General features: G+C 58.5%; 52 protein-coding genes, 2 pseudogenes and 1 riboswitch (2 of these 55 cut by a window edge). Of the genes and pseudogenes, 18 read left to right on the top strand and 36 right to left on the bottom strand.

Annotated features, from left to right (window positions below; translation table 11 throughout):
* Positions 1-1,277, top strand: the end of a protein-coding gene (locus tag EAV92_RS00465) for an ATP-binding protein (RefSeq protein ID WP_164472573.1). Its footprint begins 1,942 nt before the window's first position; the window shows 1,277 of its 3,219 coding nt (coding positions 1,943-3,219); its start codon lies beyond the left edge, outside the window; its stop codon occupies positions 1,275-1,277.
* 76 nt (positions 1,278-1,353) lie between these two features.
* Here EAV92_RS00465 and EAV92_RS00460 read toward each other — a convergent pair whose 3' ends face one another.
* Entirely contained in the window at positions 1,354-2,448 is a 1,095-nt protein-coding gene (locus tag EAV92_RS00460) for a ParM/StbA family protein (protein ID WP_123039276.1), read from the bottom strand.
* A 189-nt stretch (positions 2,449-2,637) separates the two neighbouring features.
* Here EAV92_RS00460 and EAV92_RS00455 point away from each other — a divergent pair, with 189 nt between their 5' ends.
* The 3 genes from EAV92_RS00455 to EAV92_RS00445 all read left to right on the top strand — a co-directional run bounded on the left by EAV92_RS00455 (position 2,638) and on the right by EAV92_RS00445 (position 5,047).
* Positions 2,638-3,639, top strand: coding sequence for a M23 family metallopeptidase (locus EAV92_RS00455; protein WP_123039275.1), 1,002 nt, complete (start codon positions 2,638-2,640; stop codon positions 3,637-3,639).
* 2 nt (positions 3,640-3,641) lie between these two features.
* Complete coding sequence (locus EAV92_RS00450; RefSeq protein WP_123039274.1) at positions 3,642-4,085, top strand: bactofilin family protein; 444 nt, start codon at positions 3,642-3,644, stop codon at positions 4,083-4,085.
* A gap of 137 nt (positions 4,086-4,222) precedes the next feature.
* Positions 4,223-5,047, top strand: a complete 825-nt coding sequence (locus tag EAV92_RS00445) for a hypothetical protein (RefSeq protein WP_123039273.1) — start codon at positions 4,223-4,225, stop codon at positions 5,045-5,047.
* A gap of 62 nt (positions 5,048-5,109) precedes the next feature.
* Here the strand turns inward: EAV92_RS00445 and EAV92_RS00440 are convergent, their stop codons facing one another.
* From EAV92_RS00440 to EAV92_RS24325, 5 genes are all read right to left on the bottom strand, one after another.
* The gene (locus EAV92_RS00440; protein WP_206424269.1) at positions 5,110-5,373 is read right to left on the bottom strand and encodes a DUF1294 domain-containing protein; all 264 of its coding nucleotides are present in this window, start codon (positions 5,371-5,373) and stop codon (positions 5,110-5,112) included.
* Positions 5,374-5,409: 36 nt separating this feature from the next.
* On the bottom strand, positions 5,410-7,467 hold the full coding sequence (locus EAV92_RS00435) for an Ig-like domain-containing protein (protein WP_164472572.1): 2,058 nt from the start codon (positions 7,465-7,467) through the stop codon (positions 5,410-5,412).
* Positions 7,468-7,863: 396 nt separating this feature from the next.
* Positions 7,864-8,355 carry a DUF1904 family protein gene (locus EAV92_RS00430; RefSeq protein ID WP_123039271.1) on the bottom strand — a complete coding sequence of 164 codons (492 nt, stop codon included), beginning with the start codon at positions 8,353-8,355 and terminating at the stop codon, positions 7,864-7,866.
* Between the two features lie 252 nt (positions 8,356-8,607).
* Entirely contained in the window at positions 8,608-8,778 is a 171-nt protein-coding gene (locus tag EAV92_RS24330; protein WP_164472571.1) for a hypothetical protein, read from the bottom strand.
* A gap of 20 nt (positions 8,779-8,798) precedes the next feature.
* A complete protein-coding gene (locus EAV92_RS24325; RefSeq protein WP_164472570.1) occupies positions 8,799-8,945 on the bottom strand; it encodes a hypothetical protein in 147 nt (48 codons plus the stop codon).
* Positions 8,946-9,071: 126 nt separating this feature from the next.
* On the opposite strand from EAV92_RS24325, the gene EAV92_RS00425 reads away from it, so the two are divergent.
* Positions 9,072-10,520, top strand: a complete 1,449-nt coding sequence (locus tag EAV92_RS00425) for a carboxypeptidase regulatory-like domain-containing protein (protein WP_164472569.1) — start codon at positions 9,072-9,074, stop codon at positions 10,518-10,520.
* Positions 10,521-10,787: 267 nt separating this feature from the next.
* Here the strand turns inward: EAV92_RS00425 and EAV92_RS00420 are convergent, their stop codons facing one another.
* From EAV92_RS00420 to EAV92_RS00395, 6 genes are all read right to left on the bottom strand, one after another.
* Positions 10,788-11,750: a metallophosphoesterase family protein gene (locus tag EAV92_RS00420; RefSeq protein ID WP_123039269.1), complete on the bottom strand. Its 963-nt coding sequence runs from the start codon at positions 11,748-11,750 to the stop codon at positions 10,788-10,790.
* A 13-nt stretch (positions 11,751-11,763) separates the two neighbouring features.
* A complete protein-coding gene (gene trhA, locus EAV92_RS00415) occupies positions 11,764-12,405 on the bottom strand; it encodes a PAQR family membrane homeostasis protein TrhA (protein WP_123039268.1) in 642 nt (213 codons plus the stop codon).
* Positions 12,406-12,438: 33 nt separating this feature from the next.
* On the bottom strand, positions 12,439-14,424 hold the full coding sequence (locus tag EAV92_RS00410) for an ATP-binding protein (protein WP_123039267.1): 1,986 nt from the start codon (positions 14,422-14,424) through the stop codon (positions 12,439-12,441).
* A gap of 84 nt (positions 14,425-14,508) precedes the next feature.
* Positions 14,509-15,651, bottom strand: a complete 1,143-nt coding sequence (locus EAV92_RS00405) for an MFS transporter (RefSeq protein WP_123039266.1) — start codon at positions 15,649-15,651, stop codon at positions 14,509-14,511.
* A gap of 43 nt (positions 15,652-15,694) precedes the next feature.
* A complete protein-coding gene (locus EAV92_RS00400) occupies positions 15,695-17,257 on the bottom strand; it encodes an NAD(P)H-hydrate dehydratase (protein WP_123039265.1) in 1,563 nt (520 codons plus the stop codon).
* A gap of 31 nt (positions 17,258-17,288) precedes the next feature.
* Positions 17,289-18,158 (bottom strand): DUF72 domain-containing protein, encoded by an 870-nt coding sequence (locus tag EAV92_RS00395; RefSeq protein WP_123039264.1) that lies wholly within the window; start codon positions 18,156-18,158, stop codon positions 17,289-17,291.
* Positions 18,159-18,287: 129 nt separating this feature from the next.
* Here EAV92_RS00395 and EAV92_RS00390 point away from each other — a divergent pair, with 129 nt between their 5' ends.
* A complete protein-coding gene (locus tag EAV92_RS00390) occupies positions 18,288-19,190 on the top strand; it encodes an aldo/keto reductase (protein ID WP_123039263.1) in 903 nt (300 codons plus the stop codon).
* 75 nt (positions 19,191-19,265) lie between these two features.
* Here the strand turns inward: EAV92_RS00390 and EAV92_RS00385 are convergent, their stop codons facing one another.
* Entirely contained in the window at positions 19,266-19,553 is a 288-nt protein-coding gene (locus EAV92_RS00385) for a late competence development ComFB family protein (protein ID WP_123039262.1), read from the bottom strand.
* A 214-nt stretch (positions 19,554-19,767) separates the two neighbouring features.
* Between EAV92_RS00385 and EAV92_RS00380 the strand changes: the two genes are divergently transcribed.
* From EAV92_RS00380 to EAV92_RS00370, 3 genes are read left to right on the top strand one after another with little or no spacing between them, the layout of a single operon-like run.
* Positions 19,768-20,145 carry a hypothetical protein gene (locus EAV92_RS00380; protein WP_123039261.1) on the top strand — a complete coding sequence of 126 codons (378 nt, stop codon included), beginning with the start codon at positions 19,768-19,770 and terminating at the stop codon, positions 20,143-20,145.
* A 24-nt stretch (positions 20,146-20,169) separates the two neighbouring features.
* The gene (locus tag EAV92_RS00375) at positions 20,170-21,684 is read left to right on the top strand and encodes a sensor histidine kinase (RefSeq protein WP_123039260.1); all 1,515 of its coding nucleotides are present in this window, start codon (positions 20,170-20,172) and stop codon (positions 21,682-21,684) included.
* 4 nt (positions 21,685-21,688) lie between these two features.
* Positions 21,689-23,257 (top strand): DUF3369 domain-containing protein, encoded by a 1,569-nt coding sequence (locus EAV92_RS00370; RefSeq protein WP_123039259.1) that lies wholly within the window; start codon positions 21,689-21,691, stop codon positions 23,255-23,257.
* A gap of 232 nt (positions 23,258-23,489) precedes the next feature.
* Here EAV92_RS00370 and EAV92_RS00365 read toward each other — a convergent pair whose 3' ends face one another.
* From EAV92_RS00365 to EAV92_RS00340, 6 genes are all read right to left on the bottom strand, one after another.
* Positions 23,490-24,161 (bottom strand): DUF559 domain-containing protein, encoded by a 672-nt coding sequence (locus tag EAV92_RS00365; RefSeq protein WP_123039258.1) that lies wholly within the window; start codon positions 24,159-24,161, stop codon positions 23,490-23,492.
* Between the two features lie 113 nt (positions 24,162-24,274).
* Positions 24,275-25,486: a lysophospholipid transporter LplT gene (gene lplT / locus EAV92_RS00360; RefSeq protein ID WP_123039257.1), complete on the bottom strand. Its 1,212-nt coding sequence runs from the start codon at positions 25,484-25,486 to the stop codon at positions 24,275-24,277.
* A 159-nt stretch (positions 25,487-25,645) separates the two neighbouring features.
* A complete protein-coding gene (locus EAV92_RS00355; RefSeq protein ID WP_123039256.1) occupies positions 25,646-26,470 on the bottom strand; it encodes an ABC transporter permease in 825 nt (274 codons plus the stop codon).
* Positions 26,451-27,230, bottom strand: a complete 780-nt coding sequence (locus tag EAV92_RS00350; protein ID WP_123039255.1) for an ABC transporter ATP-binding protein — start codon at positions 27,228-27,230, stop codon at positions 26,451-26,453. Before EAV92_RS00350 ends, EAV92_RS00355 begins: the two co-directional genes overlap by 20 nt.
* Before the next feature lie 4 nt (positions 27,231-27,234).
* On the bottom strand, positions 27,235-28,332 hold the full coding sequence (locus tag EAV92_RS00345) for an ABC transporter substrate-binding protein (protein WP_123039254.1): 1,098 nt from the start codon (positions 28,330-28,332) through the stop codon (positions 27,235-27,237).
* 162 nt (positions 28,333-28,494) lie between these two features.
* Complete coding sequence (locus EAV92_RS00340; RefSeq protein ID WP_241158391.1) at positions 28,495-28,719, bottom strand: hypothetical protein; 225 nt, start codon at positions 28,717-28,719, stop codon at positions 28,495-28,497.
* Between the two features lie 160 nt (positions 28,720-28,879).
* Here EAV92_RS00340 and EAV92_RS00335 point away from each other — a divergent pair, with 160 nt between their 5' ends.
* Both EAV92_RS00335 and odhB read left to right on the top strand, forming a co-directional pair.
* Positions 28,880-31,780 (top strand): 2-oxoglutarate dehydrogenase E1 component, encoded by a 2,901-nt coding sequence (locus EAV92_RS00335; RefSeq protein WP_123039253.1) that lies wholly within the window; start codon positions 28,880-28,882, stop codon positions 31,778-31,780.
* Entirely contained in the window at positions 31,773-33,056 is a 1,284-nt protein-coding gene (gene odhB, locus EAV92_RS00330; protein ID WP_123039252.1) for a 2-oxoglutarate dehydrogenase complex dihydrolipoyllysine-residue succinyltransferase, read from the top strand. The genes EAV92_RS00335 and odhB overlap by 8 nt, the downstream gene beginning before the upstream one ends.
* Before the next feature lie 80 nt (positions 33,057-33,136).
* Here odhB and EAV92_RS00325 read toward each other — a convergent pair whose 3' ends face one another.
* The 4 genes from EAV92_RS00325 to EAV92_RS00310 form a co-directional block, all read right to left on the bottom strand.
* A complete protein-coding gene (locus tag EAV92_RS00325) occupies positions 33,137-35,515 on the bottom strand; it encodes an Ig-like domain-containing protein (RefSeq protein ID WP_123039251.1) in 2,379 nt (792 codons plus the stop codon).
* A 163-nt stretch (positions 35,516-35,678) separates the two neighbouring features.
* On the bottom strand, positions 35,679-36,185 hold the full coding sequence (locus EAV92_RS00320; RefSeq protein ID WP_123039250.1) for a hypothetical protein: 507 nt from the start codon (positions 36,183-36,185) through the stop codon (positions 35,679-35,681).
* 124 nt (positions 36,186-36,309) lie between these two features.
* On the bottom strand, positions 36,310-37,872 hold the full coding sequence (locus EAV92_RS00315) for a HAMP domain-containing methyl-accepting chemotaxis protein (protein ID WP_123039249.1): 1,563 nt from the start codon (positions 37,870-37,872) through the stop codon (positions 36,310-36,312).
* A 113-nt stretch (positions 37,873-37,985) separates the two neighbouring features.
* Positions 37,986-38,068, bottom strand: a riboswitch (cyclic di-GMP riboswitch).
* 73 nt (positions 38,069-38,141) lie between these two features.
* Positions 38,142-38,654: a hypothetical protein gene (locus tag EAV92_RS00310; RefSeq protein WP_123043480.1), complete on the bottom strand. Its 513-nt coding sequence runs from the start codon at positions 38,652-38,654 to the stop codon at positions 38,142-38,144.
* 82 nt (positions 38,655-38,736) lie between these two features.
* Here EAV92_RS00310 and EAV92_RS00305 point away from each other — a divergent pair, with 82 nt between their 5' ends.
* Complete coding sequence (locus EAV92_RS00305) at positions 38,737-39,207, top strand: LysR family transcriptional regulator (protein ID WP_123039248.1); 471 nt, start codon at positions 38,737-38,739, stop codon at positions 39,205-39,207.
* A complete protein-coding gene (locus EAV92_RS24680) occupies positions 39,153-39,641 on the top strand; it encodes a LysR family transcriptional regulator substrate-binding protein (protein WP_241158597.1) in 489 nt (162 codons plus the stop codon). The genes EAV92_RS00305 and EAV92_RS24680 overlap by 55 nt, the downstream gene beginning before the upstream one ends.
* Here the strand turns inward: EAV92_RS24680 and EAV92_RS00295 are convergent.
* The 3 genes and pseudogenes from EAV92_RS00295 to infC form a co-directional block, all read right to left on the bottom strand.
* Positions 39,546-40,460: a DMT family transporter gene (locus EAV92_RS00295; RefSeq protein WP_164472568.1), complete on the bottom strand. Its 915-nt coding sequence runs from the start codon at positions 40,458-40,460 to the stop codon at positions 39,546-39,548. The two genes, EAV92_RS24680 and EAV92_RS00295, sit on opposite strands and share 96 nt — an antisense overlap.
* Before the next feature lie 157 nt (positions 40,461-40,617).
* Positions 40,618-41,511 (bottom strand): Crp/Fnr family transcriptional regulator, encoded by an 894-nt coding sequence (locus EAV92_RS00290; protein ID WP_123039246.1) that lies wholly within the window; start codon positions 41,509-41,511, stop codon positions 40,618-40,620.
* Between the two features lie 89 nt (positions 41,512-41,600).
* Positions 41,601-42,065 (bottom strand): annotated as a pseudogene (gene infC / locus EAV92_RS00285) (translation initiation factor IF-3); the annotation flags it as partial.
* Positions 42,066-42,238: 173 nt separating this feature from the next.
* Between infC and EAV92_RS00280 the strand changes: the two are divergent.
* A complete protein-coding gene (locus EAV92_RS00280; protein ID WP_241158390.1) occupies positions 42,239-44,506 on the top strand; it encodes an ATP-binding protein in 2,268 nt (755 codons plus the stop codon).
* Positions 44,507-44,509: 3 nt separating this feature from the next.
* Here the strand turns inward: EAV92_RS00280 and EAV92_RS00275 are convergent, their stop codons facing one another.
* The 4 genes from EAV92_RS00275 to EAV92_RS00260 all read right to left on the bottom strand — a co-directional run bounded on the left by EAV92_RS00275 (position 44,510) and on the right by EAV92_RS00260 (position 47,735).
* A complete protein-coding gene (locus EAV92_RS00275) occupies positions 44,510-45,085 on the bottom strand; it encodes a TetR/AcrR family transcriptional regulator (protein WP_123039244.1) in 576 nt (191 codons plus the stop codon).
* Positions 45,086-45,104: 19 nt separating this feature from the next.
* Positions 45,105-45,818, bottom strand: coding sequence for an MBL fold metallo-hydrolase (locus EAV92_RS00270; protein ID WP_123039243.1), 714 nt, complete (start codon positions 45,816-45,818; stop codon positions 45,105-45,107).
* 26 nt (positions 45,819-45,844) lie between these two features.
* A complete protein-coding gene (locus tag EAV92_RS00265; protein WP_123039242.1) occupies positions 45,845-46,417 on the bottom strand; it encodes a permease in 573 nt (190 codons plus the stop codon).
* Between the two features lie 460 nt (positions 46,418-46,877).
* Entirely contained in the window at positions 46,878-47,735 is an 858-nt protein-coding gene (locus tag EAV92_RS00260; protein ID WP_123039241.1) for a DUF4405 domain-containing protein, read from the bottom strand.
* A gap of 173 nt (positions 47,736-47,908) precedes the next feature.
* On the opposite strand from EAV92_RS00260, the gene EAV92_RS00255 reads away from it, so the two are divergent.
* The 3 genes and pseudogenes from EAV92_RS00255 (at position 47,909) to EAV92_RS00245 (ending at position 50,556) form a co-directional block, all read left to right on the top strand.
* The gene (locus EAV92_RS00255) at positions 47,909-48,763 is read left to right on the top strand and encodes an SDR family oxidoreductase (protein WP_123039240.1); all 855 of its coding nucleotides are present in this window, start codon (positions 47,909-47,911) and stop codon (positions 48,761-48,763) included.
* 131 nt (positions 48,764-48,894) lie between these two features.
* Positions 48,895-49,813 (top strand): annotated as a pseudogene (locus tag EAV92_RS00250) (DMT family transporter).
* Positions 49,814-49,929: 116 nt separating this feature from the next.
* Entirely contained in the window at positions 49,930-50,556 is a 627-nt protein-coding gene (locus tag EAV92_RS00245) for a hypothetical protein (RefSeq protein ID WP_123039239.1), read from the top strand.
* 6 nt (positions 50,557-50,562) lie between these two features.
* Here the strand turns inward: EAV92_RS00245 and EAV92_RS00240 are convergent, their stop codons facing one another.
* The 5 genes from EAV92_RS00240 to EAV92_RS00220 all read right to left on the bottom strand — a co-directional run bounded on the left by EAV92_RS00240 (position 50,563) and on the right by EAV92_RS00220 (position 53,843).
* Positions 50,563-51,030, bottom strand: a complete 468-nt coding sequence (locus EAV92_RS00240; protein WP_123039238.1) for an acyl-CoA thioesterase — start codon at positions 51,028-51,030, stop codon at positions 50,563-50,565.
* Between the two features lie 15 nt (positions 51,031-51,045).
* On the bottom strand, positions 51,046-51,852 hold the full coding sequence (speD, locus tag EAV92_RS00235) for an adenosylmethionine decarboxylase (protein WP_123039237.1): 807 nt from the start codon (positions 51,850-51,852) through the stop codon (positions 51,046-51,048).
* Between the two features lie 364 nt (positions 51,853-52,216).
* The gene (locus EAV92_RS00230; protein WP_123039236.1) at positions 52,217-53,200 is read right to left on the bottom strand and encodes a Gfo/Idh/MocA family protein; all 984 of its coding nucleotides are present in this window, start codon (positions 53,198-53,200) and stop codon (positions 52,217-52,219) included.
* Between the two features lie 27 nt (positions 53,201-53,227).
* A complete protein-coding gene (locus EAV92_RS00225) occupies positions 53,228-53,632 on the bottom strand; it encodes a DUF6855 family protein (protein WP_123039235.1) in 405 nt (134 codons plus the stop codon).
* Positions 53,633-53,654: 22 nt separating this feature from the next.
* Positions 53,655-53,843 (bottom strand): hypothetical protein, encoded by a 189-nt coding sequence (locus tag EAV92_RS00220; RefSeq protein WP_123039234.1) that lies wholly within the window; start codon positions 53,841-53,843, stop codon positions 53,655-53,657.
* A gap of 162 nt (positions 53,844-54,005) precedes the next feature.
* Between EAV92_RS00220 and EAV92_RS00215 the strand changes: the two genes are divergently transcribed.
* A complete protein-coding gene (locus EAV92_RS00215; RefSeq protein ID WP_123039233.1) occupies positions 54,006-57,266 on the top strand; it encodes a DEAD/DEAH box helicase in 3,261 nt (1,086 codons plus the stop codon).
* 49 nt (positions 57,267-57,315) lie between these two features.
* On the opposite strand, the gene EAV92_RS00210 is transcribed toward EAV92_RS00215, so the two are convergent.
* Positions 57,316-57,671, bottom strand: partial view of a sensor domain-containing protein gene (locus tag EAV92_RS00210; RefSeq protein WP_123039232.1) — the 3' portion only. 1,876 nt of this gene lie beyond the right edge of the window; 356 of the gene's 2,232 nt are visible here — the last part of the coding sequence; the start codon falls outside the window, past its right edge — the gene reads right to left on this strand; the stop codon is at positions 57,316-57,318.

Genomic DNA, 57,671 nt, shown 5'->3' with positions numbered 1-57,671 from the left:
TGCCTATCGCGGAGGAAACGATGCAAAGCGCGGCAACTCTAGCCGTGGAAGAAGCCAAAGCCCCCGTTCCGCTCGTGGCCGCGGCCGTCGAGTGGATCGAACCGACATCGCAGGAAGAGAAAGTCTGGTTGAACCGGGAAACGTGCTTGCTCCTCGTCGACGACGATCCCGTCAACCTCCAGGTGCTGACCAATTTCCTGTCGACGCAGCCGTATTCGATTCTCAAAGCGTCCAACGGGGCCGAAGCGCTCCGGTTGTTCGAGCAAGGCGTCCGGCCGGATTTGGTGCTGACGGACCTGATGATGCCCCGCATGACGGGATACGAGCTGTGCCGCAAAATCCGGGAGAAATTCAAACCGAGCGAAATTCCCATCATCGTGCTGACGGCCAAAAACCAGATTAACGACCTGGTGGAAGGCTTCGACGCGGGAGCGAACGACTACTTGATCAAGCCCGTCGCCAAACGAGAGCTGCTGGCCCGCATTGAGCTTCATCTCCAGTTGAGTCAGCTGACCGGCTCTCTCGAGCGGAAGGTGCTCGAACGGACCCGCGAACTTCAGGATAAGAACTTGCAGCTGCAGGCGGCGATGCGGGAAACCGCCCAAGCGATGGCGGAAGCGTCGGTCCTTGAGGAGCGCAACCGCATCTCGTTCGATATCCACAACACGGTCGGCCACACGCTGACGGCCTGCATCGCGCAGATGGAAGCGGCCAAAATGCTCATCTCCCACGGGAAAACCGAGCTGGCCCTGCCGAAGCTGGATACGTCCCGCGAGCTCGTAAGCAAAGGGCTGAACGAGATCCGCGAATCGATCCGCATGCTGAAGCAGGAAAGCACGGACGAAAACTTGTCCGTTCGGCTCATGAGACTCGTCCGGGAGACCGAAGAGTCGGCGGACGTTCGGATCGAGGCCGACATCGCGGCGCTTCCGGCTCTGGGATCCGCTCAGAAAAGAGCCATCTACCATGCGCTGCTGGAAGGACTGACGAACGGGATCCGCCACGGCAAAAGCCGGTTTTTCACCTTCACGCTGACGCACGGCAACGGCCGGATTTTTTTCCGGCTTTCGAACGACGGGGAGCCGCTGAAAGCGGGCGCGACATTCGGCTTCGGACTGTCGGCCATGGAGGAGAACATCCGCAGCCTGGGCGGGGAACTGACAGTGGAGCCTGCGGGCGATCGGGGAACGCTGCTGTCCATCGACATCCCGCAGGATTGGCGGACGCAAAACCGGTATTTGGAGCACGGCGGTGACGGAAACGAGTATCTGATCTGACAATCCCACAAAGAAAACCAAAAGGGCTTCTCCGCGAGGAGAAGCCCTTCTTATTTGCCCGGAGCCGGCGTTACCGTTATACCGCTTCCGATTGGCTCGTTTTGTTGCGTGCCAGCTTGAGGTAGCCGTACACGTTCTGAAGCTCGCTGTCCTCGACGAACCGAAGCCGCATGTTTTCCGCCGCTTCCAGAATATACGGCCGGAGTGCGGATGCCCCTCCGCCCAGCACGTAGAAGCACTGGATGTCGGGATACTTCTTCCAGCGTTTGCGGATGAGGTCCACGATCTTCTGAGCCGCGCGGCCGAAATAGTTGTCGACGATCGGGCGGATGTCCGCTTGCCCTTCCCCGACGCGCTGGATAATGAACTCTCCCCGGCGGATCCTTTGGATCAGTTTCGTGCGGCTGGGGAAACGGTAGCCGAACTGGTCCTCCACGTCGCGGATGATCGAGTCCAAATAAGAGGCCAAACCCAGCTGCTCGCCGGTGCTGAATTGGTTGTCGATGCTCATCCGTTTGACGACCGGGAAATCGGTCGTGAGCGCACCCATCTCGCAAATGCCGATGCAGCCGTAATAGAGCTCTTCGTCGCGCACTTGCAGGTTCTCGTGCGTCGCCATATGGAACAGCGCCGCCGCGCCTTCGATCGACACGACCGCCCGGCGGATATTCACCCGCACGGTGCGGCCCCGCAGCTTCGGCGTGGAAAGGAACGTCACTTCATGCTCCCCGACCAGCCGCTCTTCGAAAATTTGGTGGTAACGCGCATACGTGCGGACCGGAAGGCCGGTTCCGAGCACGTATTCCACCTGGTCGACGGTCTCTCCCGGCTGCAGCGTGTTGGCGACGTTCGTCACGCTGGCGTAGGCGAGCGCGGTAAGCGCCACGATCAGCGCCTGGTCGCTGGTCGCTTTATTGTCCGTCTCCTCGAGCTCCGCGTTGTCTTGATCTTCGGAAGCGAGCAGACCGACGAAATAGCGCTGGCTTTTCTTTTTCAGTTTGGGGCTGTATACCATGACGTCCAGCGCTTTCAGCGGGGAGTCTTCTTCTTGAAGCACGTGCCTTTCATACCCCGGGGATACGATGCTGGGAATGATGATCGGTTCGTTCGACCCGCTGACGACGAGCTTCACGCTGTCGTTGCCGATGTCGATGCCTGCCAATTTGATCATAAGTAGCCTCCTGACTTCCGCGAATTCCTCAATCTGCTAAACATGCTACCTTACAGTTTTCGCCCCGCTCTGACAAAATCCTGCTTTTTTAATAAGAAGATTCACGACTTTTTTACCGAAATAAAGGAAATTGCGAGATAAAGGTCGAATGAAAGTAAACGATGTCGTGGAGAACGCAGGAGGACAGTCATGAGATGGAGACGTCAGAAGTTTACCTTCATGGTCATTCCGGACGCCAATAACCAGGTGGTCCGGTTTCAATTGTCAGGGGTCGTGATCTTGAGCGCGCTCATATTGCTGGTCGCTTTGACGGCCGCTGCCGTTACCGCCGTCATCCTGTACGGCAACCGGGCGAGCGAGGTCGGCCGCCTGAAGCACGAGCTCGCGTCCTCATCGGGGCAGTTCGAGAAAATCATTTCCGACAAGGACCGCCACATCGGGGACCTGCAGACGGAAGTGGCCGGACTCTCGGAGCAGGCGAAATCGATCCAAGGCAAAATGGCGGACCTGGGCAAGCTGGAAACCCAGCTGAAGCAAATCGCCGGACTCGAAACCAAAGACGCTCCGGCGGCTAAAGTTTCCGCAGACGAGACCGCGGACGAATACGCCATGGACGGCGAAGGAACCGGCGGAGAGGAAATCCCGGTTACGGACGAGGAGATCGACGGGCTGCTGCAGGAAACGTTCAGCGATTTCACCGACTTGGGCGGCATGATCGACGCCATGAAGCCCAGATTGGAAGAGACGAAAGACGCCGTTCTGAAGCGGCAGGCGCAGCTGCGGGTTACTCCAACGATTTGGCCGACGGATTCCCGCAAAATCACGTCGCCCTACGGAGTGCGCAAGGATCCCTTCACCCACCGTGCCAGGTTCCATGCCGGCATGGACATCAGCGGCGACATCGGCGACCCGGTGTACGCGACGGCGGACGGGACGGTGTCGCATGCGGGCGTTGACGGTTCGCACGGCAATAACGTCATGGTGTCGCATGGGAACGGCATCACGACGCACTATTCCCACCTGAGCAAAATCTTGGTCCAGCCCGGGGACAAAGTCCACAAGGGCGACGTGATCGGCAAAATGGGCTCGACGGGTCGAAGCACCGGTCCCCATGTCCACTATGAGGTTTACGTCGGCGGCCAAACCGTTGACCCCAAACCGTACCTTCACACCAGCAGAGAGGACAAGTGACCATGTTCAAAAACAAAAAATCGAAAATCGATCCGAATATGACCGACACGCTGATCGGCGAAGGCACCCATTTCGAAGGCAAAATCCGCTCTGAGGCCGGTATCCGCATCGAAGGCCATCTCACCGGCGATATCGAGTGCACCGGCGACGTCACGATCGGCGAGAACGGCTCCGCCCGCTCCAACGTCCGTGCCCGCCATGTCATTCTCGCCGGCCAGGTCACGGGCAACGTGATTGCCTCCGGCAAGCTCACGATCAAGGCGACGGGAAAGCTGCTGGGCAACTTGACCGCGCAAGAACTGTCCATCGAATCGGGCGGAATCTTTCAGGGCTCCAGCAAAATGGAAACCGGTAAAGAGATCGCTGCCACGGATGAAACGGACTCCGCAAACTCCGTCTCTCCTGCGGCCGATGCCGCTTCCACTGCAGTTTTGAAAACCTGGTAATCTACCATTTTCCGAATGTCCAGGTCCCGGTTTTCCTGAATAAGGAGAACCGGGACTATTTGCGCGTTCTTCGCGGCTTCGTGTATGATCATAGAGGGAACTCCCATCCCGGTACAGCCGACAATGGAGTGAAAACGATGGATGAGTTGAAACAAGCCTATGAAACTCTTGGACTTTCAGAAACCGCTTCCCGGGAAGAGGTCGAACAGCGATATTTCCTGCTCCTGAAGAAGGCGCGGTCGAAGCAGACGAATCTTGACGAGATCAACCGGGCTTACAACAAAATCGTGGGCTTCGAATCGGAGAAAGCATCGCCCCTTGAGAAGCAGAGCAAAACGTCCTATTTCTTCTACTACTATAAATTTCATTTGCTGGCGGTCATTATCGTCATCCTAGTCGCTATCTTCTCGATTAAAGGATACGTGGATCGGAAAAACGAGGAAGCGAACAAGCCGCCCCTCGATCTGGAGGTCACCGTGTTCGGAAGCTTCTACAGCACGGACGACAGCGCGAATCTTCTCTCTCAAAACCTGCTTCGGCTGGAGCCCGAGTGGAAACGGATCGACGTCGGCGTTTCGTATATCCCGAAAGAAATGCAATCCCAGCAGGATATGGCGATGCAGCAGAAAGGCATGCTGACGATCATGACGGAGAAAATGGACCTCTTGATCCTCGACGAGAAAAACTTCGAGCAGCTGGCGAAGCAGAAGGCGTTCGTCCCTCTGGACAGCCTGCCGCTGTGGAAAGACTTGAAGTCGAACACGGACAGAATCCGAAGCGCGCTCGCGGAACAAGATACGACCGCGCACCCGTACGGCATCGACATTACCGATTCCGCCGTCTTCAGCGGCTCGCAAATTGACGCCCCGGGGGAAAGAAAGATTTTGGCAATGCGCGCGGAGCTGCCGCATAAGGACAAAGCGTTGGATTTAATGCGTAAGATCATCGAGCCCTTGAAATAACGAAAACCTCGGTTCCGTGCCCGGACAAGGGCAGCGGAACCGAGGTTTTTTCGTTACGGCCGTCAACGGCTCAGCCAGTAGACAAGCAGGCCGGCATGAACGACGAACATCAGCGGAATGCCCGCGTAGAACGCGGCGTTCTTCGTTTTGTGCCTGCGTGTCCTCATGGCGATCCACGCGCCCAGCGAACCGCCGACGGCCGCCGTGAGCAGCAGCGTGCGTTCGCGGATTCTGCGGCTTCCCCGCCGGGCTTTCGATTTGTCGATCGCCATCAGCAGGAAAGCCGCAATGTTGATGATACCCAAGTAGATCCATAGTACGTTCAATGCCGCAGCCTCCGGAAGCTCAACCTTTACTTCGGATTATACACCCCGGAACGAAACCGCGAAATCATCGGAGCCGTTTTTCGTCTGGATGCCGTTCCAGCCTGCCGCGTCTTTCACCGTGCCGGAGCGGAACGTCATGACGTACAGATGGCCGGACTCCAGGTTCCCGTCGAACTTCAGCACGACCTCCGTGACCACCGCGTTCGTGTTGTTCAGCGCGTCGTCGTCGATTTTCACGTAGTCCCCCTCCTTCTCCCGAACGATGAACGCGGCTTCGCTCACGTTGCGGACCGGCTCGCTGAACAGGATTTTAACGGCGTTTTTGCTGATCGGAACGACATCTTTAACGAATGGATCAGGGTTGCGGGCTTGCGTGCCCGCGAAGCTGTCCCGATCCGCGTTGTTCGCGGTCACCAGGTTATCGATGCCCGTCACGCGCGACAAGTAGACGTGGCCCGGGCGGAACAAAGCCGGATTGCTGTCGTTGTTCGTGCGGAACTGGACGTAAACGGTCTTGTTGTCGTTACCGGGCTTGCGGCTTTTATATGACTGCCAGCCGGTCATCGAAACATTATTGCCGTTGTCCGTCAAAATGCCCAAGCCCATCTTCGCGATGTCGTTGTCGCTCGGTGCCCGGTTAAACGTCACTTCGAGCGTGTTCTCGTTGGCGGCATTCACCGACTGAAGCTGAATCGACTGCGCAGGATTGGCCACCCCGCCGAATTGGAAATATTGCGTCTCCATGCTGTTGCCGGCCATGTCCGGAATGCCGGATACCGTCAGCGTATAGAGCGTGGCGTCTTTCTGAGGGGAGGTCGTCAGGCGGACGGTTTTGCCGTCTCCGTCCAGCTCCGCTTTGATGACGGACAGCCCTTTGTCGATGCTGTACCGGTTCAGGTTGACCGAGATGTCGGGGTGAACCCGTTCGTTGAAGGAAACCGTGATGCGCCCGGTCGAATCGTTAAAGCTGAAGGAAGCTTTGGGCACCGAATTGTCGGAGACGAAGTTGCTGCTCCAATCGTTCATCTCGTTGCCGCCCAAGTCCTTGACGTCGCGGACGGTCAACCGGTATGTCGTGCCTTCAGTCTGCCAGGCGGTGGTGATCGTGACTTTGCGATTGTCGTCGGAGAGCTTGATGCCCGTGATTTTCAGGCCGTTATTGATGGAGTAGTTGGAGCCGTTCGTCGCCGAAGCACGGTCGACCGGTTCCGAGAACACGAGCTCCAGCGTGCCGCCCACCTGCCTGTTGAAGGAAGTGATCGTGGGCTTGACGTTATCGTTCGACATTCCCGTAAACGTCCACGGTACGCCGTCAATGTACAGCGAGTAAGCTTTGTTGGCGGTCTGGCTCGCCGTGAACACCGTCACGGAAAGGCCGTCCCAGTTCACCAGCGTTCCCAGAACGTCGAGCTCGACGCCGAGTACGTCGCGGATCTTGAATCGCGATGCTTCCGCCGTCGTGACCGGCTGGATCAGGTTCACGCGCACCTGCTGGTTGCCGACGGCGGTGACCGACGAGACGCGAAGCTGCTGGCCTTGCATTTGCATGTAAACGGCGTAGACCGCCTCGACGAGCAGACCGCGCGTCGCCGGTCCGGTGTAGTCCTTCATTTGGGGAATCCAGCCGTTCTGCAGGGCGATTCCCACGGAATTCCGCGCCCATGCGGACACCTTGCCGACGACGTAGAGATTGCCGGAGGATTGGCCGTAAGACCGGACCAGGACGGCCGCCAGCTGCTCGACCGTGACGGGACTATCCGGACCGAATTTGCGCGCGCCGTTGCCGACCATCAGGCCGGCTTCCGTCACCGCTTCTACGGCCGTATAGGACCATCTCGTGCGGATGACGTCCGAGTAAGTCGGCGATCCGGAAGGCGGCGGAAGCTCCATCAGTTTGTAGAGCACTTGGGCAAACTGCTCGCGGGTCATCGATTGATACAGGCCGGCCGAACCGTCGCTGAACCCGGAGAAAATGCCTTTCTGCCGCAGCACATCGAATTTCTGTTGCGTGGTCAACTCCGCCGCGCCTGCCGCCGGAATCGCGATGCCTCCGAAGAGAAGCAGCGCCAGCAGGGCGAACACAATCCTTCTCATCCCCATCACTCCTTTGTGCGTTGCCGATCTTAACCGATCGGACGGTACACAATCAGACGCAGGGTAGATACATTATGTTTCGTTGTCCCCCTCATTTTTTTAAAATTTTGAGACGAAATGGAGCAGGCTTGTCCTAAAATGGGAGGGCGCCAGCGGCGAGGGTATCGAGAAAATGCACCAAAACGACGTATCCCCTCGGCTCAGGGGATCTGTGCCAAGGGGACTCGGGGTTCGGCCGGACTGAGCAGCGAAGAAATCGCATCTCCATTCACTCACTCTGAGCGAAGGGGATAGGTCGGTCATCTATGATCGGATGATTTGTTCTGAGCGGGGGAGATAAGCAGGTGGGCTATGATCGCAGTTTCACGTCCTGAGTGACGGGGATACGCTGCTCAGTTACTCTCGCAGAGCGTCTCTCAATCTGCTGGACATGGCCGAATCCGACTTGGTGACGGTCTTAGCGGCGGACTTGCGCAGCTGTTCTTTCAAACGCCCGTTGGCTTCTTGAAGATTCCGCAGCTCGTCCCGCAACGCGGACGGGTCGTCTTCTTGCTTTACGGGCCCCAATCTTTCCCCGTTGGCGTAATATTGATCTTCCCTGTACACACGGAAAGCGATCTCCATCTCGGGTATCCCTGACGAACGCAGATGGCGGTCGACGATTTCGGCAAAACGGTCCCGAACCTCGGCCCCCCGCTCGAACCAGGCGACTTCGACGAACGGATAGGAGGCAACCGTCTCCCCGCGGAAAACGGCTGCGGTTTGCAGGCATTCCAACAAAAAATGGTCCTCCGGGCATTGGCACAAAGCGGCCAACTCGGCAACCATCGCTGTACTGACGGCCCGGACTTGGTCGACCTCCACACCCCGAATCAACAAATGCGGCACGAAGAAAACTCCTTTAACGTACGGATTCTCCTAGCATACCGCAAAAATGAAAGGAGAGAAATGTGCGGCTATTAGGCGGGAGAGGCAAGCGAAGAATCAAATAGTGGATGTGGTCCACTGTTTCGGTAATTTTGCGAATGTGCAGGCCAAATAGCGGCTGTCGTCGACTATTTCGGCGGGTTTCACCGGGCTTCGAATCTCGCCCACCTTAAAACAAACGAAACCGGTCACAAGGGGCCGGTTTCGTTCGTTTTACTGCTGATCCTCTTTCTCTTCCGGCTCGTCGTATTTATTGATGTGGGCGACCATCGCTTCGACGGCTTCCCCGCCCTGCGTGCTCGAAGGCACCGCCTTCACTTCGTCTTCCGTCTCATCCAGGAAATTTTGATGATCCGCGCGGATCGCATCGATGCTGTTGCTCATGTTGCATTCATCCTCTCCGTTTAGTTGTCTTTGAGGGACAGCAGCCATTCCTCATAACAATCCGGACACACCACGTTCAGCTTTTCCTCGACGCCGGAGGCGTCATAAACGGTGATCGTATGCGCCTTTTCCGACTCATGACCGCAATCTTCGCAAGTATAGGCCACCGATTTACCCCTCCAAGACGTTGATCCTGAGGGCTAGGATACCCGGAAGGGCCTAAAATATTGACTGTTTACAATTTGTATCATATTATGAGTCATGTATACAATCTGTATCATGGAGGACTAAAAATGCTGCTCTCTTTACGCAAAAAAACGCTTTCCCTTTTAGCCGTGTTCCTCATCATCGGAACGCTGCTCCTGCCGCAGTTCGCTGCGGCGCAAGACACCCCCCACCCCGGCGTCCTGCAGCTCAGCCAATCGGAGTACAGCGTGATTGAAAACGCCGGCACGCTCACCGTAACGGTCAATAGAACCGGAGGCAGCGACGGCAACATCGGCGTCGAGTATTGCGACTGCGCCATCACCGCGACGCGAAACGTGGATTACCAGTACGTTCACGGCTGGCTGCAGTTCGCGGACGGGGAAACGAGCAAAACGTTCCAAGTGCACATCATCGACGACACCGCCGTTGAAGGACCGGAGACGTTCCGGCTGCTGTTGAAAGGCACGACCGGCGGAGCGACGCTGGCGAATCCCCCCTATTCGATCGTGACCATCGTCGATGACGATCAGCCGGCCCCTGCCGAACAAGGCACCGTCAAAGGCAAGGTCGCCGACGCCATCACGCTGGCCTCCCTGACCGGCGCCACGGTTGACGTTTACGACTCAAGCAATGTCAAGGTAACGACCGTGACGACGGACGATTCCGGCCAGTACTCGCTCACGCTGCCGGCAGGGTCCTATAAAATCGTCGCTTCCAAAACCGGTTATTCCAGCGAAAACAATTTGGTCACGGTTACCGCCAATACGGACACTTTCAACTCTCCCTTGTACCTGGTGCCCGTGGCGAACCAAGGAAACGGCACCGTTTCCGGAACGATTACGAACGCTCTCACCGGCCTTCCCGTACCCGGGCTGACGTTAACGTTCCGCAAGGGGCAGAACGTGTTCGACGGGCCGAGCTCCGGAACCGCGACGACGGACCAGAGCGGCCAATATACAATTGATCTGCCCTCCGGGAACTATACCGCCGAAATCACCGGCACCGGTTATCTGCCTTCTTCCATTCTCGTCGTCGCCGTAGGCGGCACCGTGAAGGACCATCAAGACGGCACGGTTACGCCGACGCTGGCCGAAGACGAGATCCGCATCGTCCTGAACTGGGGAGCCTCTCCTTCGGACCTGGATTCTCATTTGACGGGCCCTAACGGCGCCAGCCGGTTCCACGTCTACTACAGCAACAGTACTTACGATACCGACACGACCGATGCTTCTCTGGACATAGACGACACGACCAGCTTCGGACCGGAGACCATCACGCTGAAGCACCCGGGAGACGGCGTTTATCGCTACTCCGTCCACGATTATACGAATAGATTCTCCAACTCCAGCCAAGCTTTATCCAATTCGGGCGCGGTCGTGAACGTTTACCAGGGTTCGAACCTGCTGGCCACGTTCTACGCTCCCACGGATACCGCCGGCACCCTGTGGACCGTTTTCGAAATCAACAACGGCGTTTTCGTGCCGGTTAACCAATTGAAGTTCAACTCGGACAGCTCCAACGTTTCGGCATTCTAAGATTCCGCCGAATACCGATTGCACTGCCTCCTCCTGATGGGATATAGTGGGTTTTGGAGGTGGCTGATGTGTCCAAAACCAAAGCCCACAAATCCCGTCTCAAAACGGAACGGGAAAGCGGACGGAATCCGGAACTGCTCCGGAAAGCCTGGATCCGCAAACCGCTGACGCAAGTCAAACCGAACAAGAAAGCCGAACAGCGCCGATCGCAATGCCGTCAACTTGGCAGCCGCGACGGCGCTGTTTATTTTTCCATACCCGCCCTGTTCAAAACCGGCTTCGGATCTTCTCTTTCAACCAATACAACCACGGGCGGTGGACGGGCGGGGAGTCGATCACGCGCCCGTCGTGCAGGCGCACCCAAGTATCGAACCCCGGTTTTCCCAGCTTCAAGCGAATGATCCGCGCCCCGCGGGCATATCCCCATCGCCCGTATGCTTGGTAACCGCTTGCCCTTCCGTAGTACAATTCCGTTTCCAGCAGCTTTCCTCCGTAATCGTTGATATGGTCGTGTCCGCAGAACGCGCCCAAAGCGCCGCCTCCCGCCTCCATCGCCGCGAAAAAGCCGGAGTTCACCTTCGGGCATGCCGCCCGCTCGTGCCGGTGGCCATAACAGACCTGCGTGTGCCAGACCTCCTCGTATTCCGGAAGAGGGATATGAAAGAAGGCCAGCGACGGCACGACCGTTCCCCCGTTCTCTCCCGTCAGCTTCGCTTTCTCTTCCAAATACCAATCGATCTGACTCGTTCGGATCCAATCATAGCCGGGAATCGCGGGGATGCTCGACTTCGCGCCCGTATCGAGGAAAAACAGCGCCGCGCCGATTTTCCCGCTCCCGTACCGCACCCGGATGACGTAATTCCCCACCCCGTCGACATCCGCCGGCCCCGGTTCCGCCAGACATCCCGGCAGCTCGCGCATCGTCCGCATCAAGTCCTGGCGAGTCACGGCCTTTTCCGAATCGTGGTTGCCGAAGACGGCCGCCCAAGGAATGCCGCTCCCCGCCGCGACGGACAACGCCTCCCGCAGCGACCGGCGGGGTTCCGCGCTGTTCAGGCTGTAAATCATGTCCCCGGTAAACGCGATAAGATCCGGCTTCTCCGAACTCAGAACCTTCTCCATCAGATCTCTCGTGCGCAAATCCTTCGGTTCCCCATTTTGCCAATGCAGGTCCGTAAATTGCACGATCGTAAACGTGCCGTCCCGGCGAAAGCTGAGCGAACGGCTCATCGGACCCCTCCCCTCAAGGCAGCAAATAAAGCAGAATCGCGAAAAAGTGGCAGATCGACCCCGCGAGCACGAACAGGTGCCATACCGCATGATGATGAGGAAACCCGCGCCACACATAGAACACGGCGCCGAAAGTATACAACAGCCCGCCGGCGATCAACAGCCACAAGCCGCCCGGCTCGAGAAGCGTCAGCAGCGGCTTCCAAGCGAATACGATCAACCAGCCCATCGCGACGTAAAACAGCGTGGACAGGACCAGAAATTTTTTCGTGAAAAATGCTTTGAAAACGACCCCGCCAATCGCAAGCCCCCACACCACTCCGAACAAGGACCAGCCCAACGGGCTTCTGAGCGCGGTCAGCAAGATCGGCGTATACGTGCCTGCGATGAACAAGTAGATGCAAGAATGGTCGAACGTCTCGAACAGGTCTTTCACTTTGCCTTCGGGAAATGAATGCACGAGCGTTGACGCGGTATACAGCAAGACCATCGTGACTCCGTAAATCGTAAAGCTGACGACGTGCCAAGCCGTGCCCTTCAGCGCCGCGAACACGATCAGGATGACGAGTCCCGCGATGCTGAGCGCCGTCCCGATGCCGTGCGTGACCGCATTGGCGACTTCTTCCCTCTTCGTATATACGTGCGTATCCGCCATGTCTGGTTGAACCTCGTTTCTCCTTGCGTAATCTCAGCGGGCCGGGAGTACGAGCTTCACGCTCGTGCCCTGCCCGGGCTGACTGCTCACCGAGAGCGTCCCTTCGTGGGCTTGAATGATTTTATAGCAAACCATGAGGCCAAGACCGGTCCCCTTCTCCTTCGTGGTGAGGAACGGCTCTCCCAATCTTTCCAGCAATTCCGCCGGCATGCCGACGCCCTCGTCTTCGATGTACAGGGTCAACTGCCGCTTCGGCGCGTCGGTTTCGTAGCGTACGGTTACCGTTCCGCCTCCCGGCATCGCCTCGATCGCGTTTTTCATCAGGTTGATCAGCACCTGCTTGATCTGATTTTCATCGCACTTGACCTTAGGCAGATCCTGGGACGTTTCCACCCGGAGGATGACGTTATGCAAGATGGCCTGCGATTCCAAAATCGGAATGATGCTCGTCAAAATGCGGTGGATGTCGTGCTCCTTGAACTGCTGCCGGTTGTGCGGCTTGGAGAGCACCATGAATTCGCCGACGATATAATTGATTCTCTCCAGTTCCGTCAGCATGATTTCATAATACTTGCGGTTTTCGTCCGAGTTTTGGTGGAGCAGCTGCGTGAAGCCTTTAAGCGCGGTCAAAGGGTTGCGGATTTCGTGCGCCACGCCCGCCGCCAGTTGGCCGACGACCGACAGCTTCTCGGACCGGATCAGGTATTGTTCGGACATTTTGCGTTCCGTGATGTCGATCAACGTACCGGATAAGGCTTCTTTGCCGTGAAAATACGATTTGGCCAGATGCATTTCCAAGTAGAGAACGTTTTGGTCCCTTCGAAGACCCGTAACGCCGAAGCGCCCGGTCGGAATGTTTTCGTGAAGCTTGTCGGCTTCCGACAGGAAACGGGGAATCTCGGTGAACGAGATATGGCTCAGGATCGAGCTTCCTTCCATCTCTCCAGGTTCATAACCGAAAATCTCTTCGCAATAACGGTTGACGTAGACCAATTTGCCTTCCTGCTCGATGAAGACGCCGACAAGGGCGTTTTCCGCCCAGTTCTGGTAGATCGCGTCGGTTTCTTTAAGCGACCGGTTCACGGACTCCGATTCGCGGATGCCGAAGAACAGCCGAACGAGCATCAGGATCACGCCGAGCAAGCAGCCGAACGCCACGGGCGTCGCCGGCGAGGACCCCGCCAGCAGCAGCACGAGCAGCAGGCCGCCGAATACGAGCGGCACGTGCCGTCTCAGGTGCGTCGCACGAGGTTGCTTCCGCAAGGCATCTTCCTCATGGGGGCGGCTCCCGTAAGCCCCCGCGAACCCCATGAACAGAAGACCTGCGAACCAGCAGAAATCCGGAATCACCACGCCGGCGCTGAGCCAATGGTCGCTTCCCTCCAACAGCCAGGACGAGGAACTTCCGACGGTTTTGAGCAGGAACGCCGCCGCCAGAAAATTCCGCGATCCTGACGGCATCCGCGACCGATCGAAGATGAACAGGAACATGAGGATCACGAGATTGACCGAGGAGCAGAACAAATTATAAATCGTCTCGGCATCGGTCAAATCATATTCGCCGAGCGACGGCCTGATGAATTGCTGCCAGTAGAGCGTGACGGAAACCGTCGTGAACAGCAGGATATCGAACAGAAAAGGAAACGCGGGATTTCTCCGATAACGGTTCTGTTCGTACAAGCCCATCAAAATGAAAAAATACTGCAAAATCCAAATGATTTCCGCCGGCCCGAACGCATTCGGAACTCCCCGAGTCAGGATCAGTTCCGCCGTCCAGTAAGTTTGGGCCGTGAAATAACCCAGAGCCCCGATGCCGTAATACAGCCAGAACTTCGATTTGCCCGACTGCCGGTAGGCCAGTAGCAGCACGATTCCGGCATAGAGGGCGCTCATTGCCTGCAAGACGTTGCTGACGACTATGCCTACGAACATGTCGCTGCGGTAGAAGAGCTCCCAGCCGACGTAAAGGACAAGCAGCAAAATCCCGATCCAACCTGCGATTCGGCTACATTTGGACACTGCGCTCCCGCTCCTTGAAGGACTCCGAAAGTCCCATTCGACAATGTTTACTTATTCCATAAGGAGGAAAAAAATCCTCTTTGGCTAAGCTTGTCGACCACGGGGAAACAGAAACATCCGAAACAGCAGGCAGCCTGCGGCCGCAATGCCCGCCATCGTGTAATACAAGGCGGCGCCTCCGTATTCGTCCATCAGCCATCCCCCGAGCGCGGAGCCGACGATCCCCGATACGCCGAAGAACACGGAGGTAAACGCCGTCTGCCCCGTCGACCTCCATTGTGCGGGAGCGATCGCGTGGATATATTGGATTCCGCCTACGTAGAACAGCACGAACGTCACGCCTTGCATCGCCTGCAGTGCCGCCAGCGCATATGGACTCGAAACGAAGCCGCAGAGCAGGAACCTCACGGCGTACATGGCGGCGGCCAGCGTCATGACGGCTCCCTCCCTGCCCAGCTTGACCCAGCGGGAGCTCAAGGCGAAGAACAAGGTTTCGGCTATCGTCATCACGAACCAGGCCGTGCCCGTCAGCCGCATGCTGCCGCCGAGCCTTTCGATGCGCAGGCCGAGGAACAGGTCGTTCATTTTATGGGCGACCGCGACGACCAAGACCAGCAGCAAGAACGTCCAGGCGCGCGATTGGCCGAAGAAGGCGAAAAGCTGCCGGAACGCCGGCGCCTTCGCAGACGTCCGGACGTCGGGAACCGTCAACCCGAGCAGCACGGCCGCGATGCCGCATCCCGCGAACACCCAGGAAAGGCTGTGCATGCCCCACAGATCGGACGCGTACCCGGCCGCGAGCGAAGCGATGGCATAGCCGAGCGCGCCGAACATGCGGATCGAGCCGAAGGGGACGCCCAGCCGCTGCGAGGTCTGGTAATTCAGGCTCTCCATCAGCGGATCGGTCGGCAGGAAAAACACGTACATCAACCCCACGCCGAGCGCGTAGCTCCAGGCTTGTTCGCTTTGGTACAGCAGGGCGCCGGCTGCGGTTCCCGCCGCCATCAGCGGCAGCAGCACCTTGAGAATCGTGCGGAACCGGTCGCTGACGACGCCCCAGGAAGGCTGCGACACGAGACTGATCAAGCTGCCCGCGCTGAGGAGCAAGCCCAGCTGCGTATCGGAAATGCCGATGCCCGACCCGTAAACGGGCAGGAAGGACAGGAACAGCGCGAATAGCGAAAAATAGCAAACGTTTAAAACCCTTAAACGGAAAACGGTAGACAAGGTTTATCTCCTTCGATCCGCGGTTAAGGCCGGCCCTGCGCCTTCATAGCCGCTCGATGATGTCGCCCGCGATCAGCGAGGCGGGAAATTCGCGCGAAGCCGCGGCACGGTCTCCGGCGGCGCCGTGCCAGTAGACGCCGCCGGCCGCTGCCTGCATGGCGTCCCAGCCTTGCGCCAGCAAAGCGCCGATGACGCCGGCCAGCACGTCGCCGGAGCCTCCCGTCGCCATGCCGGGATTGCCGGTCGTGTTGACGTACGCGCTCCCGTCCGGTCCCGCGACTACGGTACGGGCGCCCTTGAGCACGAGCGCGGCGCCAAGCCGTTCGGCGTACCGGCGGGCGAGGCCGATGCGGTCCGCCTGGACTTCGCGCGCGGAGAGACCGCTCAGCCGGGCCATTTCGCCGGGATGCGGCGTCAGCACCGCCCCGCGCTCCCTGCGCGGCCAAGACGCCGGGAAGTCTCCGGCGTCGGCCAGCATGTTGAGCGCGTCGGCGTCGAGGACGAGCGGCGCGTCCACCGATTCCCACAGCTCGCGGAGCCACGCGGCATCGCCGGGCCAGCGGCCGAGGCCGGGGCCCACGACGACGGCTTGCTTTCCGGCGGCCAAGGCAGCCACTTGCGCGGCGGGCACGCCGCTCCATTCGCCGCTGCCGCCGTCCGGCAGGCCGCGGATCATCGCTTCGGGCAGCCGTCCGGCGAGCGGCAGCGCCAGCAGCTCCGGCACCGCCCAGGTGACGAGGCCGCTGCCCGCCCGAAGCGCCGCCCTCGCGCAGAGCAGCCCGGCGCCGCTCATCGGGCGGGAGCCGGCGACGATAAGCGCATGGCCGTACGTTCCCTTGTGCGTGTCGGCGTCCCTGCGCAAGGGGAAAGGCATGCCCAGCTTGTCCTTCAACGTCTCTTCGTTCAGGACGAACGTGTTGACCTGCTGCCGCTTGACCGCTTCCGCGGGAATGCCGATCGGCCGCACGACCACTTCTCCGGCGGCTTCCGCTCCCGGATACAGGAGCAGTCCCCGCTTCATGGCGGCGAGAGCCACCGTGACGCGGGCGCGGATGCACGGGTCTGCGACTTCGCCGGTATCGGCGTTCAAGCCGCTCGGCAAATCCGCCGACACGATCGGCAAGCCGCTGGCGTTGGCTTCGCGGATCAACGAAGCGCAGGGCTCACGGGGCGGGCCCGACGTTCCCGTACCGAGAAGCGCGTCGACAATGCCGTCCCAGCGCGGCCAATCCGGCGTGCCGGGCTGCCCGTAAACGGCTTCCGTCAGCCCCATGCGGCGGGCGATGTCCCGCTGCGCCGCGGCTTCCCCGGACCAGCCGTCTGGGGAAGCCGCATACAGCAGCAGGACGTCATACCCCCGTTCGACCAAGTGTCTGGCGCACACGATGCCGTCGCCGCCGTTGTTGCCCTTGCCGACCAGTACGATCCACCGGGGAGCGCGTCCGTCCGCGTTGCCGCTGCGAGGGGCTTCCGTTTCCTGGATCCGGACGACCTCGTCGGCGACGGCCCTGCCGGCATTCTCCATCAACACCATCGCCGGAATGCCGATCCCTTCGATGGCGAATCGGTCGATCGCCCTCATTTCGGCGGACGTGACGAGGATCATGGCCTTTCCCTCCCTATGTTCGCTATGTCGCCTATGTCGCGTCGAACAAATCGAGCTGCTCCGGCTGCTTCCCGGGATCCTTCAGCTCCGGCGCGGCTTGTCCCAGCAGCTCCAACAGGTCCGCCGCGTTGCCCGCCGCATGGCCGCCGGAGTTGTTGTTGAAGATGACGGAGACTTCCTGCGACTGTTCCTCCAACATGGCCAACCGGTCCACCCACTCCGCCAGTTCCTCCCGGCTGTAGTGATAGAGGTAGCGGACGTCCCGCCAGTTCGGCGCTCCGCCCGAATTCCATCCGGAGACGTTGCGTCCATGCATCCGCACGATCGTCAGCCCGGGATCCGTGGCGCTCAGCACCGTCGGAACCGACGTCTCGCCGGCCTGGGGCTCGTCGCATACGCTGTGAATCCAACCTTCCCGTGCCATGAAGTCAAGCGTTTTCTGCCGGAACTCCGGCCGGAACCAGCTTTGATGCCGGAATTCCAGCGCGCACGGAAAGCCGGCCATTCTCTCCTTCGCCTCCCGAAGGACCCGAACGTTCTCCCGGATGCAGTCGAACCACGGCGGATATTGAAACAGAACCGCCTGCAGCTTGCCGGCAGCCCGCACAGGCTCCAACGAAGCACGGAAAGCTTCGAACGCGGCATCCAGCCCGTCGCCCGCCGGATTTCCCCTCCGGTGCCCCGTGAGCACCTGATAAGCCTTGACGACGAACCGAAATTCGGCCGGCGTATCTTCGGCCCACGCCTGGAAACGCTCCGGCGTCTGGATGGCGTAAAACGTGCTGTCCACCTCGACGACCGGCAGCTGCCGGGCGTATTCCTTCAGCTTGTTTTGCGGTTTGGTTCCCGGAGCGTACAACCGATCGTGGTCGCCCCAGCCCGCGAGCCCTACCCGGATCATGCCCCGAGCCTCCTCCCGCCTCTGGTTTCCGCATTTTGCATTCTCTCTCATTATAGACCCGGTTTTCTGGTTTGCCCAATCTCAGGGGGGTAATCCAATATTAATTCCGACTTGAGAGGTGAATGCACGATGGAACGAAGACAACTGGGAAAAACGGACATGAACGTAGCGGTCGTCGGGTTCGGCGGATACGAAATCGCGATGAAAAGCGTCGATACGACGACGGAAAACGCGGGTAAGCTGCTGAATGCCGCGCTTGACGAAGGGATGAACGTCATCGATACGGCCTCCATCTATCTCGACAGCGAGAAAATGATCGGGGACACGGTCTCTCACCGCAGGCAGGACTACTACTTGTTCAGCAAGCTGGGAGAAGGACAGAAAGCCGGGCTTCCCTATCCGGAATGGGACGTCCGCAACGCGAGGCCGAGCATCGAGCGTTCGCTGAGGGACCTGAAAACGGACTATCTGGACATGCTCTACATCCATAGCTGCTCCGAGGCCGTGCTGCGCCAAGGGGATCTGATCGAAGCGCTGCAGAAGTTCAAGCAGGAGGGATTGACGCGCTATATCGGCTACAGCGGGGACAGCACCGACGCCCTGTACGCCATCGGAACGGGCGTGTTCGATTCGCTGCAGACGTCGCTGAACATCGCCGACCAGGAAGCCGTTACGCTTACGCTGGACAAGGCGGCCGAGCGCGGCATGGGCATCGTCATCAAGCGGCCTCTCGCCAACGTCGTCTGGTCCCGGCAAGGTGCCGAAAACGCGCCGGAAGATTATATCAAGCGCTTGGAGAAGCTGGACTTCCCGTTCAAAAACGAGGATTCGGATAAAATCACGGAAATTTCGCTGCGTTTCGTCCTCAGCTTCCCGCAAGTGCATTTGGCCTTGGTCGGCACGAAAAATCTCGACCATATGATGAAGGCGTTCGAATTCGCGCGGAAGGGCAAGCTGGAGCCCGAGCAGTTCGACCTGATCCGCAGGCGCTGGGAAGAAGTGCATGAGCCTGCATGGGCCGGACTCAAGTAATTCTCTGTATGCGCAAGAAAGGCCGGGGAGTTGCTCCCCGGCCTTCTTTTACGGTAATTTCCGTCATTTTACGATTTAAGGGTGGCTCGGTCTGTCTTCAATCACCTTGACCGCCTGGGTCAACACGGTCAGAATGTCGGACTGCAACTGGTTGTTTAAATAAAGCGCCTTGACGTAGGCTTCGCCCGCCTGGCTGGACGTATAGCGGGGAGGCAGCTTATTCAAGGTCAGCAGCAGGATGTCGAGCTGGCATTTATCGCAATCGCAGACGAGTGTCCGCTGCTTCAAATAATTGTCCTCGAACAGCCGAATGACGATGGGCTCCATCGCGTTCAACACGGCGTATTCCTTCGTATCTTTCATCTCTTTCACTCCTCGCGGTAATGGAACCGACCCTCTTGCTCAAACTTTACCATCTTGTCCTTCCGGTTGAAAGAGCTCCGAACGAAACATTTTCGACAATTGCCTCGAATATTCCACAAATGGCGACCGAAACGGGAGGAAATCTCGAACCCTCCGTAGAATTTGTCCGTATCTGTGATTATAGTAAATTTTTCATAGAACATGAGGTGTTACGATGAAATTCAGGGGCATTTACCTTGCCGTCATTTGTTGTTTTATGCTAGCGGCATGCGGAAACAAAGCACAGACGGCGAGCGGAAACCAAGTCCATAAGCCGTCGCTGGACGTGAAATGGAAGGTCGAAGGAACCACGTTCGCCATAGACGTGGAGACGGACATGCACATCTCGCCCGAGCATTACGGCCAAGGGCGCAAGACAGGCGAAGGACATATCCATATGTACCTGGACGACAACGACAAAATCGGAGTCACGGAATCCCATTACGAGTTTCCGAACGTCCCCTCGGGCGACCACATTTTGAAGGTTTCGTTGCACAACAACGACCATACGCCGTATGACGTCACCAAAACGATCAAATTCAAAATTCCCTAACCCATCGCCCAGAGGAGAACCGCCGTGTCCAGCAAACTCAGCCTGCAAAAAAGGATATTGATCCTCGTCAGCTCGGTGACCGTGATCATGATGTCCGTCATCGTCTGGTTCGACTCTTACAGCCTGCAGAAATCCGTCCAGGAGACGTACATCAGCCAACTGGACGGCATGACGACGGCGATCAACGGCCGATACGAAGAATCGCATAACATGCAAGACGTTCAGCAAATTTTCGATTACATCCAATACAAGAACGCCAACGTCATCGAATTAACGCTCTACGGAGACAAGGAGATTCTCGCCTCCACGAACCGCGACCGGATCGGGCAGCCCTCGCCTTCCGGCATGATCCAAATGCTCGAAACCCGGCGCACGCTGGTCGAGCAGTTCCACGGAGACGACGGGACGCCGCAGGATCGGTTGACCGCGCCGCTGAAGGAAGACGGGGTCACGGTCGGCGCGATCGAGCTGCTGCTGAACACCTCGGAGAGCGATGCCTTGATTCACCAGCGCACGCTTCTTATCATCGTGGTCGGCTCCACCATCACCGTCCTGCTGCTCGTCTCGCTGTATTTCATCATCCGGAGGCTGCTGATCCGCCCTCTGCTGAAAATCCGCGAGGCTGCGGTATCCGTCAAGGAAGGGGAAGCCTACCGGCCGATTCCGGTCATGGCCAGCCGGGAGATCAACGAAGTCGCTTCCGCCTTCAACGAAATGGTGCATAAGCAGGAAAACCGCTACAGCGAGCTGCAGCAAGCGATGAGCACGATCAAGCAGACGCAGAAGCAGCTGGTGGAATCGGAGAAGATGGTGGCGTTGGGAAGCCTCGTCGCGGGCGTGTCCCACGAAATCAACACCCCGCTCGGCATCGGCGTCACCGCCTCTTCTTTCATGGCGGAGAAGTCCAAGGAGTTTCAGAAGCTGTACCAATCGAACGCCATGAAACGCTCCGACCTGGAGGAATTTCTGAAAACGGTGCTCGATACGACGGGCATGATCCAAGCCAACCTGTCCCGCGCTTCCGAGCTGGTCAAGAGCTTCAAGCAGGTGGCCGTCGACCGTTCGGTGGAAATCAAGCGGAAGTTCCATGTGAAAGAGTACGTCCGCGAAGTGCTCGTCAGCCTGCAGCCGCAGCTCAAGAAAACGAAGCACCGCGTTGAGCTGACCGGAACGGACGGCGTGGAGATTCTGAGCGATCCCGGGGCCGTATCGCAAATCGTCACCAATTTGATCATGAATTCCCTCATCCACGCATTCGAGCCGGATTCCGAGGGCACGATGACCATCGATATCCGGACCGATGAAAGCGAAGGCCTCACCCTCCTGTACTCCGATAACGGCAAAGGCATGCCGCCGGAAATCGTGGAGCAGATCTTCAACCCCTTCTTCACCACCAACCGCGGAGGAGGCGGCACCGGACTCGGCATGAATATCGTTTACAATCTGGTGACGCAGTCTCTGGGAGGCACGATCCGATGCGAGAGCCAGGTAGGAGCCGGGACCGCGTTTATTATCCAAATTCCGATGAATGAGGGATGACATAATGGCAAGCGATCAGCAAGAGGATTTCCTTATCTTCGCCGACGAGGATCTGGCGGAGACGGCCGACGCAGGCCGCGAGAAAGAGTATTGGAAAGTCATCATCGTCGACGACGAACAGGAAGTGCACCACCTCACCCGGATGGTGCTGAGCGATTTCGAGTTCGACGGCAAGCAGCTCGAATTTCTGAGCGCCTATTCGGAAACGGAAGCTTATCGCGTCATCCGTGAACATCCCGACGCGGCGATCATTCTGCTCGACGTCGTCATGGACCAGGACGACTCTGGCTTGCGCCTCGTCAAATATATCCGGGAAGAACTGAAGTACTCCTCGGTCCGGATCATCCTGCGCACGGGGCAGCCCGGACAGGCGCCGGAGAAGGTCGTCATCACGAACTACGACATTAACGACTACAAGGAAAAAACCGAGCTGACCACGCAGAAGCTTTTCACGACCATCATGGCCGCCCTGCGCTCGTACCGCGATATCATGGTCATCGAAAACAACAAGGTCGGCCTCGAGAAGATTATCAAATCGTCCGCCGACCTTTTCGAGCTGAAGTCGATGAAGAAATTCGCGTCCGGCGTGCTGACGCAGTTGACCTCGATCCTCAACCTGCATAAGAACGCGCTGCATTGCAACAGCTTCGCCGTCGCGAAAGGGCAAGAGGAAATCTATATCCTGGCGGCATCCGGCGACTACGAGCTCAGCGAAAACGCCAAAATCGAGGAAGTCGTGCCGGCGCACGTGCTGAGCAGCATCGAGCGAACGTTCCGGGAGAAGAAAAGCACGTTTCACGAGGACCATTTCACCTGCTATTTCGAAAGCAAAACCGGGCGCGAAAACGTCATCTATTTCGAAGGCTCGAAGTCCCTGAACGAATGGAACCGGTACTTGATCGAGATTTACTGCTCCAACGTCTCCGTCGCGTTCGAAAACCTGTACTTGAACGAAGAAGTCGAGACGGCCCAGAAGGAGATCATCTTCACGCTCGGCGAAATCGCGGAAACCCGCTCGAAGGAAACGGGCAACCACGTCAAACGGGTGGCCGAATACTCCAAGCTGCTGGCCTTGAAATACGGCCTGCCCGAGGAAGAGGCCGAGCTCGTGCGCCTCGCCTCCTCCATGCATGACGTCGGCAAAGTCGCGATCCCGGACGCCGTGCTGAACAAGCCGGGCAAGCTGACGCCGGATGAGTTCGAGCTGATCAAGGAGCACGCGAATTACGGCTACGCCATGCTGAACCACTCCAACCGCGACATCATCAAAACGGCGGCGATCATCGCGTACCAGCACCACGAGAAGTACGACGGCTCGGGATATCCGAACGGGTTGGCCGGCGAGGACATCCACATCTACGGCCGGATCACGGCGGTGGCGGACGTGTTCGACGCCCTCGGCAGCGACCGCGTCTACAAGAGCGCTTGGAGCCTCGAGGACATCCTCGCGCACTTCCGCGAGCAGCGCGGGAAGCATTTCGACCCGAAGCTGGTCGACATCTTCTTCGAGAACCTGCCGGCCATCCTGAAAATCCGCGACCAGTACTTGGATCCGAACCTCGCCGCGGGCTGAGGGGGGCGTCTCCCCCGGTTGCCGCTGATTCCGCGCATTCGCTGCGAATTTAGTGGGAAATCCTCCCGCTATTCCGCCGCAAACTCGCAAAATCGCAAAATTAATGGGAAAACCTCCAACTAATTCGCCGGGTCATGCCACTTATGCCCCTCTGGGCGAAGATTAGTGGGAGGTTTTCCCGTTATTCCGCCGCAGTCCCGATGAACACGAAAATTAGTAGGAAGTTTTCCCGCTAATCCAAATAATCCACGGCTCCTCTAACTAACTCATAGCGAACGACCCGCTTCCCACGCTCTCCCGTTACGGGAGTCAACCAGCCTTTGTCCGACAACTTCCGCATCATCGCGATGGCCGTTTTAAGATCTATCCCGTAATACTCAGCAACATCCTTCGGCCGCAGGGGCGAAACCGACCTTACAGCCAGACGAATCAGCTCCTTCTCAGCCGGCAAAGCTCTGGAAACCGGTGACGCGCCGGACCGAAAGCGGCTCATCACCATGCGGAGCAACGCTATGCATGCGTCGGGACGCTGTTCTACGTCGTCGTAAGCGAATGAGATGACCGTATACCCCATCGCGGTAAGAAACGTTTCCCGGTTCAGCTCGTGGCAGTATTTAAGCCGGTCCATATCGCGCACGTGCGCCGCATACCCTTTGATCTCGATGATGAGGCGGATGAAGGGAGTGATCCAGGCAAAATCCGCGAAGTAAGAGCGTCCTCTCCAATCCGGCACTTCATACTCCGGGTGCAGATGATCGAAATGGCCGCACAACTCCCACCAAACGTTCCGCGCAAACGAGGTCTCCGCGTGCCGATGCCCCCTCTCCAGCCTTCCCCGGCGCTCTCCCGATCTCTTCTCCAAATGCCCGGCTATCCACTTTTCATGTGCTTCCTCGAAATCCATGCTGCCGACACCTCCTCCGCAAAATAGAAAAACGCCCCTCACCGCTCATCGAGCGAAAAAGGACGTTCTTCGTCACATCTAAATACGATTTTATAGCGCAAATGTCCGTTTGGCTAGCGGCGGCTCGTCTCCCCCTGCACTGCCGCTTTCACGCGGCCGATCTGGGTGGCGAGGTAGAGGATGAACAGCAGCAGCACGAGGCCGATGCCGATCACCGACAGGTTGATCGACACGTCCGCCTCGCTCATCGCGAGATAGATCGACAAGCCGAGGACGGTGAGCGCCTGCTCGATGAAGTTCTGGACGGCGATCGTTTTGCCGGAACCGATGGTGTCTTTGCCCTCCTCCTGCAGCATCGTGTTGAGCGGGATGAGGAAAATGCCGCCCAGGATGCCGATGACGAACAGCAGCGCGATCGTGAACCAGAGGCTCGGGATCAGGCTCGCCACCATGACGCACAGCACCATGAACAAGCCGTAATAGAAGCTTCGGTACAACTTGCCGGCCGGTACCAGAAGAGGCGTCAGTACGGCGCTGATGACGACGCCGATCGCCGTCACGCCGATGATCAGGGACTGGTCCTCCGTGTCCGTGATTCCGAGATTCACCGGCAGCCAAGCGACGAGCGCGATGCGCAGCACCGACGCGGTCAGCCAGAAAGACGACGTGCCGATCAGCGAAAACCGTGCCCGGCGCAGACGGAACAACGCCGCGGTATCGCGGAGGAACTGCTTGGCCGACTCGCCGTAACGAATGGACGCGTCGCCTCCTTGCACCGGAACGGCGAACGTTAGCAGCAGCGACAGCAAGTAGACGCCCAAGCAGGCCAAAATCGCCGGCAAATCGGAGTTTTGCGCGAGGATCCCCCCGGCTACCGTGCCGAGCAGGATCGCGAGAATCGTGGTCCCCTCGATTTTGGCGTTCGCCTTGAGCAGCTCGCTTTCGCTATTCGTCAATTCGCTCAAGATCCCGTACTTGGCCGGCGAATACACGACCGCACCCACGCCGACGAACAGGTAACACAAGGCCGGCGGCAGCCCGAACAGCAGCAATGCGATGCCGATTCCTTTCAGCAAGTTGCCGACGAGCAATACGCGCGATTTCGATTTCTTGTCGGCGAACGCCCCGACGACCGGAGCGAGCACCACGTAAGCGAGCAAAAACGCGATTTGGATGTACGCGACGGTGCCGTCCGGATTGTCATCGCCGCTGCGGTTCACCATCCCGACGATCAGAAAAAAGTTCAAATTGTCCGCGAACGCGCTTAAAAACTGGGTCCATACGACTGCGTTAATCGGCGAGAGCCGCTTCTTCTTACCCGACATTCCTGCGATTCCTCCCAAACTGACAAGCCCAATCCAACCTTATCCTATTCTCTTTTGAACCGCCCGAATCCTTGCAGCTCGGGATAAAAAAAATAGCTTGTCCCCTTGCCCCCGACGAGGAGCGCCGAAGCGCCGGGTATCCCCCGCGGAACGACGACCTCACGACCTCTCGACGTGGTAAAACTTCGCCGCATAATAACCGATCCCATTCACGATCCCGTATAAAACGATGGACAGTAACGCCAGCATGGCGATGCTCACCATGACCATGTGCATTTGGAACACTTGCCCTCCATAAATGATCAGGTAGCCGAGGCCCGCTTTGGAAGACAGGAACTCGCCCATGATGACGCCGACGAGCGTAAGCCCTGCATTCACCTTCAGCGTAGCGATGACATTCGGGATGCTCGCCGGCAGCAGCACCATGCGGAGCATCTGCATTTTGGTCGCTCCCAGCGATTCCATCAGCTTCAGCTTCGTCCGGCTGATCTCCCGGAACCCGCTTTCGATCATGATAATCGTCACGACGAGCGATATCGCGATCGCCATACCGTAAATCGAATAACGGTCGCCCAGCCAAATGTAGAAAATCGGGCCCAAAGCGACTTTGGGCAGCGCGTTCAGCACGACCATGTACGGATCCAGCGCCTTGGACGCGAAAGGGGACAGCCAGAGCAGGACGGCGATGACGAGTCCCAGTACCATGGAGACCGCCATGCTGATTACCGTTTCCCATGCGGTAATTCGGAAATGCATGAACAGGCTTCCTCCGCCGAAGGCGAGCTCCCGGAAGGAACGCAGCAATTGGGAAGGCTGGCTTGTCAGCATCGGATCGACCCATTGCCGCCTCGCCGCCAGCTCCCACAGAAGCAGAAACGCGGCCAGCAGAGCGAACCGCGAGAGCCAAATCATCAGCAGCCTGCGTTTTTGGCCGCGCAAGTACCGCTCATAGGGCGACGCTTCCTTACCCGGACGCCTGAACATGGCCCCCCAGCTCCTTCCAAATGGCGTTGAAGCACGCATGGTAGCCGTCCGCCTCCCGCTTCTGCCACGGAGACAGCGCCGTCCCTTCGCCGAAACGGATCGGATACGCGGCGGAAATCGTGCTCGGCCTCCGGGACATGACCAGCACGCGGTCCGCCATGCTGATCGCCTCGGAAATGTCGTGCGTGACGAGGATGGCCGTCTTGCCCTGCTCCTTGATGATCCGGAAAACTTCGTCCTGCAGCGTCAAACGCGTCTGGTAGTCCAATGCGGAGAACGGCTCGTCGAGCAGCAGGATATCCGGATCGGTCACGAGGGTACGGATGAGCGCCACCCTTTGCCTCATGCCGCCGGAAAGCTGCATCGGATTATGGTCCGCGAAACCGCTCAGCCCATAGCGTTCCATCAGTTCGAGCGCCCGACCGCGGGCTTTGCGGAGGTCCATCCGGCGGACCTCCGCGCCGACCAGCAGATTGCTGAACACGTCCCGCCACTCGAACAGATGGTCATGCTGGAGCATGTAGCCGACTTTGGGCGACGTCCCGTTCACTTCCGCCCCCTCGATCAGCACCTTCCCCCGCGTCGGCTTGAGCATGCCCGAGATGAGGGAGAGCAGCGTGCTCTTCCCGCAGCCGCTCGGGCCGACGAGGCTGATGAACTCTCCCGCTTCGACGGACATTCCGACATTCCGCAGGGCCTCGGTCTCCTGCCTCAGCGTGAAATAGCTCAGCCCCACGCCATCGAGTTCGATCTGTGCCATCGGCTTACTTCCCTTCTTGGCCGATTTTGCGCACGAAGCTCATGTCCGCCACTTCCTCCAGGTTCGCCAGCTTCTCTTCCGGCTTCAGCACGCCGTTATCGATCAGCACGTTTTGCAGCGTATCGAACGCTTCCGGCGTCAGTTCCGGTACGGCCGGCCAGGTGTCCTGGCTCTTATAGCGTTCAATGGAAGACAGAATCAGTTCCTTGGACGTCCCCTCGAAGAAAGGCATCAACGCATCCGCGATTTCGTCGGAAGAAGCGGTATTGAGCCACTGCCGGCCTTTGGCGACCGCGTTTACGAAGCTTTGAATGATGTCGGGATGGCTCCGGATGTAGTCCGAGGTGGCGACGAACGAGGTTTCCGGATAGGCGCCGAAGTCTTCCCCAAGTGAAGCGGCGTAATAGGCCTTTCCTTCCTTCACGAGCGAGGAAGCGACCGGTTCGTAAACCTGAATATAATCCCCTTGGCCGCTCGTGAAGGCGCCGACCATGGCCGTGCTGGCGATATTGGTGATCACTTTGGCGTCCTTCACGCCTTCCTTGGCGAGCAGCGAGTTCAGCACCATCTGGGGCGCGCTCCCCGGCCTCCAGCCGATCACCGTTTTGCCGGACAGATCGCTCCATTTGAAGGAATCCGTCTTGTTGCGGGACAGCAGGAAGGAGCCGTCCTTGAGCGTCAGCTGGTGAAAAATTTTCAGCGTTTTGGCGCCCTTCTGGTTATGGATGTAGATCGCGGTTTCCGGGCCGACCATCGAGATATCGGCGTTTCCGGCAATTAAAGCCGCGGCCCCTTTGTCGGAGCCTTGCGCGGTGTTCATGTCGACCTTAAGGCCTTCTTCCTCGTAAAAACCTTTCGAAATCGCGATGTAATGGGGCGCATAGAAAATGGAACGGATGACCTCCGAAAATTTGACCGTGACGAGCTCCTTCGGAGTCGATTCGGCGGATGGAGAAGCGTTCGCGGAACCGGACGGCATGACGGACGGAGAGTCCGTGCCGGTTGAAGCGCCGGGCGAATTCGAACGGCTTCCGCATGAGGCCGCGAGAGCCAGCACGATTACGGAAATCAGCAGCAAGGCGATCGATCTCGCTTTGATCATCGTTGTTCTACCTCCTTGGTGGGCAGCTTGTATAACTCGGGATTCTCTGCTTTTAACTTATGACATCCGCGGAGAAAGGTGAGTCGGGGAAGTTTTGCCCGGACGGTTCGGCAGAACGAAAAAACGCATGCCCCGTCGGCATGCGCTTGCACTCGATCCTTCTTATTCCGCGTCCATCTGCTCCGCCGCTTCGAAAACATTGTTTTGGGGCACTTGCGTGAGGGCTTCCTGCCACTCCGTCCGTTCCTGGATATTTTCGGCCGCCCAATCGTCGAAGGAGCGGTCCAGAAGCATTTCCCGGCCTCGGTCCTCATTAACGTCCGAATCCCATTCTACCCCGCCGCTGCGCGCTTTCGGGCTTTTCATCGTAATGTACCGGGGAGACATCCCGCTTCGCACCTCTTTTCCGCTCAATTTACCGTTATCTTTCCTCCAAGGTTTGGCAAACATACGGATAGCCCTTTTACCCGCCCGCGAAAACGGGTATCGATTGATGAAGAAGCGCACGCCGCACCGAATCGAACTACAGAATGCAGAGGGATGCCGAATGCGAACGAGAAGCGACCAAGAGCGAACATGGCGCGACTTTTACGGGCCCAATCTGGGCTACGTGGAAGAAAGATACGAGCGCTACCTGGAAAATCCGGAAAACGTCAGTCCGCAAGAACGCCAGCTCTTTGCGGATTGGGGAGCCCCACCGGCCGTTCAGAACCGCGAAGATCCGGGTGCCGGCGCAGTACCGACGCCGTCCGACGCCGCAGCCGACCCGCGTGTCCTTCAAAAAGCCGTCGCGGCGGGCAAGCTGGTCTGGAACATCCGCGCGTACGGCCATCTGGCGGCCGACATCGATCCGCTGGGCATCGGCCCGAAAACCGACGCCCGGATGCTGGAGCCCGAGACTTACGGTATCACGCAGGCCGACCTGACCGAGCTGCCCGCCCAATGGGTGTGGGGAGACGCGCCCTATCCGCTGCAGAACGGGTGGGATGCGGTCCGGAAGCTGAAAGCGGCTTATTCGGGTACGATCGCCTATGAGTTCAATCACGTTCACGCCAACGAGGAAAGAGAATGGCTGAACCGGCAGGCCGAAGCGGAGATCCCCGCGGCCTCCCTGAACGCGGAAGAAAAGAAAAATTTGCTTAGCCGCATCATCGCCGCCGAACAGTTCGAGGATTTCCTCCAGCGGACCTTCGTGGGACAAAAGCGGTTCTCCGTGGAAGGAGTCGACGTGCTCGTGGCGATGACCGAGGAAATCGTGCACGAGCTGATTAACGACGGCGCCCGCCACGTCCTCATGGGAATGGCGCACCGCGGCCGGTTGAACGTGCTGGCCCACGTGCTCGGGAAGCCGTACGGCAACATTTTCTCGGAGTTCCACCATTCCCCGAACAAAAACCTGATTCCGTCGGAGGGCTCGATCGGCATTAACTACGGCTGGACGGGCGACGTGAAATACCATCTCGGCGCCAACCGCTCCATCCCGACCGGGGAAACCGCGGAAACCCGGCTGACGCTGGCGAACAATCCGAGCCATCTGGAGTTCGTCGCTCCCGTCGTTATGGGATTCACGCGCGCTGCTCAAGAGGACAGGAGTGCCCCAGGCGCTCCGCGCAGGCAAACGGACACGGCGGCGGCGATCGTCTTGCACGGTGACGCCGCGTTCCCGGGCGAAGGCATCGTGGCCGAGTCGCTCAACTTCACCAACCTGCCGGGCTATTCCAACGGCGGCACGATCCATGTGATCGTGAACAACCGCATCGGCTTCACGACGGGCAGCAAGGACGCCCGTTCCACCCGCTATGCCAGCGACCCGGCCAAAGGTTTCGAAATCCCGATCGTCCACGTCAACGCGGACGACCCGGAAGCGTGCATCGCCGCCGCCCGCCTGGCCGCGGGTTACCGGAACCGTTTCAACAAGGACTTCCTGATCGACTTGGTCGGGTACCGCCGTTATGGGCATAACGAAACGGACGACCCGGAAACGACGCAGCCGCTGATCTACCGGAAGGTTAAGGCGCATCCGACCGTCGCCGCGCTTTATGCGGACAAGCTGATGCGCGAAGGCGTGTTGACCGCGGACGAGGTGGAGCGTTTGAAGCAGGAAGCCGTCGGCCGCCTGAGAGAGGCGTACGAGCAGGTCAAACGCCAAGAGTTCCGCGACCCGGTCCATCAAGCCCAGCCCACGGCCGAAATCGGCCCGGAGAATCCGCTGGAAACCGCGGTAGATCTCGGCCTTCTGCGCCGGATCAACGAGGGGCTCCTGAAACGTCCCGACGGTTTCCACGTCTATCCGAAGCTGCAACGGATTCTGGAAAGACGGGCGGACGCGCTGAACGAAGGCGAGAAGCTGGACTGGGGTCACGCCGAGACGCTCGCTTTCGCGACGATTCTGGCGGACGGCCGGCCGATCCGGCTCAGCGGCCAAGACGCGGAACGCGCGACGTTCGCGCACCGCAACCTCGTGCTGCATGATTACGAGACGGGAGAAAGCTTCTGCCCGCTTCACGCGCTGCCGGAAGCGAAAGCATCGTTCGCGATCCACAACAGCCCGCTCTCCGAGGCCGGCGTGCTCGGCTTCGAGTATGGCTACAACGTGTACGCCCCGGAGACGATGGTCATCTGGGAAGCGCAATACGGGGATTTCGCCAACGTGGCGCAGCCGCTGATCGACCAATTCATTTCGGCGGGCTACTCCAAATGGACGCAGCGCTCCAGCATTACGCTGCTGCTGCCGCACGGATACGAGGGACAAGGGCCGGAGCACTCCAGCGCCAGGCTGGAACGGTTCCTGCAGCTGTCGGCCGAGCACAACTGGACGGTCGCTTATCTGAGCTGCGCGGCCCAATACTTCCACCTGCTGCGCCGGCAGGCGGCCATTTGCGGCACGCAAGCGGCCAGACCGCTCGTGTTGATGGCGCCCAAAAGCTTGATTCGCAACCCACGCGTGGCGTCACCCGCAACGGACTTGAGCTCAGGCTCCTTCCGCAAGGTGCTGGAACAGCACGGTCTTGGCGAGTCGCCCGAACGGGTGGAACGCCTTGTCCTCTGCACGGGCAAGATGGCGATCGACCTGGAGGAAACCCTGCAGAAAACCGCCGCGGAACCCGATGACGGGCGGGAATGGCTGCACATCGTGCGAATCGAGCAGCTTTATCCGTTTCCGGAGCGGGAAATCCGGGCGATTCTGGAGAAGCTGCCGAACTTGAAGGAAATCTGCTGGGTGCAGGAAGAGCCCCAGAACATGGGAGCCTGGTTCTTCATGGAGCCCCGCATCCGGCAGGCATTGGCGAAGCCGGTCACGGTCCGTTACATCGGACGGCCGGAGCGCGCGAGTCCGGCCAGCGGTTTTCAGCAAGTCCACGGCTTAGAGCAGCAATGGATCGTGTCTCAGGCGCTCACGCCGAAACCGCGCGCAACGCAAACAACGGGAGGGAACGGGGATGTTTGAAGTCAAAGTACCGGCCATGGGTGAATCGATCACGGAGGGAACGATCTCCAAATGGGCCGTTCGCGTCGGGGACCCGATCAAGGAAGGCGACCTGCTGCTGGAGTTGGAAACCGACAAGGTAAATCTGGAAATCAGCGCGGAGCAAAGCGGGGTGCTGTCGGAAATTGTCCGCCAGGAAGGCGACACGGTGCAGATCGGCGAAGTCGTCGGCCTCATCGGCGAAGCCCAAGGCGCCGCAGCGGCAGGGACGCCGCCGGCGGCTGCGGAGGCCCCGAGCCAGCCGGCCGCTGCCGCCGCGCCCGCGCCATCATCCGCTCCAGCAGCGCAGCCTGCGCCGGGCGCTCCGTCGGCCCGCGGCGCAGAGCCTGCTCCCGCGGCGCCTGGCGACGCCTTGGCGCCGGCTTCGCCGGCCGCGCGGAAGCTGGCCCGCGAGAAAGGGCTCGACCTGAACCGCGTCGAGCCCCGCGACCCGCTCGGCCGCGTGTATCCCGCCGACGTCCGCTCGGCCGGGACCGCTCCGGCGCCGTCGGCGGCCGCGATTCCAGCGGCAGCGCCTGCCCCTGCCGCGCCGGGTAAACCGGAGCAGCGCAAACGGATGTCGCGGCGCCGGGCCACGATCGCGAAGCGCCTGGTCGAAGCGCAGCGCACCGCGGCGATGCTGACGACCTTCAATGAGGTCGACATGACGGCCATCCTCGACCTCCGCAAACGGAGAAAGCAGTCGTTCCAGGACAAATACGAGGTGAACCTCGGCTTCATGTCTTTCTTCACCAAGGCGGTCGTCGGGGCGCTGAAAGCTTTCCCGCTGCTGAACGCGGAAATCGACGGCGAGGACATCATCACCAAGCAGTACTACGACATCGGCATTGCCGTCGCGGCCAAGGAAGGGTTGGTCGTCCCCGTCGTCCGCGATGCGGACCGCCTCGGCTTCGCCGAAATCGAACGAACGATCGGACAGCTGGCGGCCAAAGCCCGGAGCAACACGCTAGAGTTGTCCGACCTGCAGGGCGGCACGTTTACGATCACCAACGGCGGCGTGTTCGGCTCCCTGCTGTCTACGCCGATTTTGAACGCTCCCCAGGTCGGCATTCTGGGCATGCACAAAATCCAGATCCGACCCGTGGCGATCGACCAGGACCGCATGGCCAACCGCCCGATGATGTACATCGCTCTGTCCTATGACCACCGGATCGTGGACGGCGCCGAAGCGGTGCAATTCCTCGTCAAGGTAAAGGAAATGCTCGAAGATCCGGAAACGCTGCTGCTGGAAGGCTGAAAGCCTCCGACGAGCATGAAAAAAGGCTTCCCCGAACGGACGCGGTCACGCGTTCCTCGTTACGGGGAAGCCTTTTTTCGTTACGGATTCGAGACTGTGACCTGCGAGGTCGCCGTAAACGAACCGTCAGTTGTCGTTGCCGTTATCGTGGCCGTTCCTGAACCTGCTGCCGTCACGAGGCCCTTCGCGTTCACCGTCGCGATCGACGTGTCGCTGCTTGTCCAGACGACGGTTTTCACCGTTGCGTTCGTCGGGGAAATGACGGCGGCCAGCTGAGCCGTCTTGCCTGTTTTCAGCGTCAGTTCGGTCTTATTCATTGTCACGCCGTTCACCGATACCGGTACCGTGATCGTCATCACCGCCGTTTTCCCGTTATGAGCCTTCACGGTTATGACCGCTTTGCCGGGTGCAACCGCAGTCACCGATCCGTCTGCGTCCACGGTCACGACCGAACTCTTGCTGCTCGTATACGTAAGGCTCGTCACCGTCGCATTCTCAGGGCCGATCGTGACTTCAAGCTTGAACGTTTCGCTGACTTTCAAGGTTTTCGTTTTGTCCATCGTGAGTCCGGTGACCGGCTGAATGACTTTGATTTTGATGGAAGCCGTCTTGGCGCCGTCCGTGGTCGTCACCGTAATGTTCGCTTCCCCGACGGCAAGGGCCGATACGACGCCGGCTTTGCTGACCGTCGCGACGGCTTCATTGTCGCTCGACCAGGACGCGGTTTTGTCCGTTGCGTTCTTCGGAGTCACTACGGCGGCAAGTTTAGCCGTCTTGTTGATATCGATCGTCAAATCGGTCTTGCCCAGCGCCACGCTCTCGACGGGCACCGGAACGATAATCGTTGCAGCGGCTTTCTTCCCGTTCGCGGATTTGGCCGTAATGACCGTTTTGCCGGGCGCCACGGCCGTCACTTTGCCGCTGTCGTCCACGGTTGCCACGGAAGGATTGCTGCTCGTCCATGTCACGCTAAGATCGGATGCGTTGACCGGAGCGACCGTCGCGGTAAGCGCGAACGCAGACTCGCCGATTTTCAGCGTCTTGCTTTTCACATCCAGCTTGACGCCGGTAACCGGTTGGATCACGGTAATATCGGCTGTCGCCTTGAAGGAACCGTCGACCGTCGTCGCCGTGATGGTGACGCTGCCGGCGGTTTTGGCAGTCACGACGCCGGTCGCGTTAACCGTGGCTACGTTGGTGTCGGATGACGTCCAGGTCACTTTCTTGTTCGTCGCGTTCGAAGGTCCGACGACGACCGCCAGTTTCACGGTTCCGCGAACGTTCACGCTCGGAGCGTACGTCGACATCGTCACGCTCGTTACCGCCACCGGGTCCCAATAGTCGAGATTCAGGGTCACGAGCAAGTCCGTGTTGTCCGGGGTTCGAACGAAATCGGTCATCCCGTAGCCGTATCTCGTAATGTTGTTGAATCCTTTAATCGCCGTTTTGATGTCCGTAAGCGCGGTGCTTTTCGGCGTATATCGGAACTTGAGGGAATGATTGTGCGCATCGATCGCGTTCTGGATTTGGTAAGTCAGGCCGGTAACGCTTTGCACCGTATTTTCGTCCTTCAAGTAGGGAAGTCCGATCGAAGTCTCAAGATCTCCGTAAAAGGTCGCGTTAGCGGCGTCGGACGTTTTCTTGGCGGCCAGCGTATCCGCGAACTCGGTGACGGCAGCCGGGTATGTTTTGGTCCAGGTGTGGTTGGCCTTGATTTCCGTGTCGGTCAGATTGAAGTAATCGTAGACGATTCTTCCCGCCACGTCGGGAACCGGGTCGTCCCACGTCGTGTCGAGATGGTACCAGCTGCCGTCCAGCTTGACCAGGTTCCAGGTATGAAGCTGCTTGTTCGCGACGCCTTCGATGATTTTATTTTCGATTCCCGCTTTGGAGAGCATTTTGTAAGCGAGCAGCGCATACCCCTGGCACACCGTCTTCTTGTTGCCGAAAAGCCCGGCATAAGCGGAGTGCTGCACCAACGAAGTGTCGTAAGCGAGATTCGTTTCGATCCAATCGTGAATCGCTTTTTCCTTCTGAAAATCGTTCATGCCGGCGGTGATGATAGTCCCCAGGACCTCGTTCACTTTGGCTTCGACCGCGTCCGCTTGCGTCTTGCTCTCCCAATAGGTGAAGGAGAACGTGTAAGTGGAAGAGTTCGCGGTATTCGTCCAAGAGTATTTATACGATTTCGAGCTGTAATAAAGATAATTGTCCGAATCGAAAATGGCGCCCAAAATCGTGCCTACATCCGCCGAGGGCAACTGTCCGCCGGTATAGGTAATGGTATAAGTGGCCGGTCTTTGAAGCAATCCGGCGTACAGCTTGTTTTGGAATTCCGTTTTATCCGCCGCGGTATCCGTTGCCGCATAGGCGGTCGTCGTTCCGAAAACCTCCGTGAGAAGGCCGATGCCGAACAGCAAGGAGAAACCCAGCAGCAGTTTGAGGACAGGTATTTTCATGACAAGCAGCTCCTTCGTGAAGGTTCGAGGCAGGTTCGATGGAATAGGAAGACTTTACCTACTTATATCGGCGTGCCGGGCCCCAAAATGAAGGAAACAAAAAGGCTTCCCCGGGCGGACGCATCACGCGTACCACATTATGGGGAAGCCTTCTTCTTGCGAGTTAAACCGTCTTCCTCTTCCATCCCACGATCAGGACGGCGCCGGCGAGGATCAGCACCATCGCCATAAACGGCTGATGGGTGAACCGGCTGAGCAGCGTTCCGACCGAGAACACCGTGAAGAACAACGCGGACAGCACGGTGAGGATGTTGATCGGAATGAGCAGCCATTTGTTCCGGCTGCCGAAGAAATAAAATTCGAACAGGCCGACCGCGACCGAGAAAATGAAACCCGGCCACATGAAGCTCCATCCGTCCGTCAGCATCGCGATCTGGCACACGACGCCCGCCGTTGCGAGAATGCCGCCCGGAATGAGCAGACCCGTTCCCCTTCTTCCCGTCATCGAAAAATACATCCAGTGGAAAAACAGTCCCAGCGGGATCACGAACAGGCTCGGCCACATGTATCCGATGAGGTGTCCCGTTCCGATCGCTTCGCCGCGGCCGAAAAACAGCATGAGCGCACCGATCGCCAGCAGCACGACTCCCATAAGCGCGCGATTGTTCATTTCGCTTCCTCCTTCGATTCACTCATCCGTCATTTTCCATGCTCCAAGTATAGAGCGCGGAAATTCCCGGCGCTTCCAGCGGAAGCCAAGGGCGGACCTGGACCAAAGTCGGATTTTCGCGCGCTTACGCGCTTCTCTTGAGCTTGAAGTTGGCGACGGCGCTGTTGAGAGTTTCCGCCAGCCGGGCGAGCGATTGGGACGTCGCCGCCGTTTCCTCGGCCGCCGCGGCGGATTCTTCGCTCGTCGATGCGATGCTATCCACGGACCGCAGCACCTCGGATGCCTGCGCCGCCTGTTCCTCGCTGGCCGCGGCGATTTCCGTCACCTTGGCCGCGGACTCGCCGACCATCGCGACGATCCTGTCGAAGGCTTCGCTCGTCCGAATGGAAGAGGTCACTCCCTCCTGCACAGCCGCGACGCTTTGCCTGGTGTTTTCCTGGATGCCTCGGATGATGCGGGTGATCTGCTTGGTCGCCTCACCGCTTCGTTCCGCGAGCTTGCGCACTTCGTCGGCAACGACGGCGAAGCCCTTGCCCTGGTCTCCCGCGCGCGCCGCTTCAATCGCGGCGTTCAGCGCCAGCAGATTCGTCTGCTCGGCGATATCGTCGATCACCTCGATGATTTCGCCGATTTGGTTCGAGTCCTGCTGCAGCTTGCTCATTTGGGCGCTGACGCCGTTCATTTCCTGGATGGACCCGCTCAACAGCTTGCCGCCGTCTATGGCGACCTGAACGGTCCGACCGGAGAGCTCCGCGGCCTGTTCCGCGTGTTCGGCGACGGAATGGACGGCGGACGAAAGCTCCCGGAACAATTCGTTCATCGTCTGGGCAGCTGCCGCCTGCGCCGTGCTCCCGCCCGCGATTTCTTCCGTCGTGGCGGAAATTTGCAGCGAAGCCGCGGAAACGTTTTGCGCGGACGCCGTGATCTGACCGATGACGCCCCGTAGATCGATCGCCATTTTATTGGCCGATTCGATGACGAGGCCGATCTCATCCCTGTTGTTCACCTCGATCAGGTCACCAGACAAATCTCCATGAGCGATTTCGCGGATCCGCTTTTCCAACACGCCGAGCGGCCGCGTGATCGAACGGAAAACGGCGATTCCCGCACCGACGCTGAGCGCGACGGAAACAGCGAGGATCGAGAAAATGAGAATCGCGTCCCGCTTCGTCCGGTCGGCGACGTGCTGCTTTGTCTGAGCGTCCAGCTTCGCCAGCATGTCGGTGATGATCGGATCCAGCTCCTTGCGGGCGTCCCTCTCCTCTCCGAAATGGATTTTGACCGCATCGTCGCGTTTCCCGCCGTCATACGCTTTGAGCACTTTATCTCCCGCGGCGGAGAATACGCCGTAATTCGCTTCGATTTTCGAGATCGTTTGCAGCGTTTGGTCGTCCATCCCTTGCGCGTCTTTGATCTGCGCCAGAAGATCCTGGACTTCCGCTTTCTTCTTTTTCATTTCGTCTATGTAACTTGGAGTTCCCTGCAGCAGATAACCCCGCTCGTCATTGGAGATGCCGGTCAGTTTGAACTGGATTGATTTGACTTGGAAACGCAGTTCCTGTACGCCGAGCAGGCTTCCATAAGCGTGATGGGTGCTCAGGTTATTGAAATAGGAATAGAGGCCGGTAAATAAAATGATGCAGGTAAGAACGGTCATGGTAAGGATGAGTTTCATTCTGATTTTCATGGTGTATGCTCCTCCGCGGGCTGTCTTGGCGTGCAATTCCGTTCCTTGCGCCTGGCCATTTCCGTTGGCCTCCGCTCCCCCTTCCGTTCATGCGGGCAAAACAAAAAACACCCTTTGGCAGCCCGGCCGTCATCGCTTTCGCCTTAGACCCGAGGCTTTGCGTCCCTGACTTTCGACAGGTTTGCCCTTATCAGTCGTGTTTTCGTCTCCGTCAAATTTATAGTAATAGGGTCGGAGATACTTTGTAAATATGAATTCGACCGAAAGCCCTAAACCGCATTTAGTTCCCGCAAGGATTGAAGCGCATGCCGGATCAGATCCGGAAGGTCCTCCATTTGGTCCTCGTCGATTTTGCGGTTGAACCGAAGCTCGGCAGTGTTCAGGAATATGTCCGGCTCCCCGTAAACGAAACGCAGCGTCTGCACCGGCGGCTCCGCGGACTGCCACAGGCTTCGGAGGATCAGATCCGCTTTCGCGCATTGGCCGTCAACGTCGCTCACCGGCAGCTCGAAAATCAAGCTCAGCACGCAGCCCGGTTTTTCGCCCGGGATTTCCAGAATTTCCGACGCCAATTCCTTCAGGGAGGCGTAAAGCCGGATTTCGGCGGCGGCTTGCCCCTCCTCCGCCAATTCGAACCGCAACGAAAACTCGCGGGACATGAGGGCCATGTCCAGCTTGTCCGTTCGGCCGACGACCCGGATTTCGCCCGTCAGGTTGTCGAGATCGTACAGTTGGTTTTCCAGGGCGACCTTCAAATTTTCGAATACCGTAGGATCGAACATGGATAAATCGTACAACTCCTCATTCGCATATTCTTCCATCATGATATAATGATGTACTTACTTTCAGGGAGCATGCAAATCCATGATCACGATCCAGCAAATGAAATCTTTCATCGAAACGGCGGAAACCGGCAGCCTCACCAAAGCCGCCCGCAACCTGTTTGTCTCGCAGCCGGCGCTGACCAAGCAGATCGCGGCCATGGAGAAAGCCTTGGGCTGCACGCTGCTGCTCCGCAGGACATCCGGCGTCGAGCTGACGGAAGCCGGCCGCTACCTGTTCGACCGAGCGCAAGCGATCGTCGGGCTGTACGAACAAACGCTGCAAGGGTTGGATGGGCTGCTTCGCCGTTCACCGCTGCGGATCGGGGCCTTGCCGAGCTTGGCGAGCCATTATTTGCCCGAGCTGGCGGCTGCGCTGCAGGAAGCGCTTGGCCGGGAGACGGCCGTCACCGTCGGCGATACCTCCCGCGAGCTCGCAGACAAGGTGCTCCGGGGGACCTGGATGCCGCCATCGTCCAAGATTGGCCCGACGGCGAGCCCGATGAAACCTTAAGGACAGTGCCGCTGTTCATCGAGCCTTACTGGGCGCTGCTTCCGGCCGGTCACGCCGATACGGGACGCGAATCAATCGCGGTCTCCGATCTGATGAACGACCGAATGGTGCTTCACCGCGATCCGTGCGATATCCGAACCTCCCTTCGGCGCTTCTGCATCCGAAACGGACTGGAACCGAAGGTCGGCCTGGAGCTCGGTTTTAACGAACAGATCGTGCCTTTCGTCGCGAACGGACACGGCGTGTCGGTCGTCCCTGAGATGGTGGCCGAGCAACTGAACGACCCGCGGGTGAAAGCCGTGAAGCTGAGCGACGCCGGATTCGGCCGGACCGTCTGTCTAGTCGGAAGAGCCGACTCCGATGCTTCCCTGCTCGTTTTTTTCGCGGAGAAACATGCCCAGAATATCGCGGTTGACCAGGAAAATGCCGGCTAGCGTCAGCACGGTGCCCGCCGCTCCGATCCACGTGAAAGTTTCGCCTAGAAGCACGGCACCCGCGATCGTCGCGACGACCGGGGAAACGATCGTCCAGGTCGTCGGAAACATCGGGTTCGTCATCTTGACAAGCCAGTAATAAACGCCCGAAGCCGCGATCGAAGCGACGACGCTTAAATACAGGACGCTTGCCGCCGATGGGACGGATAACGCGCCTGCAGCCGGCATCCCTTCCGTGAAGAGCGAGATCGCGAATAACAGCGCGCTGGCGAACAGCATTTGGAGCCCGTTGAACATTTGCGGAGAAACGTCGCCGGCGAGCATCTTTTTCGACCGGACGACCCCGTAAGCGAACGCCCCCTCGGACAACACGATCGCGGCCATCGCGGCAAAGTTCCGCCACGCCTGCTCGCCGTCCGCGAGATCGGGAGACACGACCAAGGCGATGCCAGCGAACGACACGGCCAAGCCGGCGATCTGAGACCGCTTCAGGCGGCCGAAAATGCCGATGAATGCCGGGGATGTCGCCACCAGCAGAGACGCCATGCCGGAAGCCAAATACTGCTCGGCCCAGAAAAGCGCCGCGAACGGTATGGCCGTCATCAACACGCCTAGCCATGCGATTTCCGCATATTCCCTTGCCGTTTTGGGAAACCGGATTTTACGGTACGAGAAATAAGGCAGCAGAAGCAATCCCGCCAGGCCGAAGCGGACGGCGGCCATGAACAGCGGGGGCAAGCCCGCATTCAAACCGATTTTGATGGCCAGGAAAGTCGTCCCGAATACGAGACAAATGAATGCGTAACCCGCGATAATCACGCCGATTCCTCCTCCGATGAATAGGGAGAGTATAGCAAGCGGGAAAGGCGGCGGCGTAATACCGATTTCGAATATCGTCATAACCTCCGGTTATCGTCGGAAACGCAAACAGGCGCTGTCCCGAGCAAGGGACAAGCGCCTGCGCCATTTGCGGAAGTCAACGGTTCGCTTTGAGCTTCTGCAAGTTCAGCACGAAGTTCCCCGCGTTCATCCGGATCAATTCCTTTTCTTCCAGGTCGTTCAGCACGTATTGCAGCTCGATCAGCTTCACGCCGACCATTTGGGCCAATTCGTTCAAATCGAGCGGAAGCTCCACTTCGATCGCGTTTTGAGTTCGTCTGCCATGGCGGTTGGCCATATTGATCAGACTCGTGATCACGCGCGTTCGCGCGTCGAAGACGGTCAGATCCCGGATATGCTGGTGGGTGTCGCGGATCCGAGCGATAATTTCGCGCATGATCGTATGGGTAATCTCGAAATGGTTGCCTAGCAGCGTCATGAAGTTTTCTTGCGAGATGACCAGCAGCTCGGTTTTTTTGAGCGTCTGGGCCGAAGCCGAACGGGGCTTGCCGTCCAGCAGGGAAAGCTCCCCGAAGCTGTCGCCGGGACGGCACACGGACAGCGTCTTCTCCTGGCCTTCCGGATGGTTGATGTAAATTTTGATCGCGCCCTTGAGCACGACGAAGAAGGAATCTCCCGGATCGCCTTCGCGAAACAGCACTTGCCGGCCGTCGTACTTGACGATGGTGAAGTTCGCCATCAGCAAGTCCATCTGCTCCTCGCTGAAGCTTTCGAACATCGGGATGCCCTTGAGCACGTGGTTCAAGGTTTCCTTCTGCTTGCCGGTGAACGCCGGAGCCGGAGCGGCGGGTTCGGCCGGGACTTCCGCGGCTTCCACTTCCAGAATCCGCACGTTGTATTTGACGAGCACGTGAATCTGGTTTTGCGTCAATACCATGCCCCTGACGGCGAGCTTCATGCCGGTGCCGGAGTAGATATCTTTATCAAGTTTCATGCCGACGCGGGCGAGTTCGATAGGAATGATAGGCATGGTCGACGCCACCTTGGACGGGAATATCTACTTATTCGCCGAAAATCCCGGAAATTCCTGCATTTTCGACCCTTGCGGAGATTACGCCGATTCAATTGCACCGCGGCCTGCTTGCCGCTGAGCTGGATGCCCGTCGCCGGCCGGCCGGCATGCGAGAGCGCGGAAAGGAGCGACTGGAGAACCTCTTTCGCGAGGGGTCCTTCTTTGCCTTGGATTTTCACCACGAACAGCACGGAATCGCCGGACTTCAGGATCCGCTCCGCTTGCTGTCTTTTGGTCTCGAGGTCGTGGTCTTCGATCCGCGGGGTCAGGCGGATTTCTTTCAGCTTGGAAGGCTGCTCGCGCTTGCGTGCCTGCTGCTCTTCTTCTTTCGCCTTGCCGGCGGGGACAAGCTTCGCCGGCGGCGGGCTGCTCATGAGCGACGTGCAGACGAGATCGGCTTTCAGCTTGCGGGCTTGCTCCAGCGCCTCCCGCGTGGGGACGATGCCGAGGTCTTCGCCGTCGATGCCGGTGAGCCAAACCTCGGAGGCTTTGATTTTCTCATTGAGGATCATGGGTACCCCTTCGTTTCGTTGAATTGTTCATCTTGCTTCGCATTATAACCGAACCGGGCGGCCGACGTCGTCCGGAATGCCGAATTTTCCCATGCTTGGTGCGACTACGGAGGAATTTTGTAGAACCGTGTCAAATAATACATGACACACCTATGACGTGGAGGCCGAACCCTTTGTCCATCAAAGCGAAGCTTGCCCTGCTGATTTCGCTGATCGTGACCGTGATCCTCACGATGAATATATCCATCTACTATTTCACTTCCGAATCGGAGCTCAGAGCCAACGCCGAACAGCAGATGGTCACGATCTCGAAGCAGATCGGAACGACGCTGGAAGCGACCGAAAAATCGAGGAATTTCATCGAGGACATGATCGGCGAGACGCTGCGCAACGTGGCCATCGCCGCCAAGAGCGAGCTCGATCCGCATATCGAGAACGTAACCAACGAACAATTGGCCGCGTTAAGCCGCAAACTGGGCGTCGACCATATCACGCTCTGGGTGCGGACCTCCGATAACATCATTGCCAAACGCTCTTCCGAACCGAAGGAAATCAACCTCCAGTCCAATACGTGGGACTACTGGTACACGGCGTTCCAGCAGTTGTTTGCCCGTCAGCCCGTCACCGTCAAGCAAGGACAGAAGCTGAAGGATTATTGGTCCGGCCCGTTCCAGTACTCCACCTCCGACGCCAACCGGATCGACAAATGGGGCTATTATTACGACGGCACGACGGATTACATGATCAACCCGTACATCGACGCCAAAAGGCTGATCGCGTTCGAAAACGACAACGGAACGAACCAATTGATCCGCCGCCTCCTTGCGGACAATCCCAACATCCTCGGCGTCGCGGGATTCGACTCGGATTTTTTCGGCAAACCTCCGATCCTGAAAGAGAAGGACGGCAAACTGGTCCAAAATCTGGACGTGCGCGAAGTCGTATTCGGCGAGTACACCTATCAAGACGGGGAGCAAGACGTAGACGCGGTACGGACGTCCGCCGTATCGGGGGACGTCGTTTCGACTTTCGGCGAGATTAACGGCAAGGACATCATGAAAAGCTTCATCTCGCTTGGACGAGGATCGCCGTACGTCATCGGAGTCACATTCGATTACGGGGCGATCGAGCGCGTGCTGAACCGCCAGCTGCTTACACAGGCGCTTATTTCCCTCGGCCTCATCAGCGCGGCTTGGATGGCGAGCTACTTGATCGCCGGACTGATCATCCGTCCTTTGCGGCAGATTTTGCGCAACGTCGACGAAATCGCCCAAGGCCGTTTCGGTATTAAAATCCCCATCCGCCGCCGGGACGAACTGGGACTCCTCTCTTCCCGCGTAAATATGATGGCGGACAGTCTGCAGGTTTACACGGACCGGCTGAAAGATACGGCGGAAGAACTGCGGGGAACGAAGGAATACCTCGAGTCTTTCGTGGGCCAGACGTCCGACGCCATCCACGTGACCGACTTGGAAGGGCGGGTCACCCGGGTCAACCGGGCTTTCGAGAAAATGTTCGGCTGGAGCGAGGAAGAGCTGCTGGGTCAGCCGCTGTCGCATGTCTCGGAGGAATACGTGAAGGATTACGAAGACATTCACCGGCGCATCATGCGGGGTGAATCGGTTGCCGACCACGAGACGGTGGGCATCACCAAAACGGGAGAGCCGATCGACATGAGCATCACGGTCTCGTCGATCCGCGACGAGCACGGGGAAATTGTCGGCATTGCGGAAATCGCCCGCAACATTACCGCGAGGAAACATACGGAGGAAGTGATCCGCCGGTCCGAAAAATTGTCCGTGATCGGACAGCTGGCGGCCGGCGTCGCGCATGAAATCCGCAATCCGCTGACGACGGTCCGGGGCTTCGTACAGCTGCAGCAGCAGACGGGGAAGCTGACGGATTCGCATCTGGATGTCATGCTCTCCGAGCTGGACCGCATCAACTTCATCGTCAGCGAATTTCTCGTGCTGGCGAAGCCGCAGGCCAAACAGTTCCAATCCGTGGACCTGCGGGGACTGCTGAACGACATGATCACGCTGCTGGATCCTTTGGCCGGCATGAGCCAGGTCCGGATTGATCTCCGATCTTCCGACGGCGTTCCGGACCTGAAATGCGAGCCGAATCAGCTCAAGCAGGTATTCATCAATCTCTTGAAAAACGCCGTCGAATCGATGCCGGACGGCGGAACGGTCATGATCGATCTGGCCTATGAACCCAAGGATAAGAAAGTCGTCCTCTCCATCGCGGATCAAGGCTGCGGCATCCCTGACGCGGACATGCCTCGTCTGGGAGAACCTTTCTTTACCAGCAAGCAGGACGGCAACGGTCTCGGTTTGATGGTCTCGCAGCGGATCATCGCCAACCACAAAGGTACGATGGCGATCTTCAGCCGTCTTGGAGAAGGAACACGCGTGGAGATCAAGCTGCCTGTGGCTTGATCTCTATTTTTTCGCTTGCTGCAACGCATGAATGCCGGCCAGAAAAGTGTCCACAAGCAGTCGAAAGCTTACGTTAAGGTCAAGGGGGATGCCGAAACCTCCTTGCTGCTCGATGGAGGCGAAGCCGTGCACGAGGCTGCGGAATCCGCGCACGGTGTGGATCGCCGCGTCATCCTTCAGGCCATACGCTTGCAGCACCTGTACCACGACCTCGACGACCTCGCCTGCCGCCCGCTGCACCTCCGGATCGGTCATGTCCGGGTAGCGGCAGGTCGCTTCGTAAACGCCCGGATGGCTGCGCACGAAACCCAGATAGGCTTCGGCGAGCGCTCGCACGGCGTCGTCTTTGGCTTTGCCGATCGCCGCGCGCTGCAACGCTTCTTTCAGTAACGTAAACCCGTACAAAACCAATTGCTGCCGCAACCCCGGCAGCCCGTTCACATGGTTGTAAAGCGAAGGCGAACGGATGCCCAGCTTCTGCGCCAATACGGCGAGGCTAAGCGCCTCCACTCCCTGGGCGTCGGCGATTTCGGCCGCCGCCGCGAGAACGCTTTGGCGTTCCAATCCGATTCTGGCCATGCCCCGATTCCTCCCGATCTTATGATTTGGCTAAGCTGCGTGCCGCTTCTTCGATGGCTTGGTCCAAAGCCGCCGCCGGCTTCTCGATCATGGTCCCATGACCGACTGCGAGCAGGCTGGGGTTGAGCGCCCTTAATCTCCTAACGCTCTCCAGAGACGCTTGCTTGTTCCACGTCGCGAAAGCGGGAAACGGAAACCACGGCTTGAATTGACCGGAAACGGCCACGCCGCCGCGCGTCTGGAGGGCGTCACCGGCGATGAGCGCTCCGTTCCTCGTATCGTAAAAAGCCATGGAGCCGGGCGTATGGCCCGGCGCGGCCACCGCGAGCAGAGAACCGACGCGGTCGCCGTCCTCCAGCAAGACGTCCGGGCGGGTACGGATGTTTTTCGGCACCCCGCCGCGGATCGGCATCTCGGGCTCCCCGGGCTCGAGCCCCCGGTCTCCGGCCAGCAGCCGGGCGTCCCGGCGCGAGATTTGAACGGGCACGTTCGGAAGGGCGCCTTTCAGCGCATCCAACGCCCCTACGTGATCTCCGTGTCCGTGGGTCAATAGGATCCGCACGATCGGTTTGCCGATTTTGCGCGCCGCCTCCAAGATCGCGACGGCGCTGTTGGGAAGAGCTGCGTCAATCAGCGTGAGACCGTCGTCTTCCTCCACGAAGTAGCAATTGACCGGAAACACCCTCGGCAGAAACGCCAGTTGATAGACCGTACCCATTCGAGTCATTTTCATCTCGGGTTCTCTCCTCTGTTTTATGATTATATACCAAGAAAGTCGGTGACGAACGAGAGGCACAGCAGAAGGCCCATCGCCAGACCTGCCGTCCACGCCCGGCCTTTGCGCATCGAATGTGCGCTTCTTCTTCTGAGCGACATCGCGTACATGAGGCATCCGACCGCAACCAGCGCTATCTCTGCCGCCGCGCTCCATCCGGGATATTTCCACAAACCGAAACCGAGCAGCGGCAAATCGCCGGCATTGCCCGGCAAAATCGGCATATCCGTCCGGTGAACGACCAAGTCGAGCACCCAATGGCTGGCGACGACCGCCCCGACGGTCACGCCCCCGCGCCTTCCCCATGCCTTGGCGGCCGCCCATCCCGCAAGGACCGAGATCAGCAGCATGCCGACCAGCGAATGCGTGTAGTCCGCATGGATGACGGCCTCGCCGTAGTGGGTTCCGCCGCTCGAATCGATCGTTTCGACATCCGTCAGCATCAGAGGCACGAACAAAATGTCGAGCAGCTGCGTAGCCGCCATCAGCGCCCAGAGAGGGACGTTGGGGCTTTTCGCGCGCACGGCGGCGGCGACTCCGAAATGTCCCGCGAACATTCAAACCCCCTCCTTCGAAGACGTAACCGAAGCGTCCAGCCAACCGCACAAACCTATGAATAAAACGAGAAACAAAATGAATGACATGTTGAATCTCCTTCATAACTAATATCGTTAGTTTTATAATAACTAATGTAATTAGTTTTTGTCAACACGGAAAGTACATATTCTTTGAGCGGCTTTGCCTCAATCTCAAAATGGATGCAAAAGTGCATCTATTTCGAGGTTCTCCCAGGGCCAGATCCCCAAACATGCAAAAATACATTTATTTCTCGGTAAAAACGACATATGAGCCCTTACGATACGAAATTCCTGCACGAGTGCACCTTTTCACTTCGGATCCATGAATTCGTCTAAAAATAGATGTACATACGCAGTTTTTGCACCATAAGCGGAGAACGAGGTGTTTTCCGCACACAAAAAAGAGCGCGAACCGATAAGGTTCGCGCTCTTGTCAGCGTCAGGATGCCGTGGCTTCATTCTTGCGTTTTTTGCGCATCCCGAGCTTGTCTAAGTAGTACGTGATGACGACGAATACGCCCATGATTCCAAAATAGGTGAGCAGTACGTTCACCGGACTCTCGCCGCCGGGACCGCCTTCTCTCCTGCCTTCGAAACCACCTCTCTTGCCCTCGAAGCCGCCCTGAGGAGGGGTTGGCCGTTCGCCGGTCCCGCTCCCTTTTTGGAAACCGGCTCCATCCCCCATGCGGAATTTGCCGCCTTCCATCCCTTGAACGGATCCTGCGTTGAACAGAGAGGAAGCCGCCGAGCTCACGCGCTGCGGGAAATTTTGCGTGTACATCTGGTACCCGCCGAACAGCAAGATTGCCGCCGCCACCAGCTTGAGGACCACGCCGACCACAGGAGGGGACGTTTTTTTGAAATCCCTCTTCACCACGCCCATGACCCAATGCCAATGCAAGCCCACGTGAATGCCGACCAGAATGAGCACGATGAACGAAACCCCGATATGCGTAGGTTTGAACCACATTTCGTTGCCGGCGTTCAGGTTCGGGAACACGACTCTCGAAATGAGAATCCCGCTGACGATAATGAACGTCATGGTCACGAGGAGCAGGAGGTTCAGCAGGTAGCCGAATCGGGTTTTGCCCGGCAGCTTGCGGTCGAACAGCTTCATCGTCACTCTCTTGACCCAATTGACGTTCAGCAATACGTGAGTGATGAACGCGATCCCGATGCCAAGACCCGCTATCTCGTGAAACGTGAGTCCTCCGAGCACCCGGTCGTTGAATAAAAGCACGAACGTAATCGCCATTGCCAAATCCAATATGAATTTGACGTACGTTATTTTCTTCATGTACAGCCATTTCTCCCATCTCTTTGTCATGGCCTCATTGTGGCAAACGAAGCTTAAATAGAAATGAGGGCAAACTGAAGGGTTTCTGAAAGTACGATCGAATTATATGATCAAATCATAACGGGAGCAGGTTAGCCTTTCCATTCCCTCCCTCCAAAGGAGCTGGATCTCGCATGGGGCCATTCGCGAAGGATTTGCTGAAGGACAAAGTGATTCTGATAACCGGCGGAGGTACCGGACTCGGCCGGGCCATGGGCGAGGCGTTTCTCGAGCTCGGGGCTAAGCTTGCGATCGCAGGCCGGCGGGAAGAAGTGTTGAAGCAGACTGCCGGGGAAATGGGCACCGACGGGAAAGAGGTTTATTTCAAAAGCTGCGACGTCCGCGATGCTGCGCAAGTCCAAGAGCTGGTGGAAGCGGTGGAGCGGCATTACGGGAAAATCGACGTGCTCGTGAACAACGCCGCAGGCAATTTCATCAGCCCGACGGAACGGTTGTCGCCGCGGGCGGTCGACGCCGTGCTGAACATCGTGCTTCACGGCACGTTTTACGCCACGCTGGAGGTCGGCAAGCGATGGATCGAAGCCGGGCACGCCGGCACGATGCTCAATATCGTGACGACATACGCCTCCTCCGGATCCGGCTTCGTCGTGCCATCGGCGGCCGCCAAAGCCGGCGTGCTCGCGTTAACCCGGTCCCTCGCGGTGGAATGGGCCCGCTACGGCATCCGGCAGGTCGCCATCGCGCCAGGCCCGTTCCCAACGGAGGGCGCGTGGTCCCGGCTGTCTCCGACTCCGGAGCTGGAGCAAAAAATGGTGGATCGCGTTCCGCTCGGACGGGTGGGCAGCCCGGAAGAGCTCGCCCATCTGGCGGCGTTCCTCGTGTCCGATTACGCCTCCTACATGAACGGGGAAGTCGTCACGATCGACGGCGGCGAATGGCTGCGCGGAGCCGGCCAGTTCAACGACCTGCTCGAGGTGACCGGCGAGCAATGGGACCGACTCGCCGAGTTGACCCGCAAAGGGAAATGAGCCGGCGCGCCCCGCGGTGCCAACGCCTTCCAAACACGGAAAAAATCTAAATTGCGAATCGGGACGAAGAGGCGTAGGATTATTCCTTGCGAATGTTCATCTATCCATCATAGATAAGGAGATCCTGCCTCATGAATCCACTCTCGCGAAAAGCAACCGTCTTGCTGATCGCGTTTCTCGTCGTCGTGTGGGGTGTATCCTGGCCGATTTACAAAATCGCTGGACTACACCCCTCCGCTGTTGTTCGCCGCCCTGCGCACGCTGCTCGGAGGTTTGCTGCTGGCGGTTCTATACGTATCTAATAGGAAAGAGATCCAGTGGAAACGGAATTGGCCGATCTATGTGATCTCTTCCGTCTTTAACGTTTCTCTCTTCTACGGCCTTCAAACGGTCGGACTGATGTACGTGCCGTCCGGCCTCTTCTCGGTCATCGTCTATCTGCAGCCCGTGCTCGTCGGCATCATGGCGTGGATGTGGCTCGGGGAATCGATGAACGGGCTGAAAATATTCGGTCTCATCCTCGGCGTCGGCGGAGTGTTGGCGGTCAGTGCGGGCGGCTTGTCCGGCCACGTCGCGCTTCCGGGCATCGTGATCGGCATCCTCACGGCGATCAGTTGGGCGATCGGAACGGTATACGTCAAGAAGATCAGCGGCAGAGTCGACGCGATCTGGCTCGTCGCCTTTCAATGCATCATCGGCGGCATTTGCCTGACCGCCGCGGGATCCGTCTCGGAATCCTGGTCGGCCATCGTTTGGAACGCCCATTTGTGGACAGGCTTGTCGTTCGGCATCGTGCTCGGCATTTCGGCTTCCTGGGTCGTTTACTTTACGCTCGTCAACGCGGGCGACGCCAGCAAAATCGCGTCGTATACGTTTCTGGTCCCTCTCATCTCCGTATTTTCGGGAACGCTGTTTTTGCACGAAGCCTTCTCTGCGTTTCTCGTACTCGGCCTCGTACTGATCGCCGTCAGCATCTATCTGGTCAACCGCAAACCGAAGCCGTCCGTTCGTCCGGCAAGCGGGGTACCACTGTCTCGCAAAGCCGGATAATCCTGCAATTGAAACGGAAGCGCCCTCGTCCGAAAAGACAAGGGCGCTTTTTTCATATAATTTTAAGAACCTTCGGGTAAGATCATCGTACCGAATCCCGAAAGGACGAACCTACGATGAAATCCAACCGCACCGCCTACATTCCCGCCATTCTCGTGGCCTTAGCCAGCCTGGGCCTGCTCATCTACTCGCTGATAGGCGTCGCCGACCACGGCAGACCGCCCATGAACGGCGGGGTCCCGCCGATGCAACGGGGCGAAGACCACGGAGCCGAAGAAACCTTCAAGCTGCTGGGCACGCTGGCCGTCTATGGAGCCGCCGCCAGCTATGCCTGGCTGCGCCTGAAGCGTAGCAGAAGATCGCCCTCCCCTTTCGTCCGCTTCCTGGTCCGCTGGTTCGATAAACTGCATCAGTGGCTCGGTTACGCCGCTCTCATTTTGATCGCCGTACACGGCTTTTACTTCTTAACCCAAGCTGCGATCAAGCGGGAAACGTACACGGGCATCGCCGGGCTCGCGCTGCTGCTGTCGCTTGGCGTATACGGATTTCTCATCCGCCGGGTGAGAAACAAGCATCTGCGAAAAATCCATTTCCTGCTCGCTACGGCTTTCGCGGTGATCGCCATCATCCATGCCGGGGGAACGGCGATTATCGCCACGCTCGGCGTCGTCGCGTTCTGGGGCGTCGTCTGGCTCATCGAGCGGAAGGCCGCGCCCTCGGAGGAAACCGCAGCGTCGAACTGACCTTTTTTACGCCATCTCCGTTTCCTCGAAAGCCGCGATTTTCCGCTTCACGTCGTCCGGCAGCGGTTCGCTTTTGCCGCTTTGCTTGTCGATATACACCATCGCGCCCCGGCCGGTCGCCTTCAAGCGCCCGGTCTCGGCGTCAACCAGCGCGTACTCCAAATCGAACGACGAACGCCCCAGCTTCGCCACGCGAACTTTCAGGCTGAGCTTGTCTTTTTTGAATACCTGCGCGAGATACTGGCATTCCAAATCGGCGACGACGGAAGCGTTCCGATCGTTGAACAGCCGCTCCCCCAAACCAAGCGACTCCAAATATTCCACGCGCCCTTGCTCGAAATAAATGAAATAACTGATATTATTCACGTGTCCGAACATGTCCGTCTCGAAATAACGGGGTTTGATCGGGATCGAAAAACGGAATTTCCCCAGCCAAGCTTCGGGATCCGGCTGCACATACGAAATCGGCCTCAACGGCGCGCCCCTCTCTTACGTGATGTTTTTCCCGTAGAAAATCTCGTCCATCTCCTTCTTCAAGCTTTCCGTGATCTCCTTCTCTTCGCCCGGTTCCAGCTTATCCTTCGTGTAGCCGAACAGGTAGTTGTTCAGATCGAAATTCCGGAGCTTGCACTTGGTGTGGAAGATATTTTCCTGGTACACGTTCACGTCGATCATATCATACATCTCGATCACTTCGTCGGGGATGTAATTCTGGATCGAGCTGATCTCGTGGTCGATGTACAGCTTGTGGCCGTCCGCCGCCCGCGTGAAGCCGCGCACCCGGTAGTCGATCGTCATGATGTCGGTGTCGAACGAGTGGATTAAATAGTTGAGCGCCTTGAGCGGCGAGATTTCTCCGCAGGTTGAGACGTCGATGTCCGCGCGGAAGGTACTGATGCCGCCGTTCGGGTGGTATTCCGGGTAGGTATGGACGGTGACGTGGCTTTTGTCCAGTTGAATGACGACCGACTCCGGCAGCGGGCCCGGCGATTCGTCGTAATGCTCGGTCGGAACCTCGACGATCGGCCCCTCGGACACGAGCATCGTGACGCTGGCCCCTTGGGGGACGTAGTCCTGCTGGGCGATGTTCAGCGTATGGGCTCCGATGATGTCGGCGACGTCCTTCAGGATGTTTTTGAGCCTGTCGGAATTGTACTGCTCGTCGATGTACTCGAGATAGGCGTCCCGCTCTTCCTCGGTTTTCGTATAGCAAATATCGTACATGTTAAAACTCAAGGTCTTCGTCAGGTTGTTGAATCCGTGCAGCGTGATGACTTGCTCGGGCGTCAGCTTCATGGTCACGGCTCCTTTCGATTAGGCAATAGGTATTATTCCCCCTTTTGTTGGAAAGTTAAAAGGCGCCCGGATCGGACACCGCCAACCGCAACTGCGATCGCTCCACCGTCGCCGCGCCCCGTTTTATTGCTTTTGGGCACTAACTTCGGATTCGATCGCGAAAGCAAGGTCGTTTTATTGCTTTTCGACGCTAAATCGCCTGTTTCACCGTGGATGCGCAGGTAAAAGCAAGCTTTTAGTGTCCAAAAGCAATAACTCTGCGGTCCAGCCGATCCAGAGATCCATTTTAGTGCCGAAAAGCAATAACTTCGCGAGTGCTTTTACCTAAAAAAAAGGCGCCGCTATCGCGACGCCTTTACTGTTGCTATTGTTGGTCCGCCGGGAATACGAGCCCGATCTGCCTTCTCGCTTCGTCCATGATTTCCAGTGTCAGAAGCGATCTTTCATGGGTGTTTGTCGGCGATTCCGAAAGCCCCGCTTCGATCAAACCGACAAACTCACGGATTTCGTAAGCCATCGTATGCTCGCTCTGAGGCTTCGTCAGGTCTTCCGTACTTCCGTCCCGGTAGCGGATCTCCACCTTGTGCGGCTGGCTGATCCCGTGGATCGCCATGCAGCCGTTCTCTCCTTGAATCTCCGAGGGAAGCGAGGAGTCGGTGATTTTGGAATACATAATGACGGCGTCCATGTCCGGGTACTGCAGCAGGATGCTGCCTTCGCCGTCGGCGCCGGATTCCAGCAACACTCCACTCGCTTTGATCGCGTCCGGCTTTCCGAACAGGACGACGAGCGGGTAGATCCCGTACACGCCCAAATCCATCAAGGACCCGTTCGACAGCGAGGGATTGAACGCATTCGGCAGCTCTCCCCGCTTGTACGCGTCGTAGCGCGACGAGTATTGGCAGTAGCTGGCCAAATACCGGCGCACCTTCCCCAGTTTCGGCAGGTTTTCTTGTATCGCTTGGAAGTTCGGAAGCAGCGTCGACTTCATGGCTTCCATGAACACGACTCCGTTCCGTTTCGCCGCTTTCGCCATCGACCGGAATTCCCGGGCGTTCGACGCGGCCGGCTTTTCGCAGAGCACGTGGATTCCGTGATCCATGCAGAGAATGGACTGCTCTGCGTGTAGGAAGTTCGGGCTGGCGATATACACCGCGTCGATGAGGCCGCTGTCCGCCATCTGCCCGATATCCGTAAACGTATGAGCCGCGCCATACTTGGCCGCGAACTCCTTGGCCTTCTCCTCGGTCCGAGAATAAACCGCCGTCAGCTCGAAGCCTTGGACTTCCCGAGCCGCCGCCAGAAAACGATCCGCGATCCAATTGGTTCCGATAATGCCGAATCTCATTCCGAAAGCTCCTTCTCCGAAACTCCCTTATTTCGCCCGCATGCGGTTGTTTCTAGGGTTGTGCTCGACCTCCGCAAGGCCCAGCTCTTCGAGCAGCGGCGGTACGTACATGCCGAAACGGCCGCGGAAACCTTTCTTGAGTCCGTACCAGCCGCCGACCGGATTGTCGGCCGAACGGCCCCAGGCTTCCACCGTTCTTTCTTTGGCCGGCTTCTGCTCATCGGCGCTGCCTAGCTCCATCCAATCGCCGTGTTCCTTCAGCATGGCATGAAGATCGGCAATACAGCGGTAATCGTAATGAAGGACGGTTTTCCCGACGGTGCAAACCAGGATTTCCTTGCCGTCTTTCTCGTCTTTGTACATCTCGTACTCTGAGGTGAGCGGAGGGGTCTTCAATTTCCACGGGTTTTCTTTCGTTCCTTGTGCCGTCATGTCGTGACGTGTCTCCTTCGCTTTATACGCCCGTTCTTTTCTTCTGGTTGTTCGGTTTCTTTTTGATTTGGCTGCGCATCTTCTTCGTCTCGGTGCTGAAATGGTCTTGCTGCGCTTTGGAAGAGGAAGCCGCTTGCTTCTTCTGCTCCAACTTCTTCTTCATCGCCTCGGCGAGGCTGATTTTACGCGGTTCTTGGCCGGATTCCGACATCGGGGTCATCACCTCGGTGCTGATGGTTTTGTGTCCATTATGGACTAAATTCCGGCCGCAATCCAGACAGGATCGACGAAAAAGGCCGTTTGTTGACAGCCGGAACCGCCCCCGTGAATAATGGAGGGATACGAACTCCCGAACGGAAAGGGGCGCGTCCCCATGAGTCTGCAGCTCACGACCCGAACCATTCAATCTCTGTGCGGCCAGCTTTCTTATAACAAAGGCGAAGCGTTCCATCGCGCGCGGAAGGTGGAGTTGACCCGGTACAATTCAATTGGCGGAATCTGCGAAGCGACGGTTAGAGGTCAAAATGAGAGTTTCCACGTTACGGTCCGAGCGGACGCCCACGGCGGCATCCGCGCCGAATGCACGTGTCCGACGCTCGGCTCCTACGACCGTTACTGCCAGCATGTCGCGGCCGTCCTGCTGAGCCTCCGCGACATCGGGCGGGAAACGGGCACTGCACCCGTGCCGGATTCGGGCGGGCAAGCACCGGCCAACGAATACGGCTTGACCGAAAGCCTGCTCGGCCTGTTCGGCAGCAACCCGAAGCCGGTCGCCAGCACCCGTCTAGTCCAAGATTCCCGGCCGCTGCTGGACGTGGAGTTCACGCTGCGCGTCGTGCCTTACGGCTACCGCAAGCAAATGTTCGGCGTGGAATTGAAGACCGGCCCCCAGCGGCTCTACGTCGTGCAGAAAATCCGGGAGTTTCTCGGCCACGTCGACCGCGGGGAAACGTACGCCTTCACCCCCCGTTTCGTATACGAGCCGTCGCGGCACGGCTTTCGTCCCGAGGATGACGCGATCCTCCGGCAGCTGATCCGAATCACCCGCCAAGAGAAGATGTACGCCGACGCCGCTTCCGACCCGCTGGCCGCCCTTGCGCATCGGACGAACGAAGACCGTTTGCTGCCCGTGCCCCCGGTGTTCTGGGAAGCTTTGCTTCCGTTGCTGATCCAAGCCCCGACCGTCCGTCTGGAGCTCGGGGGAACCGTGTCCGAGGAATTCCGGCTTTCCGGCGATCCATTGCCGTTGGAATTCGCGATCGGACCGGCCGGACGCGGCGGTTATCGATTGGACGTCAATGGGCTCGAAGGGCTGACCGTGATGGAGGAATACGGCATCGTCGTACACAGCGGAAAGCTGCTGAAGCTGAAGCCGGATGCGTGCGGCCGATTGTCGGAGCTTCAGCGCATGCTGGACACTTCCGGTACGCGAAGCGTGCCCGTTTCTTCCGGTCAAATCGGGCCGTTCATGGAGAAGGTCGTTCCCGGACTGATGACGCTGGGCAACGTACGGATCGAGCAAGCCGTCGCGGACCGTCTGACGCGGATTCCCCTGAAAGCCAAAATCTATCTTGACCGAGTGAAGGACCGGCTGCTCGCCGGACTGGAATTCCAATACGGGGATATTCTCATCAATCCGCTGGAAACGAATACCCGCAAGCCCGGCGGCGGCAGAATCCTGCTGCGGGACGGAGAGCGGGAGCGGAAGATTCTCGAGCTGTTGGACGGCTGCCCGTTCACGAAAACCGAAAGCGGCTATGTCATGACCGACGAAGACGCGGAATATGACTTCCTGCATCACGTCATTCCCGAGCTGGAGAAGCTGGCGGACATCTATGCGACCTCTGCCGTCAAAACCCGGCTCTTCGTCCCGAACGCGCCTCCCCGCTTGGTACTGGAAGCCGGCGAAAAAACGGACTGGCTGGACTGCAAATTCGAGCTGGAGGGCTTCGCTCCCGCAGAGATCCGCGGGTTGATTTCCGCCCTGGAGGAGAAGCGGAGATTTTACCGTTTGGCGAACGGAGCCCTCATGCCGCTGGAAAGCGGAGCGTTCCGGGAAATGGTCCGCTTCCTCAACGAGACGGGGATCCGCAGCGAGAACGTCATGGGAGCGGAAGCGAGGGTTCCTCTCGTCCGCGCCCTTCATTTGCTGGACTCTTCCGGGAAGCGCGAAGGAATCAAGCTCGGAAAAAACTTCCGCAGGCTTCTGGAAGACATGCGGAATCCGGACAATCTCGAGTTCCCGGTGCCGGACAGCCTGGATGCCGTTCTGAGGGATTACCAGAAGACGGGCTACCAATGGCTGAAAACGCTGGCCCATTACCGGTTCGGCGGCATTTTGGCGGACGACATGGGCCTCGGCAAAACGCTGCAAAGCATCGCCTTCCTCGTCTCCGAATTGCCCGCGATCCGGGACGGGGGCCGGCCGGCGCTGATCGTGTCGCCCGCTTCCCTGCTGTACAATTGGCAGAACGAGCTGCGGAAGTTCGCCCCCGACATTCGGGCGGTCGTCGCGGACGGAAGCAAAACGGAGAGAACCGGCCTGCTCAAAGGGACGATCGAGGCCGATGCGATCATCACGTCCTACCCGTTGCTCCTGAAAGACGCCGAACTGTATGCCGCGCGGGAATTCCACGTCCTCTTTTTGGACGAGGCCCAAGCTTTCAAAAATCCCGACACCTTAACGGCGAAAGCCGTCAAGACCATACGGGCCCAGCATAAGTTCGCGCTGACCGGCACGCCCGTGGAAAACCGGCTGGAGGAGCTTTGGTCGATCTACGACGCCGTGTTCCCGGGGCTTTTCCCGGAACGCAAGGATTTCGCCGAGCTGCCCCGCGAGACGGTGGCGAAGCGGATTCGACCGTTCCTGCTGCGCCGGCTCAAGACCGACGTTCTGACGGAGCTCCCGGAGAAAATCGAAACGCTGCAGCCGTCCGAGCTGCTGCCCGAGCAGAAGAAGCTTTACCTCTCCTATTTGGCAAAGCTCCGGAAGGAAAGCTTGAAGCACTTGGCCAAGGACGACTTCCGGAAAAACCGGATCAAAATATTGGCCGGCCTGACGCGGCTTCGCCAGCTGTGCTGCCACCCGGCTTTGTTCGTGGAAGGGTATGCCGGGTCCTCGTCCAAGTTCGAGCAGCTGCTGGAAATCGTGGAGGAATGCCGCGGCTCCGGCAGGCGGATGCTCGTGTTCTCCCAGTTTACCGAGATGCTGGGCCTCATCCGCCGTGAATTGAGCCGGCAAGGCGTCCCTTACTTCTATTTGGACGGCCAAACCCCGCCCGCCGAACGGATCGAGCTGTGCAACAGCTTTAACGACGGGGAAAAGGACGTGTTCCTCATTTCGCTTAAAGCCGGGGGGACCGGGTTGAACTTGACCGGGGCGGACACGGTCGTCCTGTACGACCTCTGGTGGAATCCCGCCGTGGAGCAGCAGGCGGAAGACCGCGCCCATCGCTTCGGGCAGAAAAGCGTCGTGCAGGTGATCCGTCTCGTTGCGCAGGGCACCGTCGAAGAGAAAATGTACGCGCTGCAGCAGCGGAAAAAGAACCTGATCGAGGAAGTGATCCAGCCCGGGCAAGAGGCCCTGTCTTCCTTGACGGAGCAGGATATCCGCGAGATTCTCATGCTGGAATGAACCAAAACAGCCCCACCCTTCGCCGCATGGGCGATGGATGGGGCTGCTCTTATGTATGCGCAGATTCCGACGCGAGGAAGCGTTCCGCCAGCCCGGCGGCGATCGGCCGGCTGAACCGGTAGCCTTGTCCGATTTTGCACCCGTTCCAGATCAGAAATTTCACTTGGCTTTCGCTTTCGATGCCTTCGGCGATAATGGTGAACCTCATGTGGTTGCCCATGTCGATGATCGTTTTGACCATCGCGCCCTGTTCCGATTGGGAATCGATGTCGTCGATGAAGGCTTTATCGATTTTGAGCGTATCGATCGGCAGATGCTTCAGGTTGCTGAGCGAGGAATATCCCATGCCGAAATCGTCGATGGCGATCCGAAGGCCCAGCTTCTTCAAGCGGTTCAGGATATGCG

The organism is Cohnella candidum (assembly GCF_003713065.1).
In the GTDB taxonomy this organism is placed as follows: domain Bacteria; phylum Bacillota; class Bacilli; order Paenibacillales; family Paenibacillaceae; genus Cohnella; species Cohnella candidum.
The sequence above is the reverse complement of the archived record's forward strand: the minus strand, read 5'-3'. Positions and strand labels throughout refer to the sequence as shown.

Coding starts and splice junctions, on each gene's coding strand:
- EAV92_RS00245 (WP_123039239.1), top strand. CDS start 49,930: ATGAAATCCAACCGCACCGCCTACATTCCCGCCATTCTCGTGGCCTTA.
- EAV92_RS00370 (WP_123039259.1), top strand. CDS start 21,689: ATGGCAAGCGATCAGCAAGAGGATTTCCTTATCTTCGCCGACGAGGAT.
- EAV92_RS00315 (WP_123039249.1), bottom strand. CDS start 37,872: ATGAAAATCAGAATGAAACTCATCCTTACCATGACCGTTCTTACCTGC.
- EAV92_RS00420 (WP_123039269.1), bottom strand. CDS start 11,750: ATGAGCCGTTCGCTCAGCTTTCGCCGGGACGGCACGTTTACGATCGTG.
- trhA (WP_123039268.1), bottom strand. CDS start 12,405: ATGGCGGATACGCACGTATATACGAAGAGGGAAGAAGTCGCCAATGCG.
- EAV92_RS00230 (WP_123039236.1), bottom strand. CDS start 53,200: ATGAGATTCGGCATTATCGGAACCAATTGGATCGCGGATCGTTTTCTG.
- lplT (WP_123039257.1), bottom strand. CDS start 25,486: ATGTCGGGTAAGAAGAAGCGGCTCTCGCCGATTAACGCAGTCGTATGG.
- EAV92_RS00455 (WP_123039275.1), top strand. CDS start 2,638: ATGAGATGGAGACGTCAGAAGTTTACCTTCATGGTCATTCCGGACGCC.
- EAV92_RS00350 (WP_123039255.1), bottom strand. CDS start 27,230: ATGGCACAGATCGAACTCGATGGCGTGGGGCTGAGCTATTTCACGCTG.
- EAV92_RS00290 (WP_123039246.1), bottom strand. CDS start 41,511: ATGCCTATCATTCCTATCGAACTCGCCCGCGTCGGCATGAAACTTGAT.
- EAV92_RS00390 (WP_123039263.1), top strand. CDS start 18,288: ATGGAACGAAGACAACTGGGAAAAACGGACATGAACGTAGCGGTCGTC.
- EAV92_RS00310 (WP_123043480.1), bottom strand. CDS start 38,654: ATGTTCGATCCTACGGTATTCGAAAATTTGAAGGTCGCCCTGGAAAAC.
- EAV92_RS24330 (WP_164472571.1), bottom strand. CDS start 8,778: ATGAGCAACAGCATCGATGCGATCCGCGCGGATCATCAAAATTTCCTG.
- EAV92_RS00265 (WP_123039242.1), bottom strand. CDS start 46,417: ATGTTCGCGGGACATTTCGGAGTCGCCGCCGCCGTGCGCGCGAAAAGC.
- EAV92_RS00340 (WP_241158391.1), bottom strand. CDS start 28,719: ATGTCTCCCCGGTACATTACGATGAAAAGCCCGAAAGCGCGCAGCGGC.
- EAV92_RS00365 (WP_123039258.1), bottom strand. CDS start 24,161: ATGGATTTCGAGGAAGCACATGAAAAGTGGATAGCCGGGCATTTGGAG.
- EAV92_RS00225 (WP_123039235.1), bottom strand. CDS start 53,632: ATGACGGCACAAGGAACGAAAGAAAACCCGTGGAAATTGAAGACCCCT.
- EAV92_RS00215 (WP_123039233.1), top strand. CDS start 54,006: ATGAGTCTGCAGCTCACGACCCGAACCATTCAATCTCTGTGCGGCCAG.
- EAV92_RS00385 (WP_123039262.1), bottom strand. CDS start 19,553: ATGAAAGATACGAAGGAATACGCCGTGTTGAACGCGATGGAGCCCATC.
- EAV92_RS00400 (WP_123039265.1), bottom strand. CDS start 17,257: ATGATCCTCGTCACGTCCGCCGAAATGAGGGCGATCGACCGATTCGCC.
- EAV92_RS00335 (WP_123039253.1), top strand. CDS start 28,880: ATGCGAACGAGAAGCGACCAAGAGCGAACATGGCGCGACTTTTACGGG.
- EAV92_RS00255 (WP_123039240.1), top strand. CDS start 47,909: ATGGGGCCATTCGCGAAGGATTTGCTGAAGGACAAAGTGATTCTGATA.
- EAV92_RS00395 (WP_123039264.1), bottom strand. CDS start 18,158: ATGATCCGGGTAGGGCTCGCGGGCTGGGGCGACCACGATCGGTTGTAC.
- EAV92_RS00380 (WP_123039261.1), top strand. CDS start 19,768: ATGAAATTCAGGGGCATTTACCTTGCCGTCATTTGTTGTTTTATGCTA.
- EAV92_RS00220 (WP_123039234.1), bottom strand. CDS start 53,843: ATGTCGGAATCCGGCCAAGAACCGCGTAAAATCAGCCTCGCCGAGGCG.
- EAV92_RS00325 (WP_123039251.1), bottom strand. CDS start 35,515: ATGAAAATACCTGTCCTCAAACTGCTGCTGGGTTTCTCCTTGCTGTTC.
- odhB (WP_123039252.1), top strand. CDS start 31,773: ATGTTTGAAGTCAAAGTACCGGCCATGGGTGAATCGATCACGGAGGGA.
- EAV92_RS00345 (WP_123039254.1), bottom strand. CDS start 28,332: ATGATCAAAGCGAGATCGATCGCCTTGCTGCTGATTTCCGTAATCGTG.
- EAV92_RS00270 (WP_123039243.1), bottom strand. CDS start 45,818: ATGAAAATGACTCGAATGGGTACGGTCTATCAACTGGCGTTTCTGCCG.
- EAV92_RS00445 (WP_123039273.1), top strand. CDS start 4,223: ATGGATGAGTTGAAACAAGCCTATGAAACTCTTGGACTTTCAGAAACC.
- EAV92_RS00435 (WP_164472572.1), bottom strand. CDS start 7,467: ATGAGAAGGATTGTGTTCGCCCTGCTGGCGCTGCTTCTCTTCGGAGGC.
- EAV92_RS00450 (WP_123039274.1), top strand. CDS start 3,642: ATGTTCAAAAACAAAAAATCGAAAATCGATCCGAATATGACCGACACG.
- EAV92_RS00460 (WP_123039276.1), bottom strand. CDS start 2,448: ATGATCAAATTGGCAGGCATCGACATCGGCAACGACAGCGTGAAGCTC.
- EAV92_RS00260 (WP_123039241.1), bottom strand. CDS start 47,735: ATGAAGAAAATAACGTACGTCAAATTCATATTGGATTTGGCAATGGCG.
- EAV92_RS00275 (WP_123039244.1), bottom strand. CDS start 45,085: ATGGCCAGAATCGGATTGGAACGCCAAAGCGTTCTCGCGGCGGCGGCC.
- speD (WP_123039237.1), bottom strand. CDS start 51,852: ATGAAGCTGACGCCCGAGCAAGTCATCACGCTGCACGGATTCAACAAC.
- EAV92_RS00305 (WP_123039248.1), top strand. CDS start 38,737: ATGATCACGATCCAGCAAATGAAATCTTTCATCGAAACGGCGGAAACC.
- EAV92_RS00320 (WP_123039250.1), bottom strand. CDS start 36,185: ATGAACAATCGCGCGCTTATGGGAGTCGTGCTGCTGGCGATCGGTGCG.
- EAV92_RS00425 (WP_164472569.1), top strand. CDS start 9,072: ATGCTGCTCTCTTTACGCAAAAAAACGCTTTCCCTTTTAGCCGTGTTC.
- EAV92_RS00355 (WP_123039256.1), bottom strand. CDS start 26,470: ATGTTCAGGCGTCCGGGTAAGGAAGCGTCGCCCTATGAGCGGTACTTG.